Below are 57671 nucleotides of genomic sequence, written 5' to 3'. Positions count from 1 at the left end.
CCTCAGCGCCATCATGTCCATCTACCAGGCCCGGTTCAACCGGTACCTGGAAGACCGCGGTCTCAAGCAGGGCAACGGTTGCAAGGTCTGGGCGTTTCTCGGCGACGGGGAAACGGACGAACCCGAGGCCCTCGGCGCCATCACCCTGGCGGCGCGCGAGAAGCTGGACAACCTGATTTTCGTGGTCAACTGCAACCTGCAGCGGCTGGACGGTCCGGTGCGGGGCAACGGGAAGATCATACAGGAACTCGAAGCCGCCTTCCACGGGGCCGGATGGAACGTCATCAAGGTGATCTGGGGAAGCGGCTGGGATCCCCTGCTCGCCCAGGATGACGAAGGGCTGCTCGTGAAGCGCATGGGCGAGATCGTCGACGGCCAGTACCAGAAGTACACCGTTTCGGACGGAAAGTACCAGCGGGACCATTTCTTCGGCGTGCATCCCAAACTCATGGAGATGTCCAGGCTGCTCACCGACGAGCACGTGCGGACCATCATCCGGGGCGGCCACGACCAGGAGAAGATCTATGCGGCGTACAAGGCGGCGGTGGAACATCCGGGCGCGCCGACCGTCATCCTGGCCAAGACGATCAAGGGATACGGCCTGGGCGAGTGGGGCGAGGGCAAGAACACGGCCCACCAGCAGAAGATGATCGACGAGGAAGGACTGCGGCACCTGCGCACCGAGCTGGGCATCCCCCTCTCCGACGACGAGGTCCGCGAAGCGCCATATTTTAGGCCGTCGGCGGACAGCGCCGAGATGGAGTACATCCGGGAGCGGCGGGAGAGTCTCGGCGGTTACATACCGCGTCGCAACGTCGTGAATCCCGGCCTGCCCGCCGCGCCGCCGGATGAGGTGTTCGACGAATTCAAGGCGGGGACGGACGGCCGCGAGGTCTCGACGACCATGGTGTTCACCCGGATGCTCTCGCGCCTGCTGCGCGAACCCGAAATCGGCAAGTTGATCGTCCCCATCGTGCCCGACGAGGCCCGGACCTTCGGCATGGAAGCCCTGTTCCGCCAGTGCGGCATCTACTCCCACGCTGGCCAGCTCTACGAACCGGTGGACATCGATACGCTCCTCTACTACAAGGAGGCGCAGGACGGCCAGATCCTCGAGGAAGGCATCACGGAGGCGGGCTCCCTTTCCTCCTTCGTGGCCGCCGGGACGGCCTATTCGACCCACGGCGTCAATACGATCCCCTTCTTCATTTTCTATTCCATGTTCGGCCTGCAGCGCGTCGGTGACCTGATCTGGGCCGCCGCGGAAATGCGCACGCGAGGCTTCCTGCTGGGCGGTACGGCGGGACGGACGACGCTGAACGGCGAGGGGCTCCAGCACCAGGACGGCCAAAGCCACCTGTTGGCGGATCCGGTCCCCAACCTGCTGACCTTCGATCCGGCTTACGCCTACGAGCTGGCGACCATCATCAAGGACGGCATCCGGCGCATGTACGTCGACCAGGAAGACCTGTTCTACTACATCACCGTGCAGAACGAGAACTACGCCATGCCGTCCATGCCGGAAGGGGTGGAAGAAGGCATCCTGAAGGGCATGTACCGGCTAAGTTCGCTGAACGGGGGCACGGCGAAAGCCCACCTGTTCGGAAGCGGTTCCATTATCAATGAATCGCTGAAGGCCCAGGAGATGCTGGCCGATGACTTCGGCGTGGAAGCGGACGTCTGGAGCGTGACGAGTTACAAGCAACTGCGTCGCGACGCCATGGAGACCGAACGGTGGAACCTGCTGCACCCGTCGGAAGCGCCCAGGGTGCCGTATGTTACCGCATGTCTCGAGGATACCGGAGGTGTGTACGTCATGGCCTCCGACTATGTCAGGACGCTGCCGGATTCCATTGCACGCTGGGTACCGGGCCCCGTGGTCTCGCTGGGGACGGACGGTTTCGGGCGGAGCGACAGCCGGCCGGCGCTGCGGAATTTCTTCGAGATGGACGCCCGATTCATCACCCTCGGAACCCTCAATGCCCTAGCCCGGAAAGGCGATCTCTCCCCGGAGGTCCCGGAACGGGCCATGCGCAAGCTGGAAATCGACCCCGAAAAGGCCAATCCCCTGGACGTGTGATCAGGCGTACAGTGCGTTGCTGAAAGCACGGCGGTATTGCCGCGTGGTGGGGTGGTCCTCGCCGAGCATGCCGAATATGGCGACGCAACTCCTCCTGGCCCCGTCGTCGTCATAGGACCGGTTCTTCTCCAGCACCTCGATGAAGCGCTGCAGGGCAAGGTCGTATTCCTCCCGCCTGAGATGCTCGATCGCCTGGACATAGACGGGCCGGACCGGGGCGTCCTCGAGACGCTCGGGAGTGTCCAGGTGAAGGAAGAGTTCCGCGATGGTCCTCAGTACGACCGCCGAGTCGTGGTATTCCGTGCCCGGTTCGATGGTTCGCAAGAGCTCCAGGCTGCGGCCGGGATCATCATCCAGCCAGGTGCGCGCCAGGCAGACCGCCGCCTTCTCGTTGTCCGGCTCGACCGCCAGGATGTCCTCCAGCATCTCGCGGGACGCATCCCGGGCGCCGGTTTCGAGCAGCCGGAGTGCCTCTTCCAGCTGCTTCGCGCGTGGACTGGGCAGGGCTTTTCTGAGCCACTGTTCGATCATGGGCTCCGGCAGTGCGCCGGTAAACTCGTCCCGGACTTCGCCGTCGACAAACATCTTCACGTTCGGAATCCCCTGTATCCCGTATTGCCGGGCGATGTCCGTGTGCGTTTCCGTGTTGACCTTCACGAGTTTCCACCGATCCCGGTGGCGTTCGGCGAGGGATTCGATTACGGGGCCGAGCATCTTGCAGGGCCCGCACCATTCCGCCCAGAAATCGACCAGCACGGGGACCGTGTGGCTCTGTTCGATCACTTCTTTGTTGAAGTCCGAAACTTCGTAACTCATTGCCGTTCCTTACCGGTCTGCGGCGCGCGTGGTAGAGAGCCGCTGGTTGACACGTATGCTGACTGGGGTTATCTTTCTTTGCGGATCATCCGGGTGAATCAGGCTTTCAATCGTCGTCGCCGAAGAGTCTGCGGTGGAAGTCGATCACGATGTCGGCCATGTTCTCCCACGACGTCAGGGACGTGTTGAAAACCGCGTGGTACAGCGTCGGATCCGTCCAGTCGCGATGGTAGTTGTGCTGCAGGTACAGCGACCGCTGCCGGTCCTTTTCCTTGATGAGTTCGGCGGCACGGTCCCGCGCGAGGTTCATCTCGTCCATGATAACGTCGACCCGGTAATCGAATGGCGCGACGAACAGGGTGTGGAAGACGTCCTTGCGGTCCGCCAGGATGCACTGGCACCCGCGCCCTACGATGATGATGTGCTGCCTGTCGGCCAGCGAACGGATGGTATCCCGGAGGATCTGGAGGTATTCGTCCCGGTCCAGGAAGGTGTTCTTCAGGGAGGTGGGATCTTTCGTCCCCTCGTCGTCGCCCGGTACGTAGGGCCAGATTAGGGGCGGGTATTCCGGGGAAAGGGAGTAGACGGTCGAAGGCGTGAACAGTTCGCCGAGAAAGCGTCGTATGGGCGATTCGCCCACTTCGTCCAGCTGCTCGACGACATCCTCCGAAACGCCCGCGGCATGGGCGGTTTCGGCGATGAGTTCCTTGTCCACGCAATCATAACCGAGGCGGTCAGCGACGATCCTCGCAACGTCCCTCCCACCGCTGCCGTATTCCCTGGCGACCGTAATGATGCTCATGATGGACTCCTTGTTGCATTCAGCCGTCGAAGGAGACGAGGTAACCGTTTGAAAGTGCCGCGCCATGCCCCGTCATGATCCGTTGGATGCGACTGCGGACTTCCTGGGTTCGAACGGGTTCGCGGCCGCCCGCTTCGGCATGATTCTGGGTACCGGATTCGGGTCGTGCGTCCGGGCGGTCGAAAAGAAATCCGTTGTTCCCTACGGTTCCATCCCCCATTTTCCAGTATCGACCGTTAAAGGCCACGAAGGCAACCTGGTCTTCGGCGCCCTGGGCGATGCATCCGTGATTTTGATGCAGGGACGGATCCACCTGTACGAGGGTTACGACGCGAGGCAGATCGCCTATCCTCTCGAGGTAATGCGCCGGTTCGGCGTCGAGGTTCTGCTCGTGACCAATGCCGCCGGTGGACTGAATCCCCGGTACGAGGTGGGAGACCTCATGATCGTTCGGCAACATATCCATCCCATCGGCGGTAAACTGATGGGAGACTTGACGTCGGATACGGACGGCGAACCCTGTTACAGTGCGTCTTTGAGGGATTCGCTTCTACAGATCAGTATACAAAGAAACCAGCACGTCCAACAGGGAATTTTGGCTTGGATGCCCGGACCTTCCTTCGAAACCCGCGCCGAAATCGCACTGCTGAAAACACTGGGTGCGGACGCGGTGACCATGTCCACCGTCCCGGAAGCACTGGCGGCCCGGCGACTCGGCATGAGGACCGTGGCCGTATCGTGCATATCAAATGTGTGGACGGGTCAAGCAGGTGAAACCGTCGACGCGGACGACGTGGTGACGACGGTCGAATCGGCGGCAGAGCGATGCTCCGATCTGTTCCGTGGCTTTTTATTCCGGATGGCAACCCGCGTTTAGGTTGGTTTTGGTACCACAGCGTTAAGCGAGCGAACTATGGCCTGGTTTGAGAGAAGACAGCGGGGATTGAGCCCGCAGAAGCGCAAGGAAATACCGAAGGGGTTGTGGGTCAAGTGCGACAAGTGCGACGCCATGCTGTACAAGGCGGAGCTCGAACGGGACTTCAACGTATGCGCACACTGCGGGTACCATTTCAAGATCGGCCACCAGGGGTACATCTCCCTGATCATGGACCCGGACTCCTTCACGGAGACCGACACGGATCTGCGCACCGTCGACCCGCTCGAGTTCAAGGAGAAGGAAAACTACCCGGACTACATGAAGCGGTATCAGAAGCGGACCGGCATGATGGAGGCCGTGGTATCGGGCACGGGACGCATCGAGGGAAGGCTCGTTTCCCTGTCCATCCACGACGGGTCCTTCCTGGCCGGGAGCATGGGATCCGTAGTCGGCGAGAAGGTAACGCGGTCCATCCGGCGGTCACTTGACCTGGAGATCCCGCTGCTCGTGGTCGCCACGTCGGGCGGCGCGCGCATGCAGGAAGGCATCCTCTCCCTCATGCAGATGGCGAAGACTTCCCTCTGGCTGAACCGCCTGTCGGAGGAGAAGATCCCCTTTGTCGTCGTGATCACGAATCCGACCATGGCCGGCGTGATGGCGAGTTATGCTTCACTGGGAGACTTCACCCTGGCCGAGCCGGGCGCCATGATGGGCTTCGCCGGCGGAAGGGTGATCGAACAGACGATTGGATCGAGCCTGCCGGAGGGGTTCCAGACCGCGGAGTTCTTCCTGACCAAGGGTTTCGTCGACCAGGTCGTGCCCAGGACCGGGTTGCGGGAGACCCTGTCCACGATCCTGAGCTATTTCCCCGACCGGGAAAAGAAGGAAGAGTTGGCGCCGGAAGCGCCGTGACGCGCCTGGCGCATGTAGGCATGTCACCGTGATGCGCAGGCGCCGCGCTTTTCACGATTCCAGCATAAGCTTGTTGAGCGAATCTTCCGGGATGACCGGGTAGTCCCCGCTGAAGCAGGCCGTGCAGTAGCCCACCCCGGGCTTTCCATACTCCTTGCCGGTCTTCACCATGCCTTCGATGGACAGGTAGCCCAGGCTGTCCGCCCCGAGATACTGGCGGATCTCTTCCACCCGGGTCTGCGAGGCGATGAGCTCGCCCCGGCTCTGCATGTCGATCCCGTAGTAGCAGGGATGGCGGATGGGGGGACTGCTGATCCGCACGTGCACCTCGGACGCACCCGCGCCGCGGATCAGCCTGACCAGCTGATTGAGGGTGGTGCCCCGCACGATGGAATCGTCCACGAGGACCACGCGCCGGTTCCGCAGCACGCCTTGAACCGGGTTGTACTTCAATCTCACCGTGAATTCGCGCATCGACTGGTCCGGGTCGATAAAGGACCGCCCCACGTAGTGGTTCCGGATCAGGCCGATCTCGAACCGGATTCCCGACTGCTCCGAATAGCCCAGCGCGGCGGTCGTGGCCGAATCCGGCACGGCGATGACGATGTCGGCGTCCACCGGGTGTTCCTCCGCCAACTGGCGACCGAAGCGTCGGCGGAACTTGTCGCTGTTTTCTCCGAATACCTTGCTGTCGGGCCGGGCGAAGTAGATGTACTCGAAGATGCAGGCGGCCGGTTCTGCCTCTTCGAAGGGGAAGAAGGACTGCATGCCGTGTTCGTCGATGACGACCATCTCGCCGGGTTTCACTTCGCGGACGTATTCCGCTTTCATGATGTCGAAGGCGCAGGTTTCCGATGCGAGCACGTGGGCATCACCCAGGCGTCCCAGGCACAGGGGCCGGAATCCGCGGGGATCCCGGACGCCGATCAGCTGCGTATCGGACAGGAACACGATGGAATAGGCGCCTTCGACCTGGCGCAGGGCGTCCGCGATCATGCCGGGCAGGTCGGGTTCGTTCGATCGCGCGATGAGGTGGAGTACGATCTCGCTGTCCGACGAGGTGCGGAAAATGGAACCGGTCTCTTCCATCGACAGGTGCAGCGCGCCCGTGTTGGTGAAATTACCGTTGTGGGCGGTGGCCAACTGTCCGCGCTTGAAGTTGACCATGAAGGGTTGCGCGTTATCGACGTTGGACGTGCCGGTGGTGGAATACCGGTTGTGGCCGATGGCCATGTGGCCGTCGAGATCGTTCACCCGCTCGCCGTGTTCGTAGGCTTCGCTGACCAGGCCCATGGCCCGGTGGGATGCGATGTGATGGCCATCGGAGACCGCCATGCCGGAGCTTTCCTGGCCGCGGTGCTGGAGGGCATACAACCCCAGGAAGGTCAGCCGTGCGGCTGCGGGGTCGCCATAAACGCCGAAGACACCGCACTCCTCGCGAATTTCATCGTCTTCCCACATGGCCTTGCCCCGATTGTATGTTGATGAAGCCCACCGACATTATATGCGCCGAAGCTGGAAATGTCCACCGCATTTTTACGTGATCGAGGCGAATTTCCAAGGGGGCATTTCCGTTGACACTCCGGGTGCCGCCGCCTACATTGCACGAGGCTAAGCACGAGGTTTAAATCCGTTGCCCCGACCCACTTTTTAAAGGAGAATCAGTCCGTGGAACGAACGCTTGTTCTTATCAAGCCGGATGCCGTGCAGCGCGGAATGATCGGCCTCATCGCCGGCCGTTTCGAAAGCAAGGGGCTCAAGGTCGCCGGTCTCAAGATGATGCAGTTGACCGACGGGATCCTGGACGAACACTACGCGCACCTGTCCGACAAGCCCTTCTTCCCCCGAATCAAGTCCTTCATGCAGGAAACGCCGGTCGTGGCGCTGTGCCTGGAAGGCGTCGACGCCGTGGACGTCGTGCGGGGCCTGTGCGGCGTGACGAACGCCAGGCAGGCCGCCCCGGGCACTATACGCGGCGATCTCGGCATGAGCGTGCAGTGCAACCTTGTGCACGCTTCCGACTCCCTGGAAACGGCACGGGACGAAGTGCCCCGCTTCTTCTCCGAGGATGAACTGTTTACCTACGCGAAGGCGGAAGACGCCGTCGTCTACGCCAGCGACGAACGTTAGGCGCCTTTACTCCGGTCAGGCATGGACATACTCACCGGTACCATCGAGCGCATCACCTACCAGAGCGAGGAGACCGGCTACACGGTCGCGCGGCTGCGCGCCGAAACGGACGCCTGCAAGACCACCGAGAACCTGGCGCGGGCGGCCACGCGGGACGGCCTGCTGACCGTCACGGGCGAACTGGCGAAGATCGCGCCGGGCGAGCGCGTCGAAGTCTCCGGGTTCTGGGTAACCCACAAGCAGTACGGCAAGCAGTTCAAGATCGTCGAATCCAAATCGATCCAGCCCACGACCACGGACGGCATTCGAAAGTACCTGGGATCGGGACTCATCAAGGGACTGGGTCCGGCCAAGGCCGCCATGATCGTCGATCACTTCGGCGAGGACACCCTCGAGGTCATCGAGAAGACGCCCGGCCGGCTGTCCGAGGTGAAGGGCATCGCGAAGAAGACCATCGACGTCATCCGATCCGGTTGGGAGGAACAGAAGCACATCCAGGAGGTCATGCAGTTCCTGCTCGGACACGACGTCAGCATGGCCTACGCGGTGAAGATCTACAAGGCCTACGGCAACGAGGCCATCAGGCAGGTCACGGAGAATCCGTACCGCCTGTCCACGGATATCTGGGGCGTCGGTTTCAAGACCGCCGACAAGATCGCCATGAACCTGGGGGTGGATCCCGGGGCACCCGCCCGGGTCGAGGCCGGCATCCGGTACGTCCTGGAGGCGCAGGCCGACGACGGTCACGTATTCGTGCCCCTGGAAACCCTCACCGAGGAAAGCGCCGCCGTGCTCGAGGTCGACGCCGATACCATTCCGTCCGGCATCGACGCCCTGGTCCGGACCGAGGTCGTCCTTCGCAACGAAGACCGGGTCTATCTCCAGCCCCTTTACTACGCCGAGCAGGGCATCGCGCGGCACATCGCACGCCTGGTCGACCATCCCCGCACCCCGCCGCCCCCCGAACGAATCGACGAACACATCCTGCACATCGAAAGAGAACGCAGTATCGTATTCAACACGGAACAGCGCGAGGCGATACACACCTCGGCATCCCGGAGCGTCCTGGCGATTACCGGCGGTCCGGGGACCGGCAAGACCACCTGCGTGCAGGGCATCGTCTACCTGTTCAACCGCGTGGGAGCGAAGGTGCTGCTGGCCGCGCCGACGGGCCGGGCCGCGAAGCGGCTGTCCGAGGTGACCGGCGCCGAGGCGAAAACCATCCACCGGCTGCTCGAGTTCAACCCGGGGCTCATGGAGTTCGGCCGCGACCAGGACAACAGGCTGGAAGCCGACCTGGTCATCCTCGACGAGTCCTCCATGGTGGATACGGTCCTGATGAACGCCGTGCTGCGGGCCGTGAAGACGTCAGCCCGCTTCATCATGGTGGGCGATGTCGACCAGTTGCCTTCCGTGGGGGCAGGCAACGTCCTCCGGGACATGATAGACGCCGGCCGTCTCCCGGTGGTCCGCCTGACCGAGATCTTCCGCCAGGCCCGGGAGAGCAGCATCGTGATGAACGCCCATCGGGTGAACCGCGGCGAAATGCCGGACACGAAGAACAGGAACCAGGGCGATTTCTTCTTCATCAACGAGCCCGACCCCGCGGCCGGCGCGGAACAGATCACCGAGCTGTTGACAGACCGCCTGCCACGCAAGTACGGCCTCGATCCCTTCAACGACATCCAGGTACTCACCCCCATGTACCGCGGCGATATCGGCGTGGACCAGCTCAACCAGAAGCTCCAGCAGGTGCTGAACCCGTCGGGCGCCTCGTTGAAGCGGGGCGACCGGGAACTGCGCGTGGGCGACAAGGTGCTGCAGACGCGGAACAACTACGGGAAAATGACCTTCAACGGCGACATTGGACGCATCACGCACATCGATCCGGACGACCAGGCCGTGGACATCTCCTTCCAGGAATCCATCCGGTACGACTACGGCGAACTGGATGAGTTGGTCCTGGCCTACGCCATCAGCGTGCACAAGAGCCAGGGGTCCGAGTATCCCGCAATCATCCTGCCGCTCTACAGCACCCACTACATCATGCTGCAGCGGAACCTGTTGTATACTGCGCTGACCCGGGCCCGGGCGTTGGCCGTCCTCATCGGCACGCCCAAGGCCCTCGCCATCGCGGTGAAGAACAACCGGGTCGTCGAGCGTTATACGGGGCTGCGGGATGCGCTGGGCGAATTGATCGGCGACCGGACGGAAAGCCTACCGGGTCTTCAGGGCCTTTCGCCGTGAGGTTCGGCCACGAAATACAACTTGACAGGTGTAGGAGGCGTCCTATCTTGTCAGACTTGTTATCCGAGCATGCGGTAACTGGTGAATCCCCCACAATCAGCGTCGATGTGAATACATTGTATCTACTTGGCGTACAACATGTTGCGTGATTTAACGGCAGTACCGCTTCAGGAGGCCCGCGTTGTCCGTCCGTGAAGAGGAACAGAGGGAAGACAGTCCGGAGCAGTACCAGAATCCGGATACCGCTTTGTTCGGCGAAGCGGACGAACCCTACCTGCCGGGATTCAACCTGAAGACGATCTGGGCCTGCCTGTTCGTCGGGTTCATCATGCTGCCGGGATCGATCTACCTCAGCCTGGTGACGGGCGGGCAGACCGGCGCGGCGGACTGGGTCACCGTCATCCTGTTCCTCGAGATCGCCAAGCGGTCCCTCGTCAAGATGACCCGGCAGGAAATCATGATCCTGTACTGGGCCGCGGCCGGGCTGGCCGCCGCGGGGAACGCCATGAACACGGGCATCACCGGCGGCCCCTTCGCCCACCTGATCTGGGAGCAGTACTACAAGCAGTCCCCGGAAGCCACGGGCATCGCCACGCTGATCCCCACCTGGGTCGTTCCGACGCTCGATTCCACCGCGATGGCAAGCCGGACCTTCTTCCACATGGACTGGTTCGTCCCCGTCCTCGTCCTCACCGCGGTGACGCTACTCTTCGCCGTCAATTCCTACTCGATGGGGTACATCCTCTTCCGGGTCACCAACGACGTGGAACGGCTGACCTTCCCCCTGGCGCGGGTGCACGCTGGCGGTGCCACGGCGCTGGCCGAAACGTCGCAGAACCGGGAGGGCTGGCGATGGCGGGCGTTCAGCATCGGGTCCGTGATCGGCGTATCGTGGGGACTCCTGTACGTGATGATCCCCATCCTGTCCAGCACCTTCCTGGTCACGCCCATCACCATATTGCCTATTCCCTTCATCGATTTCACCACCAGTCTCCGGGAAGTGCTGCCGGCGACTATGGTGGGCATCGGCACCGATCTCGGCACGCTCCTTGCCGGGTTCGTCCTGCCCTACTGGGTCGTGATCGGTACATTCGTGTCGTCGGCTGCGATCGCGCTGGTCGCCAATCCGCTCCTCTACCACAACGGCATCCTGACCACCTGGGAGCCCGGGATGTCGCTCATCCCGACGCAGATATCCAACAACATCGATTTCTGGCTCAGCTTCACCATCGGCGCCTCCCTCGTCATCGGCATCGTGGGTTTCACTGCGACCATCCGGGCCATTCTGAAATCCAACCGGGAGCGGCGGGAAGATCCCAACCGTGAAACGCAGGTGCAGCCGACGCCGAAGGGCCGGGGCGACCTGCCGATCTGGCTCGTCTTCATCTTCTGGTTCGTCAGCACGACGGGCTTCGTGGTCATCCTCTACATCCTGATCCCCGATTTTCCGTGGTGGATCAGCGTCATCTTCGGATTCCTCTGGTCGCCGGTGTTTTCCTACATCGGGGCCCGGATGATCGGCATCACGGGTTCGCCCTACGGCACCTCCTTCCCCTTCGTCAAGGAAGCTTCGTTCCTGCTGTCCGGTTACCGGGGCGTCGACGTGTGGTTCGCGCCGATACCGATCTTCGAGCACGGGAAGGTGGCCGAGACCTTCAAGCAGCTCGACCTCACCAAGACGACCTTCGGCAGCGTGGTCAAGCTGACCGCGGTGACCACCATCCTGATGTTCGTCTGCAGCTTCATCTTCTATTCGCTTGTGTGGAAACTCAACCCCATCCCGTCCTCGGCCTATCCCTACGTGCAGAAGATGTGGCCCCTCAACGCGGCCATGCGGACCATATGGGTGAAGTCCACCCTGCCCGGCGGCATCACGTTCATCTTCGATATCATCAAGATCGAGTACATTATCGCCGGCCTGGGCATCACGGGAGGACTTTTCGGCCTGATTACGCTGGTGGGCGGCTCGCCTCTCTTCTTCTACGGCCTGGTCGGCGGCATGGCCATGCCGCTCTGGCAGACCCTGCCCACCTTCTTCGGCGCGATCCTGGGGCGCTACTACTTCACCAAGCGCTTCGGCGAAGAGAAATGGATGTCGTACGTGCCCATTGTGCTGGCCGGCTACGGGGCCGGCATTGGACTCATAGGCATGATCGCCATCGCCATCGCGCTGATCTCCAAGGCGATTTCGCAGATCGTGTATTGAGGGAATCCGGAACCGGTCGCCTAGTGGTAGGCCCGCAGCGGCTCCACCGCGTCGGCCACGCGGGCGGCGATGTCCCGCGGCACCCGAGGATTGAAGGGACCGCCCTCGCCCGCCGCAACATCCTCCCAGCCCCCGATGATCATCGCTTCCACCACAGCCGAATAGTTGTACTGCCGGCCGTTCATGAAACGCAGGTGTTCGAGGTCTGCGATGAGGGCTTCTACGGCGGCCGAGTTCGCGTAATCTCCACGTCGCTGGGCGTTGTTGATCTCGTCGGCGGAGCGGGCGGCGACGATGGCCGTGCCCGAAGTGTGCCCCCGGGTGCCCAGTTCGGCGGCCCGGGTGCTCCGATCTCCGATCCCCCACATGACGATGCCGTCGTCGCCGATGCCTTCTATGAGCGGGGCGACTTCTTCTTCGCTGGTACCCACCTTGACGCCGACCATGTGCGGAGAGTCCTTTACCAGCCGGATGATCGGGTTCACGTAGTCCGCGGACCGCATGTACAGCAGGAAGCGGGCGTCGCAATCCGTACCCAGCCGCTCGGCGAAGGCCATGTAGTCATCGTAAGTCGCCTCGTGGTCGGCCACGCCGGTGAGCGGCATGATGAGGTAGATGTCCGGCGGACGGGGAAAGGCCGACTGACCGCGAACGAGTTCCTCAGCCTGGGAAAGGGGATTCGGCACGATGCCGGACATCAGGAACCCGTCTTCCCCCATCTCTTCCCCGGTGGCCTCGATGACCCGCATCTGGTCCTCGAAGGAGAAGTGGTGGATCAGGCTCGTGCCCGCGATCCCGATCACGCGCTTTCTGCTGCCATCGAGATGGTTGTTCTCCATCAGGTACCTGATGTTCCTTCGGTGGCCGCCTAAGTCTATGGTACCGCCGCGGAAGGGTACGATGGGAATCGCGGTGACGGAATCGAGCGTGTCGTACAGGGCTTCGGTATGCATGGATCAGTTTCCTTTCGGGTAGTGACTGTCGAACCGGCGGTCGCGGAATCGGCGAGTTGTGTGATCTGCGGTCGTGGGGCCGGTGTACCGGGATCGTGTGACCCTACAACGGATGGCCGTTGATCAGGCCGCCGCCGGCCTTGACTCAGGCCGCCGCCGGGTCCACGCGGTTTTCCTCCACGACAGCGGGGTCCAGGCACAGGCCGAGGCCCGGGCGCCCGGGGACATCGATCCGGCCGTTTTCCACCTGTTCCTCGGGCGTTACGAGTCCTTCGCGCCAGGGCACCTGTCCCCAGGCGTACTCGAGAATGAGAAATCCGGGATGAGAAGCCATGATCTGTACGTGGGCCGCAACCGCAACCGGACCGAAGGGGCCGTGCGGCGCGGTCAACTGCCCCCTGCTTTCGGCGATGGAGGCGATCTTCTTGAGTTCGCCGATGCCGCCCGCGATTGTGACGTCGGGCATGAGGACGTCCATGGCTTCGGCGTCGAAGAGGGGCCAGCATCCTTCGATGAGCATGGCCCGTTCTCCGCCGGCGATACGCCACCCGGTTTCCTTTCTGATTTGCCGATAGCCTTCCAGGTCCCGCTCCCCCACCGGCTCCTCAAGCCAGTACAGTTCGACCCCGCGCAGTCCATCCACGATCCGTCGGGCTTCATCCAGCGAGAAACGACCGTAGCAGTCGAGGAGCAGGTCGATATCCGGGCCGATAGCTTCCCGCACGGCGTGCACGCACTCCAGTCCGTGGTCGATCAGCGTGTTGCCGTCGCCGAATCGGCCGTCGAAGGGCGCGATCTTCACCGCGGTGTGTCCGTCTGAGACGGCGCCCGAGGCCTGGTGGACGAAGTCGTCCGGCGTGCCCTCCAGCGCGGCCCGCGTGACATTGGCGTAAACGGGGATGCTGTCGCGGCACCTGCCTCCGAGCAGGTCGTGTACCGGGACGTCCAGTGACTTCCCCAGGATGTCCCATAGCCCCTGTTCGAATGCGCACAGGGCGTGCACCGCGGGCCGATCCTCAGGTCGAGGTTTCAACTGCGCGGTCAGTTGTTCGATCCGTCGGGGATCCTTCCCGACGACCTCGTGCTCGATTTCCCGCAACGCGGCCAGGACCGCCTGCCTCGGCGCCGAGGGATTGAGCTCACCCAATCCGTCCACGCCATCGTCGGTCCGGACGTGCACGAACACCCAGTGATGCTGTCCGTTCACGTCTACCGCGTCGAGTTTGATGCCGGTTATGCGCATGGCACGTGCTTCTCTATACGCCGGGATTCACCGCGGTCCGGGGAATCGAGAAGGTCCGCCACGACTCGCCGCTACTCGCTGCGGTCCGCCGCGACCCGCCGCGACCCGCCGCGACCCGCCACGACCCGCCGCGACCCCATGAGCACCGGATTATAACCGGTCTCAGGGGCTGTACACCATGGACTGGTTGTACGGAATGATCAGGGGTTCCGGCCCGCCTTCCGGCAGATGGGCAGCCCATTCCCGCGGATCGTAATCCCGCGCGACGAAACAGGCATAATGGGCGGGCACGGCGGTCTTCAGGCCCAGGGAAACCGCAATGCGGGCCGATCCTTCGAAGAAGGGGAATTCGCCCTCGTTCGGGTGATTGGTCAGAAACCCGATCTGCGGCCGCAGGTCCCGAACCGGCGCAAGCAGGGACTCGTGGTCGGCGAAGGTGTTGACCGGATCGCCGGAGATATAGACGCGGACCGGTCCGATTTCGACGACGTAACCCAGGTGCTGCACGTCGGGCGGCGCGATGCCGTCGTCGGGCAGGCCCGCCGGAGGCTTGGCCCACACCGTGTGCGCCTTCGCGGACCCCATTTCAGCGGTGTCGCCGGCCGTGACGACCGTCATGTTCCCGGCGGTCAGCCCCGCTTCCTTCAATGCGTCAGTGCTCTCGATCGGTCCCACGTAGCGGACATCCGGAAAGGCGGCCGCCAGGCGCCCCAGAGATTCCAGGCAGGTGTGATCGCCGTGGTTGTGGGTCAGGAGCACGAAGTCGGTATTCAGGGTCCCTTCGTCCAGCGGCGGCCGGGCATGGACGAAGCGGTCCGCGGGCCTTTCCCGGGGGTAATATGGATCGACCTGGATCACCGTGCCGTCCGGATGCTTCAGACCGAAAGAGCTCTGTCCGAACCAGTGGATGCCTACGCTTCCGGCGGGTACTTGCAGGGCTTCGAATGGGTGCATGCGGGAGGTCCTTTCTGAGCACAGCCGTTCAAAATGTCCTTTTTCATGGGCTTGCAGGCACCGGAGAACTTAGTGTTTCGGTGCGGTCGTGTCAAGCGGGGCACTTGGGTACGGGCCGAGCCGGACGCACTCCGGGATACGTTTCGATTCGTCGGGATTCTGGGTCGCCGGACTGCCTTGAATTGCCTTGCTCCGGCCGGGTGGCTCCTGTAGACTGAACGGACCATGCTGCTATCCCGAATATTCAAGAAAATCGAGTCCGTTGTGGTGCCCGTTTCATCGCAGGAACGGATGATCGAGGAGCAGATCCGTGGACGCGGTCTCGACGAGCCCCGGGTGATCGAGGCCATGCGCACCGTGCCGAGGCACCGGTTCATTCCCGAAGCGTACCGGTCGCAGGCCTACGAAGACTGCGCCGTGTCCCTCGACCTTGGACAGACCGTGTCCCAGCCCTACATCGTGGGCCTCATGACCCGCCTGCTCGATGTGAGTGTATCGGACCGGATCCTCGAAATCGGCACGGGATCGGGCTACCAGACGGCGATCCTGGCCCGGCTCGCACGGTCCGTTTACACGGTGGAACGGTTGTCCGTCCTCGGCGCGCGGGCCCGGGAGACCCTGGAATCCCTGGGTTACGACAACATCCATTACCGGATCGGTGACGGCTACGAAGGGTGGATCAAGCATGCACCTTTCGACAAGATCATGGTGACGGCGGCGCCCGGTGAGCTCCCCGAGAAGCTGTTTCGCCAGTTGAAGGACAAGGGGAAAATGGTCATCCCCATTGGCGAAGAACTGTATTCGGTGATGCGGTCGGGAGATGAGGCGACTAAGGTACACCACGGCGGCGTGCGGTTCGTGCCCATGGTGTAGGATGGGGAGTAGAGGAAGAACGGCTGCAACGGTCTTTCAAAGGCAACTCAGGCGGCGCCCAGCACCTCGCGGGCGGCCAGCGTGGTCTCTTGGACCTGGTCCAAGGTCCCCATCCCGAACATCGAGGCCGATACGCCGATCTCGTTGAAGACATACTCGAATGCCTTGTGTCCGAGGTAACGGCCACCGGCCATCGGCTTGATGGCGATGACGGGTTTGGTGGTCTGTCTGATGGCGTCTATGGCCACGTCGCGCGTGGGGAACATGAAAGTGCCCGGGGCGTTTACGGTGGTCAGATAGCCGTCGACAGGGATGTCCTCGGCCTCGAGCAGTGGCAGAGTGACGCCGGCGTGATGGACGCTTGTAATCACGGTGTCGAAACGTTGGCGCAGGAATCCCAGGTACTCGCGGATCAGGTCGAAGCGCCCGGTCATGGCGAGAAGGTCGATCTCGGCGCCCGGATCGGCGACGAGTATATCGCACCCGGCGAAGAAGCCCAGGTACTGTTCAAGGACGCCGTAGTCGACTTCGAATCGTGCGGCTTCTTCTTCGGTGTACGGCGGTACGGTTTCCGGGGTGACGATGCCATCGAAGGTGTCGCCCAGGTTGTATCGGATGATGTCGTCGCGGTGGAAGTGATCGCGGAAGGCCTGGCCGGCAAGGGCTTCGTTTCGGCCGTAGAAGGTCGAATGGGCGCGGTCGGAGTAGGAGACGATCTCGCCGTCGAGCGTCACTGGAATCAGGATGTAGGCCACGATGCCCAGTTGTGTGGCGGTCTGTTGCTCGGTTTCCCAGATGGCCTGGAGATGCAGCCGGTCGAGATTGGGTAGCATGTGGTCCACCTGGACGGCCGTGATGCCGCCTTCCTCGACGGCATATCGAAGCACGTCGGCTACCGACTGGACCCGGCCGAAGGTGCGGTAATTCTCCGCGTCCCGCGCCTTGTTCTGGTAGGAACAGCCGTCGTAGGGGTGGATTCCCATGATCAGTCGGGGTACCTCGGCCTGGCCGATCCTGGCCGTGGGGACGCCGCAGCCTTCCAGGTAGGTTTTCATCGATACAGGATCCCGGACTTCGGGTTTGATCCCACAAACATCGGTTGATGATTTATCAGTAAAACATTTCAGGATCAGACCAATATACACCTTCATTTACCGGGAATGCAAGGCTTGGCCGCCACACCGCACACGTTACCGGAATCCCACTGCAACCCCCCTGTTTATAAAACCATGTCCCACCTTGACCCTCGCCGTCTTTTGGTATATATACTTGCAATCCCGCCGATATGTCCATCCCCGGCGGTACCGCACGCGTACATTTAAATGAAGTGGCACGACACAGTGAATCGGCACGACTTGTGCGGCCTTCGAGTTTGTTCAACCGGAGCAATGCCATGATGGCGACCATTGAGAAGATCGCGGAAGTCGAGGCGATGGTGGGCGAGGGTCCGGTCTGGGATCCGGACAGCAGGACGCTGATCTGGACTGACATCCGGACCGGCCGGTTCTTCACCTATGACCCGGCCACGAATCAGAACCGCCAGGTGCACGACGGTTTCAACGTCGGCGGGTTCGCCTTCAACGAATTCGGCGGACTTGTGGCCTGCATCTGGGACGGGGTCGTGCTTTGGAAGTCGGACGACGAGTGGGTGCGCGTTTTCGACGAGACCCATGAAGGAGAACCACTGCGCTTCAACGACGTGACGGCCGATCCCGGCGGGCGCATGTTCGCTGGCTCCCTGATCGACGGCGGCCTGGGAAAACTGTATCGTTTCGATCCCGATGGCAGCGTGGAAGTCATCGAAGAGGGGATCGGGTGCACCAACGGCATGGGGTACTCGCCGGACGAATCGATCATGTACTACACTGATTCCGCCGTGCGGACGATCTACGCCTATGATTATGACCGGGCAACAGGTTCCGTGTCCAACCGGCGCGATTTCGTCAAGCTGCCCGACACCGCGGGGGTTCCGGACGGGATGACTGTGGACGCCGAGGGATTCGTCTGGACGGCCGTCTGGTTCGATGGATGCATCGTCCGGTTCGACCCCGACGGCGTGGAGGAGCGGCGCATCGCGCTGCCGGCGATCCAGACTTCGAGCGTCATGTTCGGCGGTACGGACCTGACGGACATCTACGTAACGACCGCCGGGACCTCGCTGGAACCTGGCTCTCCGCTCGACCCGAAGGACTACGACTGGCAGGCATACGGCGAGCATTACCGCGGCGGCGGACTGTTCCGCGTGCGCCAGGACATCCAGGGAAAACCCGAGTACAAGGCCCGTTTTCCGTGGCCGGACAGTTCCTGAAAGACAGCACCTGACAGACAACCCTGACTGGAGGAATGTGTGGCCTTCGATGTCGTCATTCGCGGGGGTGAGGTGATTGACGGTACCGGCAAGACCGACCGGTACCGTGCGGACGTGGGGATTCAGGACGGACGCGTATCGGGGATCGGCGACCTGTCGGATGCCGAGACCGTCCGGACGATTGACGCCGGCGGCCATGTCGTGTGCCCTGGATTCATCGACGTCCACGTTCACTCCGAGAATTCCCTGCTGGGCGGCCGGGACCAGATGGGCGGCCTCCGGCAGGGCGTGACGACCCATTTACTGGCGCCGGACGGCTTCGGCTGGGCCGGCCTGTCGTCCGAAGAGGCCCTACCCCTCTGGCATTACACGCAGTTCGCCTACGGCGAGCCCCTGGAGCCGGTCGACTGGCCCACCATCGATTCATACCTGGATCTCTTTCCGGGCCGCTCCCCCGCCAACGTGTATCCCCAGGTACCGCACTGCGCGGTGCGCGTCAAGGCCATGGGCTGGGACCCCGGGCCGCCCACGCCAGACCAGTTGAAGGTCATGGAAGGGGAGACCCGCGCGTGGATGGAAGCCGGCGCCGGCTGCCTCTGCCTGGGACTGGACTACCAGCCCAGCGCCAACGCGCCCTTCGAGGAGCTGGTGGCGCTCTGCAAGGTGGCCCTGGAGTACGACGGGATCTACGCCGCCCACCTGAGGTACCAGATCCTTGGGCGGGAACGGGCCTGGCAGGAAATCATCGACCTGCACCGGACCAGCGGCATTCCCGTGCACACGTCGCACGAGCGCGTCGACGACATGACCGGTCCGATCCTGGATCAGGCCGTGAAAGACGGGGTGGACATCACCTTCGAGTCCTATCTCTACCCGGCCGGCATGACCCACATCACCATGCAGCTGCCCATGTGGGTGCAGACGGGCAGTCCCGACGAAGTGCTCGAACGGATGCGCCAGCCGGACACCCGCCGCAAGGCCCTCGAGCATCTGAAGTCGACGAACCTGGCGGACCGTCAATACATCGGCTACACACGTTCCGGCCGTTTCGCGGGGATGACCCTGGGCGAAGCCGCGCGGAGCGTGAACAAATCCAACGAGGAATTCGCCTACGACCTCGTGCTCGATGAAGACGGCATCCAGGCCTTCGTCATGTTCTGGCCGGTGCCTGAGGCGGAAGTCGACGCCGTGCTGAACCGGACGGCGCCCCATCCCCTCATGATGGTCGCCAGCGACGGCGTCTATGACTGCACCCATCCCCATCCCCGGGGTATGGGGTGTTTCGCGCAGATGCTCCGTAAATTCGTTCGGGAGCGCCAGCTGCTTTCCCTGGAAGAGGCCGTCCACAAGATGAGCGGCTTTCCGGCGGAACGTTACAGGCTGAAAGACCGGGGCGTGCTGCGCGAAGGCGCTCCCGCGGACGTGGTCGTCTTCGATCCGCAGACCGTGGCCGACCGGGCCACCTTCGAAGCGCCGATACAGCCCCCCGACGGTATTCCCCACGTCTTCGTCAACGGCATTCCGGTCATCGAAAACCACGAGCCCACGGCGCATCGGCCGGGCCAGGTCCTGCGCAGAGGATAGGAAGGGACGCGTTGTAGATACATGGATTGGGATCTGGCTGCTTACTTTCCCGCTTTCGACGGATCGGAGATGCGCCGTTTCAAGGCCGGTCTCCGGGACGACCTGGACGCTTTGCTGGCCGATGCCTCGGCCACGGCAGATCTGAACCCCGGTAACCTGGAAACGTGGGAGCGCATCGTCCTCTCCTTCGAAGACGCCGTCACCCGGTTGCGGCACCTGGGCTCCTACGTTTCCTGCATTACCTCCGCGGACGCGAACAACGAGGATTTCGCCGCGGAGGAAGGGGCGTTGAGCCTGCTGGACGCACGGATGTCGAAGATCCTCGTGGAACTTCAGCGGGGATTCAGGACTCCTTCCGACGAGGTATTCGACGCGTTCACCTCCCGCCCCGCCCTCCGGGACGCCCGGTACCGCATTACCCGGATCAGGGACCAGTCCAGGCATACCATGTCCACGGAGGAAGAACACCTGGCGTCGGACCTGGGCGTGGACGGGATCGAGGCCTGGGGACGGCTGTACGACAGGATCTCGGGCAAGCTGACTTTCGAAATGGCCTATCCGGACGGACGTCGGGAGCAGGTGCCCATGGCGCAGCGCCGCGCGCTGATGGAACACCCGGACCGCCGCGTGCGCCGTGCCGCCTTCGAGGGGGGCAACGAGGCCTGGTCGTCGATCGAGACCGTGCCGGCCGCCGCATTGAACGCCATCGGTGGCACACGGTTGACCCTGTACCGCCATCGCGGCATGGATCACTATCTGGATAAGGCTCTCTTCCAGGCGGCGATCTCACGTGAGACGCTGGACGCCATGTTCGAAGCCGTTTTCGCGGAAATCGACGTCGCCCGCGATATCCTGGCGTACAAGGCTCACCTCATGGGCGGCGATACACTGGGATGGTACGATCTCTCGGCGCCATTGACGGTGGAGCATCAGGACGAACCTTCCTGGGAAGATGCCAGGGCACTGGTGCATCGCGCATTCGCGGCCGGATATCCCGCCCTGGCGGACTACACGGCAGGCGCCTACGACCAGAAGTGGATCGATTGGTCACCCCGGCCGGGCAAGCGTCCCGGCGCCTTCTGCACGGGTTCTCCCCTGACGAAAGAGTCCCGGGTCTACATGACCTATAACGACAACATGGGTGACGTGTTGACCCTTGCCCACGAACTGGGACACGCCTTTCACGGCCATCTGATGCGAGGGGAACGCACGCTGAACCGCGCCTACCCCATGACCCTGGCCGAATCGGCTTCCACCTTCGGCGAGATGCTGCTCATGCGGGGCCTGCTGGAGGAACCGGGCGTGAGCGCCGAATCCAGGGCCTTCCTGCTGAACCTGGAGGCCAGCGACGGCGCGACCTACCTGATGGACATCCCGGTGCGCTTCGAATTCGAAAAAGCCTTCCATGAAGAACGGGCGGACGGCGAAATCGGCGTGAGCAGGCTGAAAGAGATGATGGTCGATACCCAACGCCGCGTGCTCGGCGACGTGCTGGATCCCGAGGGTGGCGATCCCTATTTCTGGGCGTCCAAGCTCCATTTCTACATCACGGACACCACGTTCTACAATTTCCCCTATACCTTCGGCTACCTGCTCAGCCGGGGTCTCTTCGCCCAGTACGAGAAGGACGGTCCGGATTTCCTGCCGAGATACGAGCAGTACCTCAAGCTGACCGGAAGCGATACGGCGGAAAACGTGGTGCGGCAGACTATCGGCCTGGAGCTTACGGAGCCCGGGTTCTGGTCCGATGCCATACGAGGGTTGGAAGGCGTGTTGGAACGGCTCAAATCCAGCGTGGACGAAAGCCGGGCCGTGTTGAACTAGCCGGCGTCGAGTGGACCAGGTGTTTGATGCGGGTCTGGCCCGACGGGCCAGCCCCGGCAAGGAGAGCCTCATGACCGTCATCGAGGGGGAGCGCAACCGGTTCCACGGCGTGGAAGTCGACTCGGACGCCCTGCCGGATGTGCCGGATGGATTCAGGGAGCGCCTGGACCTTTCGATCCGGGCGTGGATAGCAGAGGACCTCCAGGTCGCCTGGTTCAAAGTTCCCCTGGACCGCGCCTTTCTCATTCCCCCGTTGGTGGACGCGGGAAGCGTGTTCCATCATAGTACCACCGACTACCTGATGCTGACGCTCAGGCTGGTAGAAAACGCCTTCGTGCCGCTGTACGCGACCCATTACATCGGCGCCGGCGGTGTGGTCATCAACGAGAAGGACGAACTGCTCGTGGTCTGTGAGCGGTTTCGCGGGGGACGCGCACCCTATTACAAACTGCCCGGTGGCGCACTGCAACCGGAGGAGCACCTGGCCGAAGGCGTCGTCCGGGAGGTGTTCGAAGAAACGGGCGTGCCGACCCGCTTCGACGGCCTGGTCTGTTTCCGGCACTGGCACGGATACCGCTACGACAAGTCCGACATCTACTTCGTCTGTCGCCTGAGGCCGCTCCACCAGATCATCGAGATGCAGACCACGGAAATCGAAGAGTGTTTCTGGATGCCGGTGGCGACCTACATGGGTTCGGAGAACGTCAGCCAGTTCAACAAGCTCATCGTCAAGGCCGCCGTGGAGAACCAGGGATTGAAGGAAACGTGGGTCGACGGCTATGGCGACCCGGAACGGTACGAGTTCTTCATGCCGGAGTAGGTGGCGTTATAAATAGTAGAATATCCATAACTTAACACACATCATCGAGGACTGACCCATGGCTAAAACCCGCCGGCGCCGGAAGAAGCTTCCTAATATCGTACTGTTGGGCGTGGACTCCCTTCTGGCCGATCACATGAGCTGTTACGGCTACCACCGACAGACTACGCCCCACATCGACCGATTCGCCGAGGGCGGGGCGTTGTTCGAGAAGACTTACAGCGCCCATATCCCCACGACCAGCGCCTATGCGTCCATGCTGACCGGCCTGGACGCCTTCGGCACCCAGGTGGTGGCCCTGCGGCACAAGGGCGGCCTGCGGGAGGACGTGCAGACGCTGCCTGAAATCCTGCGGGAACAAGGATACGCAACCACGTCCGTGGGCTTTGCCGGGAACCCGTCGTCCCGCGGTTTCGACAAGTACCTCGAGTATCCGAGTTGGGGAAGCTGGAACGAAGGGCGCAGTCCCAAGGCGCAGAACCTGAACGACGTGGCCATCCCGGAGCTGAACCGGCTCGCCAGGCGGCGCGGCCCCTTCTTCCTGTTTCTGCGTCACATGGACCCCCACGCGCCGTACCTGCCGCCGGCGCCCTACGAGCGCATGTTCTATCACGGCGACGAGTGCGACCCGAAGAACCGGTCCATGGATCCGGTCAAGGCGTTCAAGCCCTTCTGCGATTTCTTCGCCCAGTGGATGCCGCCCGGCATCACCGACAAGGACTACGTCATCGCCCAGTACGACGGTGCCGTGGCGTACATGGACGCCTGCATCCAGACGATCTTCAACGCCCTTGAGGCGCACGGCATACTTGACGAGACGATCGTGATCCTCAACGGCGACCACGGCGAGACGCTCTACGACCACGAATGCTGGTTCGACCACCACGGCCTCTATGACGTGACGCTCCACGTCCCGCTCATCATCCGGTATCCGGGCAGGATCCCCACAGGCCGGCGCGTCAACGGGTACAACCAGCACAAGGATCTCGTGCCCACCATCATGGACCTGGCGGAAATCGACTGTGGGATCGATTTCGACGGCGACAGCCTGATGTCCCTGGTCGACGGCACGGTGTCGTCCTTCGACAGCGAGTTCTACATCACCGAGTGCACCTGGATGCGCAAGCACGGCTGGCGCACGCCCCAGTGGAAGCTGATGGTGGCCCTGGAGCCGGATTTCCACTTCAAGCCCCCGGTCGAGCTGTACAACCTGGTGGAGGACCCGGACGAGAACAATAACCTTGCCGATGAGCTGCCGGATGTGGTGAACCTGCTCAAGCGACGCATGAACAGTTGGATCCGGAAGCGGGTGCGGGAGACCGGCAAGCGCAATCCCATGCTCACCCAAGGGGATTGGCACGGCCACGAGGGCGTAGGCGCCTTCAAGTCCTCGCAGCAGGCCTACGACACGATGCACATCGGCGATCCCGATCAGGCGGCCAGTTTGCAGGCGCGCAGCCGGTGATGGGGTCGCCGCAGCGCGTCGCCGTGCGTGGTATCAATAACCGGCCATCCTGCAAGGGATCCTGCTGGAAGGATCCGCGCAACTTACTGAAATAGTGTAGTTTAACACGCGAGAAACGATAGTCGGAGATTTAGCAAAGGAGCGTTTGAAGATGGGGCTGAATATCGCGGTGGTGGGCATGGGCGGCATCGGTAACAACCATGCGCGGAACTACCTGTCACATGAAGCGTGCACGATCGTGGCCGTTTGCGACGCCATAAAGGAAAAGGCCGACGAGGCGGCGCAGACTTACGGCTGCCAGGCGTTCTACAGCGTCGGTGATCTGCTGAACAGCGGGCTGAAGGTCGACGCGGCCAGCGTCTGTACGGCCGGCGTGGAGAACGGCGGGGATCATTACGCCCCGACCATAGAATTGCTGGGGGGCGGCATCCCTGTGCTGGGCGAGAAACCCATATCCAACGAGATCCCGAAGGCCCGGGAGATGGTCGCGCTGGCGCGGGAAAGGGGCATTCGCTACGGGATCAACCTCAATCACCGCTTCACGCCGGCCGCACTGCGGGCGAAGGAGTGGGTCGAGGCCGGCCGGCTGGGCGAATTGAACATCATCAACATGACGATGTGGATCAACAACCCCAATGAAAGCTCGCCTCATTTCCACATGCGGGCGCTCCATCCCCACTCCATCGACGTGATGCGGTATTTCTGCGGCGACGTGGAGAAAGTGCAGGCCTTCTTCAGGAAGGGCAGGGGACGGAAGATCTGGTCCAACGTCCAGGTCAACATGCTCTTCGAGAACGGCATCGTCGGTCACCTGACCGGGAGCTACGACGCCGGCGGAAGCTATGGCCTGGAGACGTGCGAGGTTGTGGGGTCGGATGCCCGGTTCGTCATCCGCGAAGCCTGTGAGGGGCTGGAATTCTATCCCCGGCATTCAAGGGAGGTGGAATCCTACCAGTACCTGGGCGGCATGATGGGGTTCTCCGAGACTTTCGGCTCGCGGATTACGCGCTGGATCGAACAGAACCTGGAAGGCGCGGCGCCGGAAGAGATCGATGCGAAGGCCGAAGATGCCCTGCGCGCCCAGTTGATCATCGAAGCCGCCATCGAATCCTGGGACACCGATTCTGTCGTAACGGTACAATACTAAAATTACGATACTGACAAGGAGAGAACATGAAACTTGGCGCCAACTCGGTACTGTTCGGCGGTTACGACATGGAAACGGCTTTCAAACACCTGGCCATGGCCGGGTACGACGGCATAGAAGTGTCGGCCATCGGCGGCATGAGCGAGCATCTCGTCCTGTCGGACTGGCAGACCGTCGCGCCGGAAATTCGGCGTCTGTCCGACGAATATGGCCTGGAACTGCTGGCCATGGAACAGCCTTCGCAGGACGGGGAAGTCATGGAGTCCGCGTTCCAGGCCGCGGCCGAGACCGGCATCCCGATCATCAACTGCGGTCCCGGCGGCACTTCCGGAGACGAGGAGAGCCTCCAGGCGACCATCGATTCACTGGGTAGGCTGGCAGACCGGGCGGAGATCTACGGGGTTACGCTCTGCGTCAAGGCCCACGTGGGCGCGAGTATCTACGACACGCCGACGACGCTGCGTGCCATGGAAGCCATATCGTCTCCGGCTTTCGGGATCGACATGGATCCTTCCCATATCCACCGCGCCAACGAGAACCCCGTGGACGCCATCAAGGCCGTGCTGCCCCGCGTCCGCCACGTGCACATCCGCGACTGCAAGGGCCGCCAGGCCGGTCCCGGCGCGCCAGAGGACCAGGCCAACGGGAGGGGGGATATCGACCTGGTCGGATATATCCGCGCGCTGTACGAGGGCGGCTACGATGGCCCCGTCAACCTCGAGGTCATCGGAGCAAAGGAGTATTTACTGGAGCAGTGCTGCGTCATCGCGGCGGAGACGCGAGGGCACATGCAGGCGTGCCTGCAGGCGTGCGGAGCGCGGTAACCACCAGGGTCAGGTAGGCGTGCGGACCGCGGTAGGGCGACAAAACGGCAGAAAAACCGGAGAGGCACACCATGAAAATCACCAAGCTGGAGACCTTCCTCGTCAAGCCCCGCTGGCTCTTTCTCAAGATCCATACCGACGAGGGCCTGGTGGGACTCGGCGAGCCCATCCTGGAGGGCCGGGCGAAGACCTGCGCCCAGGCCGTGGCCGAGTTGGAACCGTACCTGGTCGGCAAGGACCCGACCCGGGTGGTCCACCACTGGCAGGCCATGTACCGCCACGCCTTCTATCGGGGCGGCCCCATCCTAACCAGTGCGCTGAGCGGGGTGGAACAGGCGCTGTGGGACCTGTCGGGCAAGGCCCTGGGCGTGCCGGTGTACAAGCTGCTGGGCGGTCCCACGCGGGACCGGATCCGGCTGTACAAGGGCGGCGGTGACCCGGACACCATCGGGGACTGGATCGCTAAGGGTTTCACCTGCTTCAAGACGGGTCCATATGCGGAGCGCCCGTCCCGGATCATCGAGAACAAGGCCTTCATCGACACGGCCGCCAATCATTTCGCCCGGCTGAGGGAAGTCGCCGGACCGGAAATCGATCTGGCCATCGACTTCCATGGCGCGGTCAGCCCCCAGACGGCCAAGTTGCTCATCAAGGAACTCGAACCCTACCAGCCCTTCTTCGTGGAAGAGCCCGTCCAGTGCCAGAACGTCGACGTGCTCGCCGAGATCGCCCGGGGCACCCACCTGCCCATCGCCACGGGAGAGCGCGTCTTCACCAAGTGGGGGTTCAGGGAGATCCTGGAGAAGCAGGCCGCGGCCATCCTGCAGCCGGACCTCTGCCACGCCGGGGGTATCTTCGAGGTACGGCTCATCGCGGGCATGGCCGAAGCCTACTACGGCGGGATCGCGCCCCACAATCCCCTCGGACCCATCTCCCTGGCCGCCTGCCTGCAGCTGGACGCCTCGATCCCCAATTTCGTCGCCCAGGAGCACACCACGCTGGGTGAGGGATACCTCAAGAAGCCCTTCGTCTTTAAAGATGGTTTCGTGGAATTGCCCACCGGGCCGGGTCTGGGGATCGAACTGGACGACGATGCCATGGAGGAGCAGATCGACCACGACTGGCGGAACGGCGAGAGTTACCTGGCCGACGACGGGTCCGTGGTGGACTGGTAGAACCAGGACGGCTAGAGGTCGCGCACCAGCCTGAAACAGTGCTAGAGGGTGCGCACCAGCCGGAAACCGCTTTCTATGGCCGCCAGGGGATCGGGGAGCCCGGAGTTCATCTCCAGGCTGACCGGGCCGTCGTAACTGATGCGGCCGAGGGCGGCCAGTGTACGCTGCAGCACGTCCCGGGTGAGCACCCCGTCGCACAGGGCCCAGTGGAGATCGGACTCGCCGTCGTTATCGTCGAGATGGAAGTACCCGAGACGATCGCCCGCCCGCACCACGGCTTCGGCGGGATCTTCCTTCGAAATCTGCGCGTGTCCGATGTCGAACAGCAGGTACAGGTTGTCGTGACCCAGCTTCGCGATGTAGTCGAGGGTGTCCCGCACCGTCGCCAGGGCCTTCCCCGGAAAATGCTCGATGCACAGCTTGATGCCGTATCCGGCCGCGACGCCGGCGAGACCGGTCACGGACTCCCCGTACCGGTCGAGCGACTCCACGTCCCTGTCTTCACCGGGCAGCAGGTAGGCCCTCCGGACGCCGGTCTCGTGGGCGTATTCGAGGGCACGCCGGGTGTGTTCGATGGCCGCGTCCCGCGCGCCGGCGTCGGCCGCGTCGAGTGCCGCGCCCTCCGGCATGCCGAAACCCGTCGCCATGCACGCCGGCGTGAGCTCCAGGTCCGAGATCAACCGCCGGGATTCGGCGGACCGGAAATCGAAGGGGCGGTGATCGATGTGGCGCAGGCCCGCCTGCGCGATCGCCGTCAATACGTCCGCTTCCGGTTCCCCCAGGGCCCAGGTGCAGCAGGAAATCGTCATCTTGCGGTCTCCCCTTGCTCATACTTCTCGTGACTGAACCGCTGCCCGAGCCGCAGCATGCCCGTCTCCGGGTCGCGGGGCCCGGTGTCGAAGGGATCGCCGGTTTCCGCCATCCATCGCTGTAGCCGTGCTTCACATACGTCCCGGATCTGCCGGCACGCGGGATCGCCGGCCAGGTTCTTCAGTTCAAAGGGATCGTCCTTCCGGTCGAAGAGCAGCGTGTCCCGTTGATTCCCGTGCCAGCGCGCGTAGACCCAGCGGTCCGTCCGGATCCCGCGCCAGAAGCCGACCCATTCGCCCCGGTGCGGCCAGCCGGGTCCGAGGATCTGCAGATAGACCGAATCGTTGCGCGGTCCCGGCGTCCCCGTCAGTACGTGCGACTGATCGGTGCCCTGCACGCCTTCGGGCACCGGCACGCCGGCCATGCCCAGCAGCGTAGGCATCAGGTCCACGCTGCTCACCAGGGCGTCGCTCCTCGTCCCGGGCGCGATCCGGCCCGGTTGCCGGGCGATGAAGGGAACATGGATCGATTCCTCGTACGGCGTCGCCTTCGAGGCGCGGAAGGAAGGATGCATCCAGCGGTCCATGGGCTTTCCGTAGCCGTGGCTGCTGAGGTGATCTCCGTGGTCCGAGGTGAAGACCACCAGGGTGTCGTCCCGGATGCCCAGCCGTTCCAGCGCGTCGTCCAGCCGGCCGAACTGGTGGTCCAAAGCGGTCACGTTGCCGTAGTAGTGGGCGATCTCCCGCCGGGCGAAGGCGGCAAACTGGTCTGGGACGTTGGGCGGCAGATCCACCTTGTCCGGGTCGTAGAGGTCGTACTCGGCCGGATATGCATCGTAGGGCCAGTGGGGCGGTCCCCAGCTCAGCACGAGGGCGAAGGGCCGGCCGGCATGTTCCCTGGCATGTTCCTCCATGAACCGGATCGCCAGCGAGGTCTCCGTTTCCGGCGCCCATCCCGCCATGTCAATGGGACCCTGTTCGTTCTCATGATAGTATACGTCGTAATAATCGTGATTGCAGTCGTAGGCGGCCATGTAATCGAAGCCGTAGCGGCCGTCCGCTCCATAGGGACCGTAGCCCAGGTGCCACTTGCCGATGTAGGCCGTACGGTAGCCATGACCTACGAGCACGGCCGGCAGGAAGTCCTGGTCCCCGTGAAGGAGGTACTCGTTGTCCATGACGCCGTTAGCGTGGGAATACCGACCGGTCATGAGCTGGCCGCGGTAGGGTGAGCAGATGGGGCAACTCGAAAACACCTGGTCCAGCACCACGCCCTCGGACGCGAACCGGTCCAGGTTGGGCGTCCGCACGACGGGATTGCCGCTGGTACCCATGGCGGAGTACCGGTGCTGATCGTCGAATACGAAGAGGATGTTGGGGCGGGACATCATGGTCTCGGCCGGTGCTACGTGGTCACGGTCGCCACTACGACCCATCCAGCGCCTTGCGCATATCGTCGCCTTCACGCCGCCAGTAGCCGTGCAGCACGTGCACGTCCGTGCCGATGCAGAAGTGGCGCACGCCGAGATCGAGGTAGTACCGGGCCTCGTCCGCGGTGTTGATCTCCGCGCGGGGGTTCCGGCCCGCGGCCAGGGACTTGTCGATGACCACGCGTTCGACGGATTTGACGGCTTCTCGCTGGCCGATCTTGCCCACGTTCACGGAATAGTCGGCCGGTCCCCACTGGATCATGTCGATCCCGTCGATTTCAAGGATCTCGTCGAGGTGGTCCACCGCGGGGCCTTTTTCGATCATGACCGCCACGACGATCTCATCCAGGGCGTCCACGTAGTCCTGTCCGCCGCCGTATCCCATGTAGGAGAACCGCCGCGTCGCAACGCCGTAGGTACCCCGGGATTCCGGCGTATCCGGGCGCACGATGTCCACGCAGGCGCGAAATTCGTCCGGGGTCCGACAGTCGGCGAATAGCACGCTCTGGAATCCTGAACCGATGGCCCGCTGCGCGAGGAAACCCCGCGGTTCCTGGTCGACCTTGATCATCAAGCCGAGGTCGTGCAGTTCGGCGGCGCGGCCCAGGTTGTCCAGGTCATGGAGGTCGTAGGGTCCGTATTCACCCACGAATTCGACATAGTCGTACCGGCCGGTGTGCCCCACGAGTTCGACCACGGAGGGCCAGACTGTATGGATGTGGGTAGCCAGGGACGGACGGCCCTCGTTCAGGATGCTCCTGAGCTTGTTCGGTCGCATGTTTCTCGTTTGCCTTTCCGGGTTCCGGGCCGCATTACGACCCGTTCGGCTTCGAAGCTTCGAAAGCCGTCATGGCCTGGTCCGCCCATTCGATGTGCATCTGGACCATGGAGATCTCCCGCTGCAGTGAAAGAGCGTAGTGGCGAGAGCTTTCGGCCTGTGTCCTGGTCTGTGATTTGAGGATGCTGGCGTAGGTCCTGGCCTTGCGTCTGAAATCCTGGAGAAACCGCTGTGTTTCCTGGTCGCTTGCGATGTCTTCCATGAACCGGAACCTGAGCATCAACTCGGAGAGATTGTCCCTCAGATCGGACACGGCGAGCCGCTTGTGCAACCACGCGCTTAAAGCCTTTTTGCCCTTCTCTGTCAGGTGAAACACTTCTCTCGGCTTCAACCGGGAGCGGTGGAAGACCTCGTTGTCGATAAAACCGTTTTTCTTCAGCAGTTGGAGCGCCGGGTAGATCGAACCTGGGCTGCTGCTGAAATGGGCCATGGGCGTCGATTCCATCTCCAGGCGGACGTCGTAGCCCGACCGGGGAAGCTGGTTCAGCAGTCCCAGCAGTACGTATCCGAGCAGGGTGGGGGAATAGGGTCTGGCCATCGGGGCAGTTCAGGTAGATCTGATGTCCGTGATTCAAGCTTTCCAGCGCAACGTTGCGGGCGTAACGTTGGCGCTTCGCAAAGGCTTCGCTACGGGTCGTCCGCGGTCTGCTGCTGCCGCCAGACCTCGAATTCGGCCGTCATTTCGGGAGTCCATTCGCGGTCGATCTCGCCGGGCGTGTAAGTGCCCTCGCGAAGCTGCTGGTGGCCCCAGGCGTCCCGCATCCTGGTTTCTTCCGATTCGATGACGACCTGTTCCGCCAGATGCGGCGGAATGAAGATGACCCCTTCACGCGTACCGAGCACGACGTCCCCGGGTACGCAGGTGGCCTCGAGACCGATACGGACCGGCACGTTGATGCCGAGGAGGGTCACATCGGCGATGGCCGTGGGATCGACCCCGCGGATATAGGAGACCATGGGGATTTCGTAGAGCCTCTGCAGGTCCCGGATGCCTCCGTCGATGACCATGCCCGTTCCGGTCTTGGCATAGATGGAATTTCCGAGATTATCGCCGGCGAAGGTCCCGAACTTGACCTTTCCGAAGAGGTCGATGACGATCACGTCGTTGGGTTCGAGCGTATCGATTACCCAGGAGTTCTGGCCGCCTATGCAGCCATGTTCCGCGCCGTCGGCCTGGACCGCCGTTTCCAGGTCGGGCCGGGTGGGCACGTAGACCCCGGTCACCGCGCGGCCGACGAGGGTACGATCGGGGTGGAGGATCTGCCAGTCCCCCGAGAACTGGTAGTTGTATCCCTTTCCTCCGATGACGCCCCACGCTTCCTCAATAGTTACTTTCTCCATCCGTTTCAGGATGCTGTCAGGCACGACGGGGCGCCCGTCCGGACCCCGTTCGCCGTCCCACTTCGAGGTAACGGCTCGCGTGAACTCCGGACTGTTCAGACCTATCATGTATAGCTCCTGTCTCCTTGTCGCCTGCGGGGTCCGGTAATCAAACCGTATTTGAACGTCGTACGCTTGCGCGGCCAGTCACTAGTCTGCGCCGACGCGTCCCTGCCGACCTACCTGGTCTGGGGACCCAGCGTCTTCAGATCGATGAAGGGCATGGCCTGTCCGATGACCTGGGGAAAATGGCCGTCCCATTTCTCGATCGCCCGCAACTGCAGCAGGGTCGGCGTGATCGTGGCGCGCTGCAACCGTTGGGACTCGGCCTCAGCCGTTGCCGTTGCGATCCTCTGCTCTGCTTCAATGCGTATTCGCTCCAGGTCGCGCTGGGCCTTCAGGGCCTGCTGCTCGGCCATCTGCTTGGCTTCGATCGCCGTGTTGAAGTTGTTGGAAAAAGCAAAGTCGACGATGTTGAACTCGTCCACGATCATGTTGAAGTTCAGGAGCCGTTGCGTGAGGGAAGCCTTGATCTCATCCTTGACGTCCGCGCGGCGCGTAATCAATTCCTCCGCGGTGTACTGTGCGGACACCGCCTTGACGGCTTCCTGGACGGCGGGATCGATGACGCGTTCTTTGTAGAAAATACCGATTTCCTGGTAGACCGTGTTTACCCGACCAGGATCTACATGGTAGTTCAACGCGATCGTGGACGAAACCGTCTGCAGGTCCTTGGTAGAGGCCGTGGCGGCGGTCTCCGCCTTCTTGATTTTCACATCGACGGGAATCACGTCCTCGATAAAGGGCGTCTTGAACCTTATTCCTTCGTCGAGGATCCGGTCCTGTATGCCGCCAACCTTGCTGAATACCACCCCGCGTTCGCCGGCGCCGATCACTGCGTAAGAATTGTACAGTACCAGCAGCACGACGATACCGATGGCGATTTTCAGATACGGGATATTGCTGCCGGGAAGCTGCTCCCGGATATCATACTCAGACATTTCTACTCCTCCTTCTACTTGGTGGACCGGCTCGACTGGCCGGACTGACCGGACTGGCCGGATGGGGCCAACCGACCGGAATACGCGTTGACGTGATGCTCACGCGTTGATGTGAATCAACACTTTCAGGGAATCCTTTGCGGCGGCGGTGACCTCCATGCCCCGCCGTGTCTCCGATAAAGGAAAGCGGTGCGTAACGACCTGGTCGGAAGTTACCACACCGGCCTCGATAAGGTCCAGCGCCATGCGGGTATCGTGAGGCCCGCAGGAATAACTGCATACGATCGATACGTCATTAAAGTACAGGTCATAGGGCCGGAAAGCAAGCACATCCTCCTCCGGCGAAGACATGAAGAGGAGCACGATCCCGCCCTTGCCCACGCACGCCAGTCCGGTCTCCATCGCCGCGATGCTGCCGGGACCGACGATCACCGCGTCGGCCATCACGCCGCCCGTCAGTTCGCGCACCGCCTCCGCCGGATCGTGTTCCCGTACGTCCACCACGTGGTCCATGCCGAGTTCGAGCGCCTTGTTCAGCCGGTAGGGTACCCGGTCGGCTCCGATGACCGTCCTGGCGCCGTAGTGCCGGGCCACGATTCCGTTCAGGACGCCCATGAAGCCCAGTCCGATGACGAGCACGATGTCCCCCGGACGGACACGGGCGCGTTCCACCGCCTTGACCGAGCAGGCTACGGGCTCGATCAGCGCGCCGTCGTCGAAGGAAACCGATTCGGGCAGGACCAGGGTGTCGTAGCGGAGGTTGATCTCGGGTACCCGCACGTATTCGGCCGCGCCTCCCGGGTCGAGCCGCGTTTTCTTCCAGGTGGCGCACATGGTGAAGTTGCCGCGACGGCAGTGGCGGCACCGGAAGCAGGGCGCGTGGTGGTGAATGAATACGCGGTCCCCCACGGAGAGCCCTTCGACCTCGTCGCCCACGGCCTCCACGACACCGGTCGGCTCGTGCCCGATGACGATGGGCGCCTTTCGCCGAATGTACCAGGGCGTGACATCCCCGCTGCAGATCCCGCAACTGCGCATCTTCACCAGGGCGTCGCGCGCCGTGATGGCCGGCGTATCCATCTCCTCGATCCGGATATCGTCGATATCGTAGACTTTTGCGGCTTTCATGGAAGGCACCCCCGCCGGGATCAGGGTATGATCGCGTACTTCAGCGTATCCTTACCACGGAAGGTCCTGAAGGTCTCCGGCACTTCCTCCAGCGTGCGGTCTCCCGTAATCAGGGGCGTAACGTCGAGCCGCCCGTCCGCGAGCAGGTCGTAGGCGCTCCGGACCGCCTCGGGCGTGAAATGAAAGATGCCCTTGAGCGTGATCTGGTCGTAGTGCAGGCGGGCCGTATCGTACGTGACCTTCGTGCCGCCCGGGCATCCGCCGAAGAGGATGACGCATCCGCCCCTGCTGACCATGGTTACGGATTCTTCCCAGACCGCGGGCAATCCCGTGCACTCGAAGACGATGGGCGACCCGTGGCCCCCGGTGGCGTCCAACACGGCTTCCGTGGCATGCTCGCTGTCGCTGTCGATGACGAGGTCCGCCCCCACCACCTTCGCCATTTCGAGCCGGTATTCGTGTCGCCCCGAAACGATGACCTGCCCGACACCCATTTCCTTCAGCACCATGACATGCAGCAACCCGATGGCGCCGGCGCCGATCACGACCGCGGTTTCAGGGCGCGTCGCCAGCGCCTGGCTGATGCAGTAGGTCACGCAGGACAGGGGCTCCAGCATGGCGGCCTCGCGATATCCCAGTTCATCGGGCCTGGGGTACATGTTCACGTCGACCACCGTGCCGGGCACCCTAAGGTACTCGGCGTATGCGCCCAGCGCCATTGTCTTGGTCAGGTGCGGACACAGGTTCTGAAGCGATCTGCCGCAGTAGACGCATTTTCCACAGGGCGCCGTATGTACCGACATGACGGGCTGCCCGATGGCGTAACGGTCCACCTTATTCCCTTTGTCGAAAACAACTCCCGAGAACTCGTGGCCGAACAGGGTCGGCGGCGGCATGAGGTGATGACCTCTCCGGTATGCCTTGAGATCGGTCCCGCAGGTCAGGGCGGATTCCACCCGCACGACCACGTCGGTCGGTCCCGCGACCGGCAGATCGACATCGTCGCGGGTTTCGATCCGTCCCGGTTCAACCAGCACACACGCGCGCATAGGGATAGGTATCCGTAGCTTTGTGGGTACGTTCAACGTGAACGTAAACGCCTTATCAGGTAAGACGTATTGACTACGAAACAAGTTTCACGGACGCCTATTATACGTTCTTGACGAAGCAAACGCAAGGACAGGCGGCCGGCACGATTCAAAACGGAATACCGGGGTGAATTGTATTGACACCCCACGGGCCGCCCGGTATCGTTTTCCCATGCTCATCTTCGACGGTGACTATCCCATGGCATACGGCGGCGTAGAGCTCAACCGGGACCTTACACTGCCCCTGGCCGAGATGCGTGCGGCCGATGGAGATTCGGGCAACGTGGCCTTCGCGTGCCTGCCCGAGATGCGGCGGGGCCGGGTGGCGGCTGCGCTCATGAAGTTCTGCGTACGTCGAAAACGGGAAAACAGCATACTGTCCGGTCTCCGCGGGAGCGCGGCGGTGTATGGGGCGGCCCGCGGCCAGGTAGCCTACTACCATATGCTGGCGGAACAGGGGGAAGGCGTCGTACTCACGCACGGGCAAGCCCTGGCCCGCCATATGGAAGGCTGGGAGCAGGCGGAGGATACCGCTGAGCTGCCCGTGGGATTCATCCTCGGCATGGAAGGCGCCGATCCCATCCTCAGGCCGGACCAGGTACACGAATGGTTCGAATACGGCGTCCGCGTGGTAAGCCTGACCCACTACGGCCCGAGCACCTACGCCCATGGCACGGGTTCGGAGGGCGGCCTGTTCGCGCCCGCGGGAGACCTGCTGCGGGAGATGTCCGCCTGTGGCATGTTGCTCGACCTCACCCACATTTCGGACGAGAGTTTCTTCGAGGCCGTGGATCGGTATGAGGGACCGGTGCTGGCCAGCCACCAGAACTGCCGCGCCCTCGTGCCCGGCCAGCGCCAGTTCTCCGACGAGCAACTTCGGATCGTCATCGAACGGGGCGGCGTCATCGGCGCGTCCATGGATACCTGGATGCTCTGTCCGTGGTACACCCTCGACTGGGCGGACACCGGGAGATTCAACCGCCGGGACCACTACCGGCGCGAGGACATTACGCTGAACCACGTGGCCGATCATATCGATCACGTGTGCCAGCTGGCTGGCAATTCCGGCCATGCGGCGATCGGCGGCGATACCGACGGGCAGGGCGGCATTGACGGAGCCCCTTGCGAAGTCGATTCCATCGCGGATTACCAGTTGCTGGCCCCCATACTTGAAGACCGGGGCTACGCCCGGGATGATATCGAGAAGATCATGTATCGGAACTGGGTGCGATTCTATACGGACCACCTGCCGAAGAACGGCTGACGATACAAGGACGAGGTTCCCGCAATGGACACATACATCCGAAACAGGAGGCGTCGCGGATCCAAGGCGCTGGTGCGACGTCGAGAACCCCTGCTGCCCGTGGCTTCCGGCTGCATGCTGCTGGCCTTGGCGATCCTGTGCCTGAGCGGTTGCGCCGGCGACGAAAACGGTTCCCGGTCTGACAGCCAGGCCTGGGTAAATTCCATAGGCCGCCAGCTGCCGGACGACGCGGCCCCGCCGGAACAGCAGCGCTTCCGATACATGTTCCGCGAGCCGTCCACGCTGGACATCAGCGTGGCGGCCTACGAGGCCGACGGCACGTACTTCGCCTTCGAGCGGCTGGTGCTGCTGGACGAGAACAACGAACTGGTGCCTGCCGCGGCGGACCGGTGGGAGTCTTCGGAGGACGGCCGGACATGGACCTTCCATCTCCGGGAAGGCGCGCGGTGGAGCGACGGCAGGGACGTTACGGCTCAAGACTTCGAGTACTCCTTCCGCCGCATGCTGGATCCGGCCAGCGGAAACATCTACGCCTTTCTCTACTACGTGATCAAGAACGGGCGGGCCTTCAACCAGGGTGAACTGACGGACGTGGAGCAGGTGGGTATCCGCGCGGTGGACGATCTGACCTTCCAGATAGAGACCGAGGGACCCTGCCCCTACCTGCCCTATATCGTTTCATTCATCACGTCGTCGCCCGTGCCGCGGTGGCAGGTGGAGCGTTTCGGCGCGGAATGGACGGAGCCGGAACACTGCGTGTCCAACTTCACGTATCGGCTGGCTGAGTGGAACACAGGTTCCGACATGAAGTTCACGCTGGATCCGAACTACAACGGTCCGCACAAGGCGCTGCTCGAGGAGATCATCGTCAAGTTCATCGGCGCACAGCGTCCGGGCACCCTGCCCTACGAGAACGGTGAAATCGACGCCTACCGGCTGGACCCCATCGACTACGAACGGGTGCGCCAGGACGAAAGGCTCGCGCAGGAGATTCACCGGATGCCCGAGTTCACCACGTGGTACCTGTTCTTCCAGACCCGGCAGCCGCCCTTCGACGACGCCCGGGTAAGGCAGGCCATCGCCCGTGCGATCGACCGGTCTACGCTCAGCACGACCGTCCTCAACGACCTCGCCATCCCTGCGTACTCCATGCTCCCGCCCGGCTTCCCGGGGTATTCGGCAGATCAGTTCAAGGCGTTCCAGACCTACGATCCCGACGAGGCGCGGCGGCTGATGGCGGAAGCCGGCTATCCGGAAGGCCGGGGCTTCCCCCGCACGGAACTATGGCTGCGGGTGGCCGATACGGGCATCAACCGCATCGCGGGCGAAGCGGTGCAGGCCATGCTCCGGGAGACGCTGGGCATCGAACTGGAAATCAGGTACCAGCAGCGCAACGTCTTCAACGAGAACCTGTTCCAGTGGCAGATCCCCATGGGCATGCTGGTCTTCGTCTACGACTACCCCGATCCGTCCAACATGCTCGGCCTCCTCTGGCGGTCCCAGCCCAGGGGTTACGCCCGCCATGACTGGCTGCACGCGGAGTTCGACGACCTGCTCGACCGGGCCAATACCCATATGGACCCCGCGGTCCGCTACGACCTGTACGCCCGGGCCGAGCGCATCATGGCGGAAGAGGCGGGCGCCGTCTTTCTCTTCCATCCGGTGATCACGGAGTTGCGAAAACCCTATCTCCGGGGCGTCAAGCAGGACCGTGAAGGCCGCGTGGTGCCGATCATATCGATACAGACCGTGAACTTCACGGAAATGTACATCGCCCGCCACTGAATTGCCGCGAGATTCACGGGGATGCCCGTCGTGTTTCGTGTCGCCACTTATTCGCCTTGGCCATCCGCCACTTTGACCATCCGATTTCCTTATGGACAAGACCGACGTACTGATCATCGGAGGCGGCGCGGTGGGGGTATGCGCCGCGTACTACCTGCGTGAGGCAGGGTACGAGGTCACCCTCGTGGACCGCGGGGAGATCGGGTCCGGCGCTTCCCACGGCAACATGGGCCTCGTCGTGCCCAGCCACAGCGTGCCGCTCGCGGCGCCGGGCGTCGTGTCCCAGGGCCTGAAGTGGATGTTCAGGCCGGACAGCCCCTTCTACATCAAGCCGCGGCTGGATCCGTCGCTGATTCGCTGGCTCTGGGCCTTCTGGAGGGCGAGTAGCGAAGGCCGGATACGCAGGGCCATACCGCTGATCCGGGACATGAGCCTGCGCAGCCTTACGCTCTTCGATGAACTAAACGGTCTGGACGGGGTGGATTTCGACTACCATCAGCGAGGCGTGTTGGCCGTGTATCGAACGCAGGATGGTCTGGAGGAAGGGGAAGAGGAACTACATCTCCTCTCCTCCTACGGTCTGGAGATCGACGCTCTTTCCCCGGACGGACTGGCCGAGGCGTTACCGGGGCTGGAGCTGAATGCGTTGGGCGGCCTGCATTTCAGGCAGGACGCTCATCTGACGCCAGGCAAGTTTGTGCGGTCGTTGGCGGACTACCTGGAGCGGCTCGGCGTGAAGGTGCTTACCCAGACGGAAGTAAGGGGTTTCACAAAAGACAACGAACGCATCACAACTACTCACACGACCCGGGGGGATATCGCGGCGGGAGAGGTGGTGCTCACGGCGGGTTCCTGGTCCGCCGCACTCGGTAAACTCGCTGGTGTTCCGCTGCCCATTCAGCCGGCCAAGGGGTACAGCGTTACCCTGAGGCGGCCGTCCGGCTGGCCGGAAATGCCCTTCATGCTGTCGGAATCCCGGGTGGCCGTTACGCCCATGGGCGACACGCTGCGTATCGGAGGCACCCTGGAGCTGGCCGGCATGGATCATTCTATAAACCACCGGCGCGTTTCCGCCATTCTCAATGCCGTTCCCAGATATCTGCCGTCCTTCGATATCGGATCCCATGAGATCCTGGAGACCTGGTGCGGGCTGCGTCCCTGCACGCCCGACGGACTGCCCTTTCTGGGCCGGGTCCCGGACGTCCGCAACCTGGTCGTGGCGGCGGGCCATGCCATGATCGGGGTATCCCTCGGTCCGGTGACCGGGAAGCTGGTCTGCCGGATCATTGCCGGCGAGCGGGCCGACCTCGACTTCGATATCGACCTCGATCTCCTCGCGGTGGACCGTTTCGCCGCCTGAGTACGCCAATAAAGTACGCCGATTCAGTACGCCGATTCAGCACGCCGCCCAGGTGAATATGCGCGATTCAAAGCTCGCGGGCACCTCGTCCGACCATCCTTTTACGACCAGGCCCCATGCCACGCTTGTACGGCTTTCCTTCCCCGTCCTGCTCTCGCTCATCGCGGAACCGCTTACCGGCCTCGTGGACACCGCCTTTATCAAGCGGCTGGGCGCGGAGTCGCTGGCCGCCCTCGGAGTCGGCGCCGTGTCGCTTTCGGGCCTATTCTGGATCTTCAACTTCCTCGGGATCAGCACCCAGACCGAAGTAGCCCAGGCCGAGGGCGACAACGACCGGTCCCGGTCCGTTTCCATGAGCAGTCTGGGTATCAACATGAGCGCGGTCTTCGGGCTGCTGATTATCGTCCTCGGCGTTCCACTCACCTCGTACCTGGCCACGCTGCTCGGCGCGTCGGGTGCCATCCACGATGGGGCCGTGGACTACATCTTCTGGCGCTGGTTCGGCGCGCCCGCCATCCTGATTACGCTCACGGCCTGCGGTGCCTTACGGGGACTTCAGGATATGCGTTCGGCGCTCTGGATCGCCCTTGGCATCAACGGCATCAATATCGTGCTCGATCCGATCCTGATTTTCGGCGCGGGACCCGTGCCTGCCCTCGGTATCGCCGGCGCGGCGGTGGCCAGCGTCGTCGCGTACTGGATCGGCGCGGCCTGGTCGATCTGGATCGTCAAGCGGAAACTGGGCTGGTCCTTTCAGGTAAATCTCGGCGCAGTCCGCCGGCTGATGCGCGTCGGCGCCGATCTCTTCATACGCACCGGCGTTTTGAACCTGTTTCTCCTCCTGACGACCCGCGAGGCCACGCACGGGGGCGCCGACATCGGGGCCGCTCACCAGGCGATCAGGCAGGTCTGGATGTTCGGCACCTTCGTGCTGGACGCACTGGCCGTCACGGGCCAGAGCCTGGTGGCCTACTTCCTCGGCGGTGACCGGATCAGGAGCGCACGGAAGGTGGCGCGCATCGTGTGTCACTGGAGCGTGTGGTCGGGTGGTCTTCTGGGACTCGTCCTGTGGATGGGGAGCGGGGTCGTCATCGATCTGCTCGTACCTACGACCGCGGTAGCCTATTTTCATTCGGCCTGGATCATCGCCGTCGTCGTACAGCCGCTGAACGCCCTGGCCTTCGCCACCGACGGGCTGCACTGGGGCTCGGGGGACTACCGGTACCTGAGGAACGCCGTGGTCCTCGCCACCGGCACGGGTGCGGCCGGACTGCTCGCCGGTCCCCACGCCCTGGACTGGATCTGGTTGATGACCGGGGTCTGGATCGGCGTCCGGGCGACCCTGGGCGTGGTGCGGATCTGGCCGGGTGTGGGAAACAGCCCGTTCAGGGTGATGGGGTGAAGTAAATTCAGGACTGCCGACGCGACTGGTAGTCGAGGTGGAAAGGAACCGGTCGCTAGCACAGGATCTACCAGGGAAATGCCAGCGTCGGCTGGTTCGCAAATCGTTCCATGGAGATCTCGAGGCGGGCCTCGGAGCCGGGCGCGAGCCGCAGTCTGAGATAGTCGCCGGCCACTTCCACGGTCCGTCCGTCCGCTTCCGCGGCCTTGCTTTCCACCGAAACCGATTTCAATGCGTGTTCCCGGTAGGCGCCGCCCTGGATGATGATATCCTCAGGATCTACCGGGTTGAGGTTGACCAGCGTCACCGCCGACCTCGTATCGCCGACCGCGTCGACCAGCGCCGCAACGTCTTCCGGCAGCCCGGGCCTGCGCCTACCGAGATCGAAGTACCGGAACATGCAGTGGACCGCCTGGGCGCGCTTCGGGGCAGGACCGCCCATGGTCAACTGAAACAGCGCGTTCGGCGTCGCGGGGTTGAAGCCGTTGGTATTGTCGGACAGGCGCGTGTCCGGTGTCAAGGGATCGGTGCGGACCGACTCCACCTTCTGCCGGACCGACGCCAGGTCGGCCTGCAATGCCTCTTCCGGATACGTGGGATGTTCACCGGACAAGTAACGAACCCACGCATCATCGGCACAGCGCGCCCGCGCTTCCTTGGTCATCGACCAGTACCAGGTCTCCATCGCACCGACGTTATAGGGTCCGGGGGTAAAGTTGTACCAGCCGTCGTCCCCATACTTGTTGGGGTACACCATCTGGCCGTCTTCTTCCCGCCCGTTCTCGTTAATCAGATCGATCATCTCGCTCCACGGCGCCGCATAGGACCGGTCCCCAGTCAGCAGCAGCGCGTGGCTGAAGCCCGACAGGCCCAGGTGGATCGTGTCGCGGTGCACGGTCCGGCCGTCCTGCGGGGCGACGGTCGTGAATCCCCATCCGTAGCACCCGCCGTACCACTTTCCGTCACAGGCACCGCCGATGGCGCCGTCCAGCCCGATATTGGTGGGGATGATGCCGCCGTTGGCCCGGGTACGTTCCACCCAGGCGTCCACGTATTCCAGGATCCAGTCCCTGAATTTGTCCTCGCCCGTCAGCGCATAGGCATTAAAGGCGAGTCCCGTGGCCAGCATGTTGGAGGGATGGTCGCCGATCACGTCGGTGTAGTCCTTGAAATGGCCCAGCATCTCCTGAAAGTTGCGCTCGCCGTGTGCCAGGACGAAGCGGCCCTCCTCGATAGGATCGCCCGCCCAGTCAATGGGCTCGGCCTTCCGGAGCATGGGCCCGCGGCTGCCATTGAACAGGCTGCGGATGATCCGGTGTTCCGGGTCGTAGTTCCGCGCACCGGGATCCTCGTCCATGTAGAACCCGGACCACAGGCGCACCCGCCGTTCGAATTCCTCGGCGTCCGGGTCGCAGAGACCCAGGTCCCCGAAGACCGACATGCTCTCGCCGTTGTGCAGCCAGTCGAACATCACCGGGAACTCCTTGTAGTACATCCCGTCCCGGCAGAAGGGTACGTCGACCGTCTTCGCCTCGGTGTACTGTTTGATGTGTCCGTCCTGCGCGAGGTTGCTCATGGCGAGCAGTTCCTCCGGGCCGCCCATCATGTAGAGTGTCGGCCAGCCGGTCAGGTTCTCGATGGCATCGTCGGGTCCGTCGTCGCCGCCCCAGCGCGGCACGCAGCGCATGTATCCCTGCTCGTCGAAGTAACGGCTGTAGAAGTATGCGCAGGCCCGGGCCTGAGCCTTCATGGATTCCTTTTGGAGGAGCGCCCATTCGGGCGGTGGCATCGGGGTGGTTATGGATATGGATGTCATCGGTTTAACGTCTTTCTGTTTGCTGTGGACTGTAGGAGCGTGCGCCGGTAAGAAAGACCCGCCCTACCGTTGTTGGGGGAGAATGATCACTGCTCGTTCTCGAAGATCTTCTTGATTTCCGCTGAACCCATGTGGTCAAAATCATCGGGTACGGTAAACTGGCCATCCAGAAAACCTATCCGATGCGTTACGCCTGTATCCGGATCCGCCGTGTCGACGGATATGACCTTTACGACGGGTTTTCCGGCCCGTGCAATGATAAACGGTTCACCGTTCTCAGCGTCTCGGACGAGCCTCGACAGATGGGTCTTGGCCTCGTGCATGTTTACAATTCGCATGGTTGCGTTCCTCTGTTTCAGAATCAGGCTGAGTTTAGAGACTTAGCTTGTTTTTTATGTGGTTAAGTCAAGTCCTTCATTACAAGGTTTTTTGGTTTCATTTATACTGATCTCAATCGAAAATAAAGCCGTCCCGCTTTCGTTGCTATCCGAATCACGATTCAGAACTCGTTCGGTTACTGCAAAGCGCATCCCATCAACAAGGACTGTAGCTTCCTCTATCTGTTTTTGGATATTCAATAGTTCGTTCAACATAGCCTTACGTCCTGATGCCGTCTTGAATCTGTCCTCCCGCTCAAGGAAGTAATGATGTATAAGAAAGTTTCGGCTTTTGTGGGCTTTAAGCAGTAAATCGGTTACCCACTGCGCATCTGGCTGTACATGATTACCCATGATTTTCAGGAGTTGTCCTATTGTTTTTCTGGCAAGCCGACTCTTGGCGGCTTGTATGTGCTTCTCTGGTGTAGCAGGCTCAAGTACATGCTTAATTTTAACTATGAACTCACCAAGGGCTTTTTCGAAATACTGTCCGTGCTGAGCCGCCGATCCGAAACATGCAAAAACAGCATTGAGCTGTCCTTCTGTTGTTTCCAGCATCTCTAGAGAATTTGTGGAATAACCCTGCAGTCTAAATTCCTCTTCTGACAACATTTAAGTATTCCTTTGCCAACATTGTGTCAGTAGTAAACACGATTACTGAGTACCTATGCGTAGGAATGTAACGAAGATCACGAAATGACAGGAGTGACTGCGATAGAGGGATCGTCTCGTCGGAAGGACATTACAAGTGGATGGAGGATGTACCTGCGGGCTAGTTTTTAAGGACTGCTTCGAAGACCAGGATGTACCTGGAATCCGGCTAGATTTCGCGATCTGCTTCATCGGGAGCGGTTACCACTTCGAGAAATTCTGCTATTACTGCTACATCACCTTCGTCGCTCTCGGTAAGAATGATAGGATTAAACTCCGGGTTAATTGGTTTAAGTGTGATTTTGGTGTGTTGCCATGAATCGTCCTCCATCACCTTTTCGCTTTCGTACCGTTTGACGGTGAAGCGTGCCCCTGTTTCCGGGTCGATGGCGTCCCTTAGTTGGACCAGCACGGTCTTGCCCTGGCGAGTACCCTCCACCGGGGCTCGGAACAGGCAGTACGCACCGTCTGGTATGGTCGGCAACATCGACTCGCCCTCGACCTGTGCGACGAACATCCCCTGTCGTAGGCGATGGCTTGTATTGAAGGCCACCCAATCGAAATCCTGTTCTTCTATGTACTGCTTATCGCTAAAGGTACCGGCTGCGATCCTGAGCGGCACTAGGGGTACGCAGTTGACGTAACGTTCTTCAGGGTCACCTGCTACAACGTTCAACTCGGGTGGGTACATACCAGATCCAGCGGTAGGCGGTTCCTCATCCACCTTTCGAAGCTTCTGATACGTCTGAGAGGAAAGCCATTCGTTGACCACCTTTTGAAACGACTGGTCGTTCATGAAGCGTACAAATATCTCCTCGTTCTGGTCCATACGCTCGACAAAGAGTTGCTGTAACGTATTCCTGAATACCAGTTCGAATTTGTCCTCCGGATTCACCGCGGCTGCTTGGCGCAGTCTTTCGTCGCTCATGGCCGCTTCGACGATCTGATCGAAGAAGAGTTGGTCCGCCTGATTGAAATCGGTACCGAAGCGTTCGTTGACAACGTCAATGAGCTGAGAAAGCGGCATCGACTCCTCATGGGCGGCACCGCTACCGACCTCGGTCGGTCCATCCAACACCCGCGATTCACCTTCCGTAGGGGAAATTGAGCCTTCAGTAATTTTCTGCAGGCGGTAATACTCGAGTCGCACCTCGTCGTCAAACCGATAGGCTGGACCGGTCCCACGCTTGGGCAGCTTGGCGGCCAGGTGGCGAAGGAAAACGTACAAGCGTTCCAGATCCGAATCCTGGTATGGGATGATCTGGCTCAGGAAACCGTAGAGGTTGCGAAAAGCCTGTACCTTTGCGCGCCAGTGTTCGGCCTCGGCCTCGTCGTCATTCCGATGATCTGCAAATCTCGTTACGGCAGGATCGAGTGCGGCGTTCATAGCTTGGTGATCCTGAATGTTATGACGCTTTTTAGGTTTGAAGTAAACGGCACAAAACTGTTCAACCTCTTCACCGAGATAGATACCAGATGCGTCGAGTTCTTCCTTGACCTCATACATACGTGCCGGGTCCACTTCCTCTCCCATCTCCGTTCCTTCGTAGTAGACACTGAACGCCTCGCGGATTTCTTCCCGGTCATTTACGAAATCGAGGACGAAAGTGTCCTCCTTGTGGGGATGGATACGGTTCAGCCGGGAGAGCGTCTGGACCGCCTGAATGCCGGCAAGTCGCCGATCCACGTACATCGTGTGCAGGAGCGGTTGGTCGAAACCGGTCTGGTATTTCTCCGCGACGAGTAGCACCTGATACTCCTTGGTCGCGAACTTCTCGGGAAGTTCCTTCTGCCGGATGCCGGAGTTCATCTTCTCTTCGGTGTACGTTACTTCCGGGAGCTTATCGTCACGGACTTCTCCTGAGAAGGCTACCAGGGTTTTGATCGCGTATCCCTTCTCCTTGATGTAGCGATCAAAACTCTGCTTGTAGCGTACCGCCTCAAGTCGGGATCCAGTGACGACCATCGCTTTAGCCCGACCGCGGATTTTATGCCGAGTAACCGCTTGGAAGTGCTCGACCATCACCTCGGTCTTCTGAGCTATATTGTGCGGGTGCAGGCGTAAGAAACGCGCGAGCGCAAGCGCCGCCTTCTTACGCTCTACGTTCGGATCGTCTTCGCACGCTTTGAGCAGCTTGAAGTATGTCGCGTACGTGGTGTAATTCTCGAGCACGTCGAGGATGAACTCTTCCCCAATGGCCTGCCTCATCGTGTACCGGTGAACTGGTTCCCCATTCTGGCCGAATACGGCAAGGGTTTTATGTTTGGGCGTGGCCGTGAATGCGAAGAAACTCAGATTCGCCTGCCGACCGCGCTTGGCCATGCTGCGGAACAGTTCCTCCTGATCCTCGTGGCCTTCCTCCTCGGCGCGATTCCGAGCTTCCTCTTGGAGATCTTCACCCCCAAGGACCTCCTTGAGATCCGTCGCCGTCTCCCCACCCTGCGAACTGTGCGCTTCATCGATGACGACGGCGCAGCGTCGAGTGGGCAGTACGCCTGTCCCTTCAACGCCGTGCTCCTCGGCTATCTTGAGCAATTGCCGCGAAACAAACGGAAATTTCTGGAGCGTGGTGATGATAATAGGGACAGCGTTTCCCAGGGCCTCGGCAAGCTGCCGGGAATGCGCGTCAATCTTCTGTACGACACCGAGCTTGTGCTCGAACTGGTAGATCGTGTCTTGCAGTTGCTGGTCCAGTACAACGCGATCGGTCACCACGATCACGCTGTCGAAGACACGCTCGTTTGACTCGTTGTGCAGGGAAGCAAGACGGTGGGCGAGCCAGCCGATCGTATTGCTTTTACCGCTGCCGGCCGAATGCTCTATGAGATAGTTGTTGCCGACGCCTTCGCAGCGAGCCTTCTGCACCAGTAGGCGAACGGCATGAAGCTGATGATAGCGAGGGAAAATCATCGTTTCTGCCTTCACCTTGCGACCCTGGTCGTCGCGCTTCTCTTCGGTCTGCAAGTGGATGAACCGGGCGAGTATGTCGAGCAGGCTGTCCCGGGCGAGTACTTCCTCCCAGAGATAGGCCGTACGATAGCTACGACCCGCCGGATCGTGCGGATTCCCGGTGCCGCCTTCGGATCCCTTGTCAAAGGGCAGGAAGTGAGTTGCGTCGCCGGCCAGGCGCGTGGTCATACGTACGCACTCGGTATCGACAGCGAAATGTACGAGCGTGCGGCGTTTGAACTCGAAGATCGGCTCTCGTGGATTGCGGTCTCGCCGGTACTGGTGGATCGCGTCTGCTACTGCCTGACCGGTAAGCGGGTTCTTGAGTTCCACCGTGGCGATAGGGATACCGTTCAGACTCAGTGTTACATCGAGTGACTTTTCCGACTGAGGGGAGAAACGGAGTTGGCGAGTGATTCCGAGCTGGTTAGCTGCGTAGCGGGCCTCAAGCTCTGGGTTCAGTTCGTGGGCGGCTTTGAAGAACGCTGCATAGAGTGTCCGACCGTAGCACTTGAAGCCGTGGCGGAGCGTCGCAAGCGAGCCATTGGTGTCCATCCACTTGCATAGGTCCGAGAGAATCTGCTGGCCGGTCTGGTCGCCGTGGAGTTTTTCTAATCTGGCCCATTCAGAGGGTTGGGTTTCGCGGATGAAAGCGAGTACGGTTTGAGGGAAGATTGCCCGTTCGCGGTCGAAGCCGTCTTTAGCAATGGCAATGTATCCGCCCTGGCGTAAGTGGGTTTCGATGATGGTTTCGAAGGCGGATTCCGAATGCCTAGAATTGCTCATGTGGACATTCTTTTCAAGCGCTGATCTAGCCACGATATGACGACCTGACAGTATGGCTTTAGTTCTCCTGTCTGAGGGAGCCACCGATCACGTTCCCGTTCAAACCTCATTCGCGGTACCGGACCATTGAGTTTTGCTTTCATGTGACGCCACCATTCAAGAACTGCATCGAGAACGCCTTTTCGGTTGTTCTTTAGTTGCGCGAGGTTGAGGTTCAGCACCTGGCAGAGTTGGGCGTCAAACGTGGGATCATCTGATCGGATACTGCCATCTACATCATATCGAAGCCGCGTTTCGATATGATGTAAAGGATTAGCTGGATTCCATAGGATATCGTTATCTCCCTTTTTCGTGTCACAGTGCTGGAGGTGTGGTGGCCGGCCCTCACCACCCAAACAAGCAGCGAGAAGATTGCGATAGTTGAGTTGTTCCGTCGGATAACGACTCTGGCAGCGCCAGTGCTCAATCTTCATTGTAGTCGTGTCACTGTGAATCCGCCTCATGCAATAGCAACACAGCCCGCGTTGCTCCCTCACCATTGCCTCCCGAAGCACGGCCTTGTCTGCGTAGTTGCCGTAGTCGCAGTACCGCGTCAAACGATGCTGCATGAGACTTGGAGGCTCGACGCCTTTGGTGATCGTCCTCATTCCCCCTCCATGAATTCAAGTAGGGTACGTAGACGTGTTACTTCGGGGTCGTCGTCTCCTAAGCGGACGGCGAGTTGGTCTATCAGGCCGAGAGCTTGGTTAAACTGCTCTTTTCCAATCACTTGAGACAACCGCGACAGTAGTTCCCTCACCTCCGATGTTCTCGGATCCGCGTCCATAATCTCTTCCAAGACCCGGCTTGAATCGACGCCAAAGGAGTAAGTTGGCGAATAGACCTCACCGTCCTCCGCGATGATCTGGATGCATTCGTGAGGCACTTCGCCGATGACCTGCGGCGAATGGGTCGTCGCAATGAACTGACAAAGTGGAAAGGTTTCAGTAAGCTTGTGAACGATCTGTCGCTGCCACTTCGGGTGTAGGTGCAGGTCGATCTCGTCGATCAGAATGATTGCATGACCTTCCCGTAGTGGGTCGTCGAGTGATGGATTTGCTTGGGACAGTCGTCGAGCAAGGTCAAGGACTAAAGTCAATACACCGCGCTCGCCTTCCGACAATTGGCCCACATCAAGTTCGTTCTCCCCCTGTTTTATCATTAGACGTGTTGATTTCTCGTCGTCAGGACGAAGGCTCTCATAGTTTGGCAGGAATCTAGTTACCGCCGATCGCAGCACCTGTAAATGTCGCTTTGCTTCATTTTGCTCCTCTGCGAGAGTCTCCTGAACTCGCATCCAGTTGGCAAAATGAGCGATGTGCATCGGTCGAGAGACAAGAGCCTCTGCATAAGCTGCTGACTTACCTCCAGCCGTCCTCGATTTGGTTACTTTAGAATTTGAAACCACGGATCGATTGGTAGAGAAAAAAACACAGTTTGGGGCAACCGAAGCAGCGTAGGCGGTGTTCTTAAGTTCTGACTTTGACGGCGCAAAGGTGTCAGAGTCAGAAACCCCATGGGGTTCCTCAAGTTCACGTAGAAGACTTCGTGCTCGGTCACGTAGCCGTTCTGACTCCATAATCTTCCGTCTGAGTTTCTTGAGGTATTCGGCATTATCTGCCGCAAACACATCGCGCCACTGGCGTCGCGTAAAACGAAACTTCTCACAACCAATTGTCATTGACAGTTCCGCATCCAAGAACGGAAAGTTGTTACGTATGTCGCTGATATCGAACGACATCGCCTTTGCACGAGAATCTGTCGCCAAGGGGAGTATCCGAGATAGGCAGATTCGCAGCGCATCCAAAACGGTACTTTTTCCTACGCCGTTAGCTCCGACGATCAAGTTGAATCCAGCCTGAAAACGAAATTCAGCAGCTTCAATTGCACGGATGTTGGCAAGCTTCAGCGAGTTGATTTCCATGTTATTGTCCCACATCAATTTGGCCGGTAACTACCGCTGAGATGAGTGCCGCCCTGCGCTCTTTGAGCAACACTACAGTCCTTTCGGTCGCGGTGCGCAACTGATCCGACTTACAGGTCTCATTTGCAATGTGAGCTACGATTTCGTTCTGCTCGCTGACCGGGGGTACAGGAAGTGCAATCGCGAAAAAACCTTCCGGATAGAGGCGAAGCCGGGATGACCATACCCCCTTTGAATATCGCATTACTTCCTGAGCGAACGCCGATAAGCGGACCAGGGCATTGATGTAACTTGGATCAAGACGATCTCCAGGTTCGTAGACGTTATAGGACGGACTAACGATACCGTCTAAGGGCGACACTCCCATCGCGCCCATCCACGCCCACATTGTATTGATTACGAGATCACCCGAGAAGCAGATCTTATACCCCTCTTTACTCGCCGCTTCGAACATGTTGACGTCCTTCTCTGAACGAAGAGTCACCCCGGTGAGGTGCGATACAGTGAGGAGATATTCTGCTCCTGTATCAGAGCGCTCATCACGTTCCCTGAACAACCATCTAGCGCGTTCAGTCTCCCAATGTGCTGGAATCTCTCCAAGCCAAGTTATACCGGAGTCTCGGAGCCGGATATCTGGATTGAGACCAAGGGTGACTGCGCGGGTGATGAGCGCACGTCGCTTCTCAGCCAGTAAGTGCAGCAACCGCTCTTTTTCGGCAATCAGCGCATCTAGCCGCGCCGTCTCGCGGTCGAGGTAGTTGGCAATGGTGCGTTGCTGGCGCGGAGAAGGGGTGGGAATACGAATCGACCTTAGGTCATCCGCGCTGATTTCCATGAAAGTTGAACCACGGCCAAGAGCCTGGAGAAGTCTGACTTTGCAGGAGAGCCAGTAGTAGTAAAACCGCGTGTCGGCGTCGTATCGCGGCGTTAGCAGAAAGCAGCCTTGGTTCGAACACGCAGACTGCTTGAGCACTGCGAGTTGCCCGATCGGCGCTCTCTTCGATAGTACAATCGAAGAGGCGGGAGCCATTGTTGCACCAGAGGACTCGTAACCAGCATGTGTAATCTTTCGGCGAGTATTCTGAAGCCAATAGCTTTTCCTATTACTCAAATCCTCCGGCGTGACCCAAGGAATCTCGCCGTCCCAGTACTCAGGATTCCCGCTTGCTGGTGTGGCTCCGCTTGTTACCAAAAAGACATGACGAAGTTGCGGACTATGGTCCGTTCTCACGCCATTACCTCCCCCAATAGCCGCATAATCTCATCCTCTGCCTCCCTCAGGTCTGCGTCGATTTCCTCAAGTGGACGTGGAGGGGTGTACTTATAAAAGTAGCGGTTGAAATTGATTTCATAACCTACCTTTTCTTTGTCACGGTCCATCCAGGCGTCAGGGATGTGGAGGCGCACTTCACGCTCGAAATACGCGTCGATATCGTCTTTAAGTGGCACGTTTTCAAAGTCGCGCAATTCAGTGTCGGGCTCGTAGCTATTTTCCCGGGCATCCTTCTTTACCGCCTCGGCCTTTGGGTCCTTTTCAGTGAAAACATCCCGGAAAAGCCTCTGTTCAGCCTTCTTCCAACGCGATTGACGCACACGTAGGAGATCGGCGATTCTCTTCCATGTTGCGTTCCAATCGAGTTTCGGTTCACGTCCTAGCGTCTTATCGATTTCTTGCACATCGTCGAGCAGGTAGGGGCACGCATCGAGAAAACGGGCTTTGTCTTCAATGGTCATTTGGTAGCGCAAGCGCAGGGGTTGCTCTACGGTCAGACGCGTGTAGCCGAAGTCAACATTGTCGAAAAGCAAGGAGCGGTCGTTGTTTTCGTAGCGACCGTATAGTTGCACGATCTCCTCTATTTGGTCCTTAGAGATATGACGACGCTTATCCCCAAGACTGCGCCTATTTTCCTCGCTCCCACCCGCAGTCCATAGGTCTCGTGCGTCGAGCAGTTGAATCTTGCCTTCACGGCGTTTTTCCTTGCGATTGGTAATAACCCATATGTAGGTGCCAATACCGGTGTTGTAGAACATCTGCTCTGGCAGTGCAATGATACCTTCGAGCCAGTCGTTCTCGATGATCCATTTGCGAATGTCGCTCTCGCCCGATCCGGCGCCGCCGGTAAAGAGAGGCGAGCCGCTAAACACGATGGCTAGTCGCGAACCGTGTTTGTGCTTGTCTGGGCACACAGGTTCGAATTTATGAACCATGTGTTGCAGGAACAGAAATGAACCGTCGTTCACACGCGGGAGCCCGGCACCGAATCGACGCTCGAACCCGAACTTATCATGCTCTTCTTGGATTTTGTTTTTCTGTTTTTTCCAGTCCACGCCGTAAGGTGGATTGGTGAGGAAGTAGTCGAAGGTTTCATTCTCGACCCGATCTTCGGTGAAACTGTCGCCAAAGTATATTTCGCCGCCGCCATTGTGATTAACCTGCTTCATCAGCATGTCAGATGCAGCGGTGGCGAAAGCGCGACTGTTGTAGTCCTGTCCGTATACATAAAGCTGTGCAGCGCTGTGGTGCTCTCGCAGGTAGTTTTGTGCCTCGGCCAACATACCGCCGGTACCACAAGCAGGGTCAAGAAGCTTGCGCACGGTGCCAGGTGTGGCGAGTAGTTCGTCATCGTGGATGAAGAGGATGTTTACCATGAGCCGAATCACTTCACGCGGCGTGAAGTGATCGCCAGCGGTCTCGTTAGCCAACTCGTTGAATTTACGGATTAGATTCTCGAAGATGAGTCCCATTTGATCGTTTGGAACGTCATTGGGGTGCAGGTTAACGTCCGAGAACTTTGATAGAACGAGGTACAGGATGTTGGATTCCTGCATCTTTTCGATCTCGGTTTCAATCTCGAAGTACTCAAAGATGCGTCGCACGTTAGACGAAAAGCTCTGTATATAGCTGGCGAGGTGCCGGGCGACGTTGTCCGGGTCACCTCTCAGTTTCTCGAAATCAAGCTGGGAGTGGTTATGGAAGCGTTGTCCGGCTGCTTTGTTTAGTCTTGCGTCGAGCGCGTCGCCTTGGAGTCTTCCACGCCAGCGCTCATACTCAGCTAGGACAGCGGGCTTAGTCGGAGCGAGTACGCAGTCGAAACGCCGAAGCACAGTCATCGGTAGCATGACACGCTCGTATTGTGGCGGGCGATAGGGACCGCGCAGCAGGTCGGCAATCTGCCAGATTAGGTTGGAGAAGTAGCTGTGGTCAGGCATATGGACTATACACTTGGTACTGAAAACCCCGGACCATTAGCGCATTAAGGTACCAACTGGTGTAATTTTGAAATGGGTTCTAAAAAGGAGTCTTTGATCCGCAAAATACGGATGCTATAAATCAGGGTCAAGCCGTTCTATGCCTCTACCCGTTTGTTCTTTAGGGCTCGCAACGTTCTGCGGTAAACCCTCACTCACCTTGTATTGACAGTCCGTGGCAACACTCTTCTACGAAGGCTTGGTCACAGTCTGGAAAATCAAAAAGACGAAGCACCGGACGACCGAGTCCGATCACAATTGTCTTCCAGTCAGTTGTCGACTCCGATAACGTGCATCTATTCTGGGTAATACGTAGGTTTGACCTTGATTGATAATTGTATCTCGTTAAGTGGTAATCAGGTCGAAAATCATCGAGCATTCGACCCGCTAAGCCTGTCCACGTACAAAGAAACAATATGCTCGTTGCCGAATTGAAATGATGTGCGAACAGCCTTGCATGGGCTACGAGCTCTGCGACTTCTAAAATCAACAGTTTCGGCGACAGCCAAGTACCTGCACTTCTGCCTGTGCTCACGGCATTGTATTGGCGGTCCTCCCTGTAGGCTCGAATAAGAGAAGCTCGACCGTCCGGTGTCACCCGCCAGAAATCTGGGAGTGAAGTGTCGAAGCTGGGATCTGCTGTAAGATTAACTTCAATGACATCTTTACCTGATCCATCGGTATTTTCAGGTACGAATTTCGCTACATTGTCCGGGTATTGATTAAGTGGATCAAACATACGCCAGACAAAACTCGGATGATGAATTCTAGACACCACTTCTTGCAGCACTCTTTTCAGTGTATCGGTATTTACAACTTCATCGTTTTCTGTAGAGATCAAGTAACTGAACTGGTAGTGGTGGTCCATGATCGAAACTGGCCAGTTGACTCCGTTGGAGTCAGTCAGTATATGGCGGAAACGATCCTCTCCCGATTTATGCCAATGCTCCAGTCGCTGTTGTGCTGTAGATATTACCTGTCCTGCGCCGACACGAGACTGCCTCATAGTACCCATTTGTACGATCTCTTCGGGGGAAGCTATATCGGTCGAACTACCTCGTCTGACATACACTTTTTCTGCTTCAAGTTTACCAAACCCCTTTGTAAGATAAATCGGACCTTCCTGAGCAGGTATTTCAATAACGCCGATATAGCGGCAATTTACTCCGTAACATCGATATGAGAATATCACTGGTTTTTGTGTTTTGCTATTCACGAACTGTTGAAGTTCTGCGTCGTCCAAGTGGCAGTTTACGCCCACAACTCGGTTGTGTCCTTCCCTTACCTCTTCCACTCCGATTAGAATGAAAGCCGTGACTGGACGTAGAGTATTAGCAAAGGCAAGTATATCCTTGAGTAATTCGCTTTTGGTATTGTTGTCGGCTCCTTCAAACGGATACTGGTCTCTCTTGAAATCAAGTGCAGATCCTTCTTCCTCATTGAGGAGTTGTTCGAGCCGATCATTGATAAAGGCCATTAACAAATCCTCCTGGATTCCCTGTCGAGGATGTTTTTGAACATGAAGTTTATGATCAGATTACTCTCGTCCTGACATTATGCCACGTCATACGGCTTAATGGCCAGTAGGTCTGAAGCAGCTATGCGTTCTGCAAGTGCCAGATCGTATCTTACCTGTAGATTCATCCAGCTTTGTGCGTCCGTGTTGAAATACCTAGCAAGGCGCAGTGCCGTTTCGGCAGATATACCCCGACGGCCGCGCACGATCTCATTTATCCTGGCCGGCGTTACCCCTACTGCCTTGGCCAACGCATTAGAAGACAGGCCCATAGGATCCATGAAGTCGTGCTTGAGCACCACCCCTGGGTGAACCGGGTCTAGGCACGTCATGGCAGGATTCTCCTTCTAATATCAGTCGACAATCTCTACCTCGTATACATTTTACGATTGTTGATCGTGGCGCTGTATTGACTCTCTCAGTATACCATATTCTTACGTCGTATTAGTCTTATAAACTGATCGTAATTTCAATATATATCGTATATCGATAAGCAACAAGCACGTTGTACTCCAACTCCGTGCTGTCCAGGCTGAGGACAGTTTTATCAAAGGTTAAGCACGGTTAACCCGCATAAGCAGTTAGCCTGTACGAATAGTTCTCGATTCCCGTACTGTCAGTCTATGGTAGCCAATAGGCCTTGACACCGCACCGCGGGACGTGGATAATCTCCGCACTGATTCACTGCCAGACGGTCGCTTTTCGATCCTGACTCCATTTCCTGCGGTTTCCCCGAAAGGATCCGGCATGCGCAAGAGCAAGGTCCTGTCCAAGCTTAGCTCCTCCGGCTTCGTCCGGATGGCCGGTCTCGGCCACTATCTGCCCTTCTACATTCGCTATGCAGCCCACTTCAAATACGACGGCCTCTGGTTCGACCTGGAACACCGCGCCATGGATGCCCGGGAGGTCCAGTCCATTCTGGCCATGTGCAAGCAGCACGACATCGACTGCATGGTGCGTCCGCCGACCCTGGAAAGGACTCACCTGTACCGGTATCTGGAAGACGGCGCCACGGGTTTCATGATCCCTTTCATGTCGACTGCGGACGTCGCGCGCCACGTCGTCGACTGCGCGAAGTTCCCTCCCCTGGGCAACCGGGGCATCGACGGCGCTGGCATTGACGGTGATTTCGGTATCGAGGTGTGGAAAGAAGGAACGACTTACTTCGAAGATGCCAATCGGGAGACCTTCATCGTCGGCCAGATCGAGACCGTGGAAGGGCTGCGCAACGTGGACGCCATCGCGGCCGTGGAGGGCATCGACGTGGTATTCATCGGCCCCGCCGACCTGACGCATCGCCTGGAAACCGACCCCAATGTCAACTGGACGCTGGACGATGCCATTTCCCGGGTGTCGGATGCGGCCGAACGGCACGGCAAGGCCTGGGGCATCACGGCGGGCAGCCCCGAACAGGTCGCCCACTACCGCGGCCTGGGCGCCAGTCTCGTGCCATGGGGCGGCGATTTCAGCCTGATGGGCGTGTTGGAGCAATGCAGTAAAGACCTGGACGCGATACCGGGCGCGTGATTTGGACTATCATTGGACGCAGGTGACTGCCCGTGCCCCCTTCGCACCCCGCGACGGGGCCGGCGCATTGGTTTTCGACAACGCCATGTGGCTGATCGGCGGCTGGAATCCGCGCGACAAGCTCCATTTCCCCAGGGTCTGCAGCAATGATGTCTGGCGGTCCACCGACGGGCGGGACTGGTCGCCGCTAAAACCCAACACTTACGTCGACGAATCCTTCGATCCGAAACGGGACTGGGCGGGCAGACACACGGGCGGATACGCCGTTCACGACCGTCGCATGTGGCTGATCGGCGGCGACGCCAACCAGGGGTATCACCAGGGCGATGTCTGGTCGTCGGCCAACGGTCGGGACTGGCACTGCGTGCTCGAAGAAGCCCCTTGGTCGCCCCGCGTGCTGCACGGCGCAGCGGCCTGGATGGACAGACTCTGGGTTTGGGGCGGCCAGACCATGCCCGGTTTAGCCGGTGGCAAGGACCGTTTCTACGATGACGTGTGGGTCTCGGCGGACGGATCAGATTGGACGAGGCTAGAGTCGAACAAGCCCAGGTGGGCGCCCCGCGGGATGGTGGGCGGAAGCGTCGTGCATCGAGGTCGATTCTGGGTACTCGGCGGCGGTACGTACGAAACGCCGGACACGCCCGATCGGACGTTTCACAATGATGTGTGGAGTACGTCCGACGGCGTCCACTGGGCGTGCCACAGCCGTAACGCACCCTGGTCGCCGCGGCAGTATCATGGGACCGCCGTGTTCGACGGCCGGATGTGGGTGTTGGCGGGCTGGAACGGCGTTAACCTGAATGACGTCTGGTACTCGTCCGACGGCACAGACTGGTTCGAAGTACCGGACACGCCCTGGCCGGCCCGGCACGCGGCCAGTGTCTTCGTGTACCGCGATGCGCTCTGGGTCGTCGCGGGCAGTCACATGGGGTCGGACGTATGGAGACTGGAACGGGTATGACGACACAGACCCCGGTGCCTTTCCTGACACCGGAAGAGAAGTGGCATTTCGAGCTGCAGGGCTACCTGCTGCTGCCTGGCGTCGTTCCGGACGCCGACCTGTCCGAGATGCGCCCGGTCCTGGACGGCTGGCTGACCGCGGACGAGAAGGACATTCCCGCTCCACTCAAGCGGGGGCGCCAGGAGCCGAACAAGACCCATATCGGCCATATCCACTACGGCCACGAGGTGTTCCAGCGGCTCAACATGAACCCGGAGATCATCCGCGTGGTAGCCGGGTTGACCTGGGGTTGTCCCCGCCTGATGCACTGCGTATTCACCCACATGGTCAAGGGCCCGGAAGAACTGCGCTTTCACCGGGATGACGACGGGGTCAAGGTCACCCACGGATTCCGCAATCCCAACAACGATTTCCAGGTGGCGGACGGCGAGATCTACTGCAGCCACCTGGCCACCTGGGTCGCCCTGGCCGACGTGCCGCCCGGCACGGGATTCTGCCTGGTCCCCGGCAGCCATAAATCCACGATTCCCGAGCCGGAAGGTCTACCCGTCGAGCACGATCCTCCCACTTCGATTACGATCCCCATGAAGGCGGGGGACGTCATCATCTTCTCTACCCGTCTGTTGCACAACGCCAGTCCGTGGACCCGGGACTATCCCCGCCTGAACATCTTCCAGCGGTACGTCTTTAGCTGGTTCTTCGACCTGCCCCACCTGTATCCACTGGAGGAGCACCGCGGGAAGCTCTCGGACGACATGTACGAGTTGGAGAAAATGACCCGCGACGAGAAACAGGTCGTCAAGCGGGTACGAGAAATGCTGGCAAGCGCGTAGAAGCGGTTGCGTAGACGCGGGCGCGATCACTCCTCCTGTCCGTCTACGCCTCGTGCACGATCGTGTTCACCCGATGCGCCTCGATGTAGTCCCGATCGATCTCGGCGCCCAGACCCGGACCCTGGGGGACGGGAACGCATCCGTGTTCATCGATGTTCTCGAGCTCATCGGTGAATTCGGGCGCGTAAACGTGCGGCTTGGTCTTCTTAATCCCGGGATGCACGAGCCCCAGTTCGTAGTAGTTGCTGTTCCGGACGGATGCCATGATATGGCGGTGTGCGAGGCCGCCGCCGTGGAGTTCCATGTCCAGCCCGAGT

At 60.6% G+C, this 57671-nt stretch carries 48 protein-coding genes (2 of these 48 only partly in view); 22 read left to right on the top strand and 26 right to left on the bottom strand.

The window, feature by feature from the left end; all coding sequences use genetic code 11:
• Positions 1 to 2080 carry the 3' portion of a pyruvate dehydrogenase (acetyl-transferring), homodimeric type gene (gene aceE, locus F4X08_09640; GenBank protein ID MYD26061.1) on the top strand. Its footprint begins 602 nt before the window's first position, so 2080 of the gene's 2682 nt are visible here — the last part of the coding sequence; the start codon falls outside the window, past its left edge; it ends in the stop codon at positions 2078 to 2080.
• Here the strand turns inward: aceE and trxA are convergent, their stop codons facing one another.
• Together trxA and F4X08_09630 are read right to left on the bottom strand one after the other, a co-directional pair.
• Positions 2081 to 2896 (bottom strand): thioredoxin, encoded by an 816-nt coding sequence (gene trxA / locus F4X08_09635; protein ID MYD26060.1) that lies wholly within the window; start codon positions 2894 to 2896, stop codon positions 2081 to 2083.
• Positions 2897 to 3002: 106 nt separating this feature from the next.
• Positions 3003 to 3764, bottom strand: coding sequence for a cytidylate kinase-like family protein (locus tag F4X08_09630; protein MYD26059.1), 762 nt, complete (start codon positions 3762 to 3764; stop codon positions 3003 to 3005).
• Here F4X08_09630 and F4X08_09625 point away from each other — a divergent pair.
• Together F4X08_09625 and F4X08_09620 are read left to right on the top strand one after the other, a co-directional pair.
• Entirely contained in the window at positions 3763 to 4575 is an 813-nt protein-coding gene (locus tag F4X08_09625) for a purine-nucleoside phosphorylase (protein MYD26058.1), read from the top strand. The two genes, F4X08_09630 and F4X08_09625, sit on opposite strands and share 2 nt — an antisense overlap.
• 36 nt (positions 4576 to 4611) lie before the next feature.
• Positions 4612 to 5487 (top strand): acetyl-CoA carboxylase carboxyltransferase subunit beta, encoded by an 876-nt coding sequence (locus F4X08_09620; protein ID MYD26057.1) that lies wholly within the window; start codon positions 4612 to 4614, stop codon positions 5485 to 5487.
• A gap of 51 nt (positions 5488 to 5538) precedes the next feature.
• Here the strand turns inward: F4X08_09620 and F4X08_09615 are convergent, their stop codons facing one another.
• On the bottom strand, positions 5539 to 6948 hold the full coding sequence (locus F4X08_09615) for an amidophosphoribosyltransferase (protein MYD26056.1): 1410 nt from the start codon (positions 6946 to 6948) through the stop codon (positions 5539 to 5541).
• A gap of 207 nt (positions 6949 to 7155) precedes the next feature.
• Between F4X08_09615 and F4X08_09610 the strand changes: the two genes are divergently transcribed.
• From F4X08_09610 to F4X08_09600, 3 genes are all read left to right on the top strand, one after another.
• A complete protein-coding gene (locus F4X08_09610; GenBank protein ID MYD26055.1) occupies positions 7156 to 7617 on the top strand; it encodes a nucleoside-diphosphate kinase in 462 nt (153 codons plus the stop codon).
• A 21-nt stretch (positions 7618 to 7638) separates the two neighbouring features.
• Complete coding sequence (locus F4X08_09605; GenBank protein ID MYD26054.1) at positions 7639 to 9864, top strand: ATP-dependent RecD-like DNA helicase; 2226 nt, start codon at positions 7639 to 7641, stop codon at positions 9862 to 9864.
• A 181-nt stretch (positions 9865 to 10045) separates the two neighbouring features.
• On the top strand, positions 10046 to 12070 hold the full coding sequence (locus F4X08_09600; protein MYD26053.1) for a peptide transporter: 2025 nt from the start codon (positions 10046 to 10048) through the stop codon (positions 12068 to 12070).
• Between the two features lie 20 nt (positions 12071 to 12090).
• Here the strand turns inward: F4X08_09600 and F4X08_09595 are convergent, their stop codons facing one another.
• From F4X08_09595 to F4X08_09585, 3 genes are all read right to left on the bottom strand, one after another.
• The gene (locus F4X08_09595) at positions 12091 to 13023 is read right to left on the bottom strand and encodes a hypothetical protein (protein MYD26052.1); all 933 of its coding nucleotides are present in this window, start codon (positions 13021 to 13023) and stop codon (positions 12091 to 12093) included.
• Positions 13024 to 13168: 145 nt separating this feature from the next.
• The gene (locus F4X08_09590; protein MYD26051.1) at positions 13169 to 14266 is read right to left on the bottom strand and encodes a mandelate racemase/muconate lactonizing enzyme family protein; all 1098 of its coding nucleotides are present in this window, start codon (positions 14264 to 14266) and stop codon (positions 13169 to 13171) included.
• Between the two features lie 162 nt (positions 14267 to 14428).
• Entirely contained in the window at positions 14429 to 15220 is a 792-nt protein-coding gene (locus tag F4X08_09585) for an MBL fold metallo-hydrolase (GenBank protein MYD26050.1), read from the bottom strand.
• 225 nt (positions 15221 to 15445) lie between these two features.
• Between F4X08_09585 and F4X08_09580 the strand changes: the two genes are divergently transcribed.
• Positions 15446 to 16093 (top strand): protein-L-isoaspartate(D-aspartate) O-methyltransferase, encoded by a 648-nt coding sequence (locus F4X08_09580; protein MYD26049.1) that lies wholly within the window; start codon positions 15446 to 15448, stop codon positions 16091 to 16093.
• A 47-nt stretch (positions 16094 to 16140) separates the two neighbouring features.
• On the opposite strand, the gene F4X08_09575 is transcribed toward F4X08_09580, so the two are convergent.
• Positions 16141 to 17148, bottom strand: a complete 1008-nt coding sequence (locus F4X08_09575) for a hypothetical protein (protein ID MYD26048.1) — start codon at positions 17146 to 17148, stop codon at positions 16141 to 16143.
• Between the two features lie 230 nt (positions 17149 to 17378).
• Here F4X08_09575 and F4X08_09570 point away from each other — a divergent pair, with 230 nt between their 5' ends.
• From F4X08_09570 to dgoD, 8 genes are all read left to right on the top strand, one after another.
• The gene (locus tag F4X08_09570) at positions 17379 to 18401 is read left to right on the top strand and encodes an SMP-30/gluconolactonase/LRE family protein (protein MYD26047.1); all 1023 of its coding nucleotides are present in this window, start codon (positions 17379 to 17381) and stop codon (positions 18399 to 18401) included.
• A 39-nt stretch (positions 18402 to 18440) separates the two neighbouring features.
• On the top strand, positions 18441 to 19985 hold the full coding sequence (locus F4X08_09565; GenBank protein ID MYD26046.1) for a D-aminoacylase: 1545 nt from the start codon (positions 18441 to 18443) through the stop codon (positions 19983 to 19985).
• A 21-nt stretch (positions 19986 to 20006) separates the two neighbouring features.
• A complete protein-coding gene (locus F4X08_09560) occupies positions 20007 to 21809 on the top strand; it encodes a M3 family oligoendopeptidase (protein ID MYD26045.1) in 1803 nt (600 codons plus the stop codon).
• A 70-nt stretch (positions 21810 to 21879) separates the two neighbouring features.
• Complete coding sequence (locus tag F4X08_09555; GenBank protein ID MYD26044.1) at positions 21880 to 22629, top strand: NUDIX domain-containing protein; 750 nt, start codon at positions 21880 to 21882, stop codon at positions 22627 to 22629.
• A gap of 58 nt (positions 22630 to 22687) precedes the next feature.
• Complete coding sequence (locus F4X08_09550) at positions 22688 to 24094, top strand: sulfatase-like hydrolase/transferase (GenBank protein MYD26043.1); 1407 nt, start codon at positions 22688 to 22690, stop codon at positions 24092 to 24094.
• Between the two features lie 151 nt (positions 24095 to 24245).
• Positions 24246 to 25241 (top strand): Gfo/Idh/MocA family oxidoreductase, encoded by a 996-nt coding sequence (locus tag F4X08_09545; GenBank protein ID MYD26042.1) that lies wholly within the window; start codon positions 24246 to 24248, stop codon positions 25239 to 25241.
• Positions 25242 to 25267: 26 nt separating this feature from the next.
• Entirely contained in the window at positions 25268 to 26065 is a 798-nt protein-coding gene (locus tag F4X08_09540; GenBank protein MYD26041.1) for a sugar phosphate isomerase/epimerase, read from the top strand.
• A gap of 71 nt (positions 26066 to 26136) precedes the next feature.
• Positions 26137 to 27240 (top strand): galactonate dehydratase, encoded by a 1104-nt coding sequence (gene dgoD / locus F4X08_09535; protein ID MYD26040.1) that lies wholly within the window; start codon positions 26137 to 26139, stop codon positions 27238 to 27240.
• A 41-nt stretch (positions 27241 to 27281) separates the two neighbouring features.
• Here dgoD and F4X08_09530 read toward each other — a convergent pair whose 3' ends face one another.
• The 8 genes from F4X08_09530 to F4X08_09495 form a co-directional block, all read right to left on the bottom strand.
• Positions 27282 to 28049 (bottom strand): sugar phosphate isomerase/epimerase, encoded by a 768-nt coding sequence (locus F4X08_09530; protein ID MYD26039.1) that lies wholly within the window; start codon positions 28047 to 28049, stop codon positions 27282 to 27284.
• The gene (locus F4X08_09525; protein MYD26038.1) at positions 28046 to 29485 is read right to left on the bottom strand and encodes a sulfatase; all 1440 of its coding nucleotides are present in this window, start codon (positions 29483 to 29485) and stop codon (positions 28046 to 28048) included. The genes F4X08_09530 and F4X08_09525 overlap by 4 nt, the downstream gene beginning before the upstream one ends.
• Complete coding sequence (locus F4X08_09520; GenBank protein ID MYD26037.1) at positions 29475 to 30257, bottom strand: 2,4-dihydroxyhept-2-ene-1,7-dioic acid aldolase; 783 nt, start codon at positions 30255 to 30257, stop codon at positions 29475 to 29477. Before F4X08_09520 ends, F4X08_09525 begins: the two co-directional genes overlap by 11 nt.
• A gap of 34 nt (positions 30258 to 30291) precedes the next feature.
• Complete coding sequence (locus F4X08_09515) at positions 30292 to 30855, bottom strand: PadR family transcriptional regulator (GenBank protein ID MYD26036.1); 564 nt, start codon at positions 30853 to 30855, stop codon at positions 30292 to 30294.
• Between the two features lie 89 nt (positions 30856 to 30944).
• Complete coding sequence (locus F4X08_09510) at positions 30945 to 31766, bottom strand: RraA family protein (protein MYD26035.1); 822 nt, start codon at positions 31764 to 31766, stop codon at positions 30945 to 30947.
• 110 nt (positions 31767 to 31876) lie between these two features.
• Positions 31877 to 32698 carry a prohibitin family protein gene (locus F4X08_09505; GenBank protein ID MYD26034.1) on the bottom strand — a complete coding sequence of 274 codons (822 nt, stop codon included), beginning with the start codon at positions 32696 to 32698 and terminating at the stop codon, positions 31877 to 31879.
• A gap of 99 nt (positions 32699 to 32797) precedes the next feature.
• Positions 32798 to 33826, bottom strand: a complete 1029-nt coding sequence (locus F4X08_09500; protein MYD26033.1) for an alcohol dehydrogenase catalytic domain-containing protein — start codon at positions 33824 to 33826, stop codon at positions 32798 to 32800.
• A gap of 20 nt (positions 33827 to 33846) precedes the next feature.
• Positions 33847 to 34875 carry a zinc-binding dehydrogenase gene (locus F4X08_09495; GenBank protein ID MYD26032.1) on the bottom strand — a complete coding sequence of 343 codons (1029 nt, stop codon included), beginning with the start codon at positions 34873 to 34875 and terminating at the stop codon, positions 33847 to 33849.
• Positions 34876 to 35041: 166 nt separating this feature from the next.
• Here F4X08_09495 and F4X08_09490 point away from each other — a divergent pair, with 166 nt between their 5' ends.
• From F4X08_09490 to F4X08_09475, 4 genes are all read left to right on the top strand, one after another.
• Positions 35042 to 36178, top strand: coding sequence for a peptidase M19 (locus F4X08_09490; protein ID MYD26031.1), 1137 nt, complete (start codon positions 35042 to 35044; stop codon positions 36176 to 36178).
• A gap of 24 nt (positions 36179 to 36202) precedes the next feature.
• Positions 36203 to 37963 carry a peptide ABC transporter substrate-binding protein gene (locus F4X08_09485; protein ID MYD26030.1) on the top strand — a complete coding sequence of 587 codons (1761 nt, stop codon included), beginning with the start codon at positions 36203 to 36205 and terminating at the stop codon, positions 37961 to 37963.
• 91 nt (positions 37964 to 38054) lie between these two features.
• Complete coding sequence (locus tag F4X08_09480) at positions 38055 to 39323, top strand: FAD-dependent oxidoreductase (GenBank protein ID MYD26029.1); 1269 nt, start codon at positions 38055 to 38057, stop codon at positions 39321 to 39323.
• A gap of 58 nt (positions 39324 to 39381) precedes the next feature.
• Positions 39382 to 40725, top strand: a complete 1344-nt coding sequence (locus F4X08_09475; GenBank protein MYD26028.1) for an MATE family efflux transporter — start codon at positions 39382 to 39384, stop codon at positions 40723 to 40725.
• 67 nt (positions 40726 to 40792) lie between these two features.
• On the opposite strand, the gene F4X08_09470 is transcribed toward F4X08_09475, so the two are convergent.
• The 10 genes from F4X08_09470 to F4X08_09425 all read right to left on the bottom strand — a co-directional run bounded on the left by F4X08_09470 (position 40793) and on the right by F4X08_09425 (position 54365).
• Positions 40793 to 42541: a hypothetical protein gene (locus F4X08_09470; GenBank protein MYD26027.1), complete on the bottom strand. Its 1749-nt coding sequence runs from the start codon at positions 42539 to 42541 to the stop codon at positions 40793 to 40795.
• 86 nt (positions 42542 to 42627) lie between these two features.
• Positions 42628 to 42879, bottom strand: a complete 252-nt coding sequence (locus F4X08_09465) for a type II toxin-antitoxin system Phd/YefM family antitoxin (GenBank protein MYD26026.1) — start codon at positions 42877 to 42879, stop codon at positions 42628 to 42630.
• 54 nt (positions 42880 to 42933) lie between these two features.
• A complete protein-coding gene (locus tag F4X08_09460) occupies positions 42934 to 43530 on the bottom strand; it encodes a hypothetical protein (GenBank protein MYD26025.1) in 597 nt (198 codons plus the stop codon).
• Between the two features lie 208 nt (positions 43531 to 43738).
• On the bottom strand, positions 43739 to 47305 hold the full coding sequence (locus F4X08_09455; GenBank protein ID MYD26024.1) for a type I restriction endonuclease subunit R: 3567 nt from the start codon (positions 47303 to 47305) through the stop codon (positions 43739 to 43741).
• On the bottom strand, positions 47302 to 47952 hold the full coding sequence (locus F4X08_09450; GenBank protein MYD26023.1) for a TIGR02646 family protein: 651 nt from the start codon (positions 47950 to 47952) through the stop codon (positions 47302 to 47304). The genes F4X08_09455 and F4X08_09450 overlap by 4 nt, the downstream gene beginning before the upstream one ends.
• Positions 47949 to 49268, bottom strand: a complete 1320-nt coding sequence (locus tag F4X08_09445; GenBank protein ID MYD26022.1) for an AAA family ATPase — start codon at positions 49266 to 49268, stop codon at positions 47949 to 47951. Before F4X08_09445 ends, F4X08_09450 begins: the two co-directional genes overlap by 4 nt.
• A 1-nt stretch (position 49269) precedes the next feature.
• Entirely contained in the window at positions 49270 to 50517 is a 1248-nt protein-coding gene (locus F4X08_09440; GenBank protein ID MYD26021.1) for a restriction endonuclease subunit S, read from the bottom strand.
• Positions 50496 to 52478 (bottom strand): SAM-dependent DNA methyltransferase, encoded by a 1983-nt coding sequence (locus tag F4X08_09435; protein ID MYD26020.1) that lies wholly within the window; start codon positions 52476 to 52478, stop codon positions 50496 to 50498. Before F4X08_09435 ends, F4X08_09440 begins: the two co-directional genes overlap by 22 nt.
• Before the next feature lie 190 nt (positions 52479 to 52668).
• Complete coding sequence (locus F4X08_09430; GenBank protein ID MYD26019.1) at positions 52669 to 53994, bottom strand: ATP-binding protein; 1326 nt, start codon at positions 53992 to 53994, stop codon at positions 52669 to 52671.
• A gap of 77 nt (positions 53995 to 54071) precedes the next feature.
• Entirely contained in the window at positions 54072 to 54365 is a 294-nt protein-coding gene (locus tag F4X08_09425; GenBank protein MYD26018.1) for a HigA family addiction module antidote protein, read from the bottom strand.
• A 415-nt stretch (positions 54366 to 54780) separates the two neighbouring features.
• Here F4X08_09425 and F4X08_09420 point away from each other — a divergent pair, with 415 nt between their 5' ends.
• Genes F4X08_09420 through F4X08_09410 form a run of 3 tightly spaced genes read left to right on the top strand, consistent with a single transcriptional unit; the run spans position 54781 to position 57354 of the window.
• The gene (locus tag F4X08_09420) at positions 54781 to 55560 is read left to right on the top strand and encodes a 4-hydroxy-2-oxovalerate aldolase (protein MYD26017.1); all 780 of its coding nucleotides are present in this window, start codon (positions 54781 to 54783) and stop codon (positions 55558 to 55560) included.
• Between the two features lie 22 nt (positions 55561 to 55582).
• A complete protein-coding gene (locus F4X08_09415; GenBank protein MYD26016.1) occupies positions 55583 to 56521 on the top strand; it encodes a hypothetical protein in 939 nt (312 codons plus the stop codon).
• On the top strand, positions 56500 to 57354 hold the full coding sequence (locus F4X08_09410; protein ID MYD26015.1) for a phytanoyl-CoA dioxygenase family protein: 855 nt from the start codon (positions 56500 to 56502) through the stop codon (positions 57352 to 57354). Before F4X08_09415 ends, F4X08_09410 begins: the two co-directional genes overlap by 22 nt.
• A 43-nt stretch (positions 57355 to 57397) precedes the next feature.
• On the opposite strand, the gene F4X08_09405 is transcribed toward F4X08_09410, so the two are convergent.
• Positions 57398 to 57671: the final stretch of a mandelate racemase gene (locus F4X08_09405; protein ID MYD26014.1), read on the bottom strand. Its footprint extends 878 nt past the window's final position; the window shows 274 of its 1152 coding nt (coding positions 879–1152); the start codon falls outside the window, past its right edge; the stop codon is at positions 57398 to 57400.

Source organism: Gemmatimonadota bacterium, assembly GCA_009841265.1.
In the GTDB taxonomy this organism is placed as follows: domain Bacteria; phylum JAAXHH01; class JAAXHH01; order JAAXHH01; family JAAXHH01; genus JAAXHH01.
This window is presented reverse-complemented; position numbering and strand designations above follow the sequence as displayed.

Coding starts and splice junctions, on each gene's coding strand:
- F4X08_09580 (MYD26049.1), top strand. CDS start 15,446: ATGCTGCTATCCCGAATATTCAAGAAAATCGAGTCCGTTGTGGTGCCC.
- F4X08_09455 (MYD26024.1), bottom strand. CDS start 47,305: ATGAGCAATTCTAGGCATTCGGAATCCGCCTTCGAAACCATCATCGAA.
- F4X08_09435 (MYD26020.1), bottom strand. CDS start 52,478: ATGCCTGACCACAGCTACTTCTCCAACCTAATCTGGCAGATTGCCGAC.
- F4X08_09515 (MYD26036.1), bottom strand. CDS start 30,855: ATGGCCAGACCCTATTCCCCCACCCTGCTCGGATACGTACTGCTGGGA.
- F4X08_09590 (MYD26051.1), bottom strand. CDS start 14,266: ATGCGCATAACCGGCATCAAACTCGACGCGGTAGACGTGAACGGACAG.
- F4X08_09425 (MYD26018.1), bottom strand. CDS start 54,365: ATGACGTGCCTAGACCCGGTTCACCCAGGGGTGGTGCTCAAGCACGAC.
- F4X08_09470 (MYD26027.1), bottom strand. CDS start 42,541: ATGACATCCATATCCATAACCACCCCGATGCCACCGCCCGAATGGGCG.
- F4X08_09530 (MYD26039.1), bottom strand. CDS start 28,049: ATGACGATTTCCTGCTGCACCTGGGCCCTGGGGGAACCGGAAGCGGAC.
- F4X08_09430 (MYD26019.1), bottom strand. CDS start 53,994: ATGGCCTTTATCAATGATCGGCTCGAACAACTCCTCAATGAGGAAGAA.
- F4X08_09420 (MYD26017.1), top strand. CDS start 54,781: ATGCGCAAGAGCAAGGTCCTGTCCAAGCTTAGCTCCTCCGGCTTCGTC.
- F4X08_09465 (MYD26026.1), bottom strand. CDS start 42,879: ATGCGAATTGTAAACATGCACGAGGCCAAGACCCATCTGTCGAGGCTC.
- F4X08_09555 (MYD26044.1), top strand. CDS start 21,880: ATGACCGTCATCGAGGGGGAGCGCAACCGGTTCCACGGCGTGGAAGTC.
- F4X08_09525 (MYD26038.1), bottom strand. CDS start 29,485: ATGGGTCGTAGTGGCGACCGTGACCACGTAGCACCGGCCGAGACCATG.
- F4X08_09560 (MYD26045.1), top strand. CDS start 20,007: ATGGATTGGGATCTGGCTGCTTACTTTCCCGCTTTCGACGGATCGGAG.
- F4X08_09520 (MYD26037.1), bottom strand. CDS start 30,257: ATGCGACCGAACAAGCTCAGGAGCATCCTGAACGAGGGCCGTCCGTCC.
- F4X08_09485 (MYD26030.1), top strand. CDS start 36,203: ATGGACACATACATCCGAAACAGGAGGCGTCGCGGATCCAAGGCGCTG.
- F4X08_09620 (MYD26057.1), top strand. CDS start 4,612: ATGGCCTGGTTTGAGAGAAGACAGCGGGGATTGAGCCCGCAGAAGCGC.
- F4X08_09505 (MYD26034.1), bottom strand. CDS start 32,698: ATGTCTGAGTATGATATCCGGGAGCAGCTTCCCGGCAGCAATATCCCG.
- F4X08_09495 (MYD26032.1), bottom strand. CDS start 34,875: ATGCGCGCGTGTGTGCTGGTTGAACCGGGACGGATCGAAACCCGCGAC.
- F4X08_09545 (MYD26042.1), top strand. CDS start 24,246: ATGGGGCTGAATATCGCGGTGGTGGGCATGGGCGGCATCGGTAACAAC.
- F4X08_09445 (MYD26022.1), bottom strand. CDS start 49,268: ATGGAAATCAACTCGCTGAAGCTTGCCAACATCCGTGCAATTGAAGCT.
- F4X08_09595 (MYD26052.1), bottom strand. CDS start 13,023: ATGCATACCGAAGCCCTGTACGACACGCTCGATTCCGTCACCGCGATT.
- F4X08_09500 (MYD26033.1), bottom strand. CDS start 33,826: ATGAAAGCCGCAAAAGTCTACGATATCGACGATATCCGGATCGAGGAG.
- F4X08_09540 (MYD26041.1), top strand. CDS start 25,268: ATGAAACTTGGCGCCAACTCGGTACTGTTCGGCGGTTACGACATGGAA.
- F4X08_09410 (MYD26015.1), top strand. CDS start 56,500: ATGGAGACTGGAACGGGTATGACGACACAGACCCCGGTGCCTTTCCTG.
- F4X08_09625 (MYD26058.1), top strand. CDS start 3,763: ATGCCCCGTCATGATCCGTTGGATGCGACTGCGGACTTCCTGGGTTCG.
- dgoD (MYD26040.1), top strand. CDS start 26,137: ATGAAAATCACCAAGCTGGAGACCTTCCTCGTCAAGCCCCGCTGGCTC.
- F4X08_09570 (MYD26047.1), top strand. CDS start 17,379: ATGTCCATCCCCGGCGGTACCGCACGCGTACATTTAAATGAAGTGGCA.
- F4X08_09605 (MYD26054.1), top strand. CDS start 7,639: ATGGACATACTCACCGGTACCATCGAGCGCATCACCTACCAGAGCGAG.
- F4X08_09615 (MYD26056.1), bottom strand. CDS start 6,948: ATGTGGGAAGACGATGAAATTCGCGAGGAGTGCGGTGTCTTCGGCGTT.
- F4X08_09460 (MYD26025.1), bottom strand. CDS start 43,530: ATGTTGTCAGAAGAGGAATTTAGACTGCAGGGTTATTCCACAAATTCT.
- F4X08_09450 (MYD26023.1), bottom strand. CDS start 47,952: ATGAGGACGATCACCAAAGGCGTCGAGCCTCCAAGTCTCATGCAGCAT.
- F4X08_09480 (MYD26029.1), top strand. CDS start 38,055: ATGGACAAGACCGACGTACTGATCATCGGAGGCGGCGCGGTGGGGGTA.
- trxA (MYD26060.1), bottom strand. CDS start 2,896: ATGAGTTACGAAGTTTCGGACTTCAACAAAGAAGTGATCGAACAGAGC.
- F4X08_09630 (MYD26059.1), bottom strand. CDS start 3,764: ATGGCGCGGCACTTTCAAACGGTTACCTCGTCTCCTTCGACGGCTGAA.
- F4X08_09550 (MYD26043.1), top strand. CDS start 22,688: ATGGCTAAAACCCGCCGGCGCCGGAAGAAGCTTCCTAATATCGTACTG.
- F4X08_09585 (MYD26050.1), bottom strand. CDS start 15,220: ATGCACCCATTCGAAGCCCTGCAAGTACCCGCCGGAAGCGTAGGCATC.
- F4X08_09475 (MYD26028.1), top strand. CDS start 39,382: ATGCGCGATTCAAAGCTCGCGGGCACCTCGTCCGACCATCCTTTTACG.
- F4X08_09575 (MYD26048.1), bottom strand. CDS start 17,148: ATGAAAACCTACCTGGAAGGCTGCGGCGTCCCCACGGCCAGGATCGGC.
- F4X08_09510 (MYD26035.1), bottom strand. CDS start 31,766: ATGATAGGTCTGAACAGTCCGGAGTTCACGCGAGCCGTTACCTCGAAG.